At 51.8% G+C, this 41601-nt stretch carries 26 protein-coding genes and 2 pseudogenes; 18 read left to right on the top strand and 10 right to left on the bottom strand.

What is annotated here, in order from left to right; all coding sequences use genetic code 11:
- On the top strand, positions 1 to 270 hold a 270-nt coding region (locus tag B157_RS39150; RefSeq protein ID WP_020606523.1), incomplete at its 5' end, for a hypothetical protein.
- 7 nt (positions 271 to 277) lie between these two features.
- On the opposite strand, the gene B157_RS36075 is transcribed toward B157_RS39150, so the two are convergent.
- Positions 278 to 1420, bottom strand: coding sequence for a hypothetical protein (locus B157_RS36075; RefSeq protein WP_211225022.1), 1143 nt, complete (start codon positions 1418 to 1420; stop codon positions 278 to 280).
- Between the two features lie 51 nt (positions 1421 to 1471).
- Here B157_RS36075 and B157_RS0127450 point away from each other — a divergent pair, with 51 nt between their 5' ends.
- Positions 1472 to 2122 (top strand): oxidoreductase, encoded by a 651-nt coding sequence (locus B157_RS0127450; RefSeq protein ID WP_020606521.1) that lies wholly within the window; start codon positions 1472 to 1474, stop codon positions 2120 to 2122.
- A gap of 39 nt (positions 2123 to 2161) precedes the next feature.
- On the opposite strand, the gene B157_RS0127445 is transcribed toward B157_RS0127450, so the two are convergent.
- Positions 2162 to 3388 (bottom strand): DUF6786 family protein, encoded by a 1227-nt coding sequence (locus tag B157_RS0127445; protein ID WP_020606520.1) that lies wholly within the window; start codon positions 3386 to 3388, stop codon positions 2162 to 2164.
- Positions 3389 to 3462: 74 nt separating this feature from the next.
- On the opposite strand from B157_RS0127445, the gene B157_RS0127440 reads away from it, so the two are divergent.
- The 3 genes from B157_RS0127440 (at position 3463) to B157_RS0127430 (ending at position 5493) form a co-directional block, all read left to right on the top strand.
- The gene (locus tag B157_RS0127440; RefSeq protein WP_020606519.1) at positions 3463 to 3933 is read left to right on the top strand and encodes a GNAT family N-acetyltransferase; all 471 of its coding nucleotides are present in this window, start codon (positions 3463 to 3465) and stop codon (positions 3931 to 3933) included.
- Entirely contained in the window at positions 3933 to 4847 is a 915-nt protein-coding gene (locus B157_RS0127435) for a serine hydrolase (RefSeq protein WP_020606518.1), read from the top strand. Before B157_RS0127440 ends, B157_RS0127435 begins: the two co-directional genes overlap by 1 nt.
- Positions 4848 to 4911: 64 nt before the next feature.
- Positions 4912 to 5493, top strand: coding sequence for a Uma2 family endonuclease (locus B157_RS0127430; protein WP_020606517.1), 582 nt, complete (start codon positions 4912 to 4914; stop codon positions 5491 to 5493).
- 73 nt (positions 5494 to 5566) lie between these two features.
- Here the strand turns inward: B157_RS0127430 and atpH are convergent, their stop codons facing one another.
- From atpH to B157_RS36070, 5 genes and pseudogenes are all read right to left on the bottom strand, one after another.
- The gene (gene atpH, locus B157_RS0127425; protein ID WP_020606516.1) at positions 5567 to 6106 is read right to left on the bottom strand and encodes an ATP synthase F1 subunit delta; all 540 of its coding nucleotides are present in this window, start codon (positions 6104 to 6106) and stop codon (positions 5567 to 5569) included.
- A gap of 88 nt (positions 6107 to 6194) precedes the next feature.
- Positions 6195 to 6689 (bottom strand): F0F1 ATP synthase subunit B, encoded by a 495-nt coding sequence (gene atpF / locus B157_RS0127420; protein WP_020606515.1) that lies wholly within the window; start codon positions 6687 to 6689, stop codon positions 6195 to 6197.
- A 180-nt stretch (positions 6690 to 6869) separates the two neighbouring features.
- Positions 6870 to 7127, bottom strand: coding sequence for an ATP synthase F0 subunit C (atpE, locus tag B157_RS0127415; RefSeq protein ID WP_018621705.1), 258 nt, complete (start codon positions 7125 to 7127; stop codon positions 6870 to 6872).
- Positions 7128 to 7240: 113 nt separating this feature from the next.
- On the bottom strand, positions 7241 to 8359 hold the full coding sequence (gene atpB / locus B157_RS0127410; protein ID WP_026308999.1) for a F0F1 ATP synthase subunit A: 1119 nt from the start codon (positions 8357 to 8359) through the stop codon (positions 7241 to 7243).
- Positions 8360 to 9147: 788 nt separating this feature from the next.
- A pseudogene (locus B157_RS36070) lies at positions 9148 to 11254 on the bottom strand (hypothetical protein); the annotation flags it as partial.
- A gap of 554 nt (positions 11255 to 11808) precedes the next feature.
- On the opposite strand from B157_RS36070, the gene B157_RS0127390 reads away from it, so the two are divergent.
- The 5 genes from B157_RS0127390 to B157_RS0127370 all read left to right on the top strand — a co-directional run bounded on the left by B157_RS0127390 (position 11809) and on the right by B157_RS0127370 (position 20019).
- Positions 11809 to 12246 carry a response regulator gene (locus tag B157_RS0127390; RefSeq protein WP_020606511.1) on the top strand — a complete coding sequence of 146 codons (438 nt, stop codon included), beginning with the start codon at positions 11809 to 11811 and terminating at the stop codon, positions 12244 to 12246.
- An 805-nt stretch (positions 12247 to 13051) separates the two neighbouring features.
- The gene (locus B157_RS0127385) at positions 13052 to 16267 is read left to right on the top strand and encodes a SusC/RagA family TonB-linked outer membrane protein (protein WP_020606510.1); all 3216 of its coding nucleotides are present in this window, start codon (positions 13052 to 13054) and stop codon (positions 16265 to 16267) included.
- 81 nt (positions 16268 to 16348) lie between these two features.
- The gene (locus tag B157_RS0127380; protein WP_020606509.1) at positions 16349 to 17800 is read left to right on the top strand and encodes a SusD/RagB family nutrient-binding outer membrane lipoprotein; all 1452 of its coding nucleotides are present in this window, start codon (positions 16349 to 16351) and stop codon (positions 17798 to 17800) included.
- A gap of 10 nt (positions 17801 to 17810) precedes the next feature.
- A complete protein-coding gene (locus B157_RS0127375; protein WP_020606508.1) occupies positions 17811 to 19163 on the top strand; it encodes a sodium:solute symporter family transporter in 1353 nt (450 codons plus the stop codon).
- Positions 19156 to 20019 (top strand): metallophosphoesterase family protein, encoded by an 864-nt coding sequence (locus B157_RS0127370; protein ID WP_020606507.1) that lies wholly within the window; start codon positions 19156 to 19158, stop codon positions 20017 to 20019. Before B157_RS0127375 ends, B157_RS0127370 begins: the two co-directional genes overlap by 8 nt.
- A 128-nt stretch (positions 20020 to 20147) precedes the next feature.
- Here the strand turns inward: B157_RS0127370 and B157_RS0127365 are convergent, their stop codons facing one another.
- The 3 genes from B157_RS0127365 to B157_RS0127355 are packed head-to-tail and all read right to left on the bottom strand — an operon-like array spanning position 20148 to position 21007.
- Entirely contained in the window at positions 20148 to 20480 is a 333-nt protein-coding gene (locus tag B157_RS0127365) for a type II toxin-antitoxin system RelE/ParE family toxin (RefSeq protein WP_020606506.1), read from the bottom strand.
- Entirely contained in the window at positions 20470 to 20691 is a 222-nt protein-coding gene (locus tag B157_RS0127360; RefSeq protein ID WP_020606505.1) for a hypothetical protein, read from the bottom strand. Before B157_RS0127360 ends, B157_RS0127365 begins: the two co-directional genes overlap by 11 nt.
- Positions 20692 to 20731: 40 nt before the next feature.
- The gene (locus B157_RS0127355; RefSeq protein ID WP_020606504.1) at positions 20732 to 21007 is read right to left on the bottom strand and encodes an AtpZ/AtpI family protein; all 276 of its coding nucleotides are present in this window, start codon (positions 21005 to 21007) and stop codon (positions 20732 to 20734) included.
- A 115-nt stretch (positions 21008 to 21122) separates the two neighbouring features.
- Between B157_RS0127355 and porW the strand changes: the two genes are divergently transcribed.
- From porW to B157_RS0127315, 8 genes and pseudogenes are all read left to right on the top strand, one after another.
- Positions 21123 to 23378, top strand: coding sequence for a type IX secretion system periplasmic lipoprotein PorW/SprE (gene porW, locus B157_RS0127350; RefSeq protein WP_026308998.1), 2256 nt, complete (start codon positions 21123 to 21125; stop codon positions 23376 to 23378).
- Between the two features lie 47 nt (positions 23379 to 23425).
- Positions 23426 to 25789: a penicillin-binding protein 1A gene (locus B157_RS0127345; protein ID WP_020606502.1), complete on the top strand. Its 2364-nt coding sequence runs from the start codon at positions 23426 to 23428 to the stop codon at positions 25787 to 25789.
- Between the two features lie 148 nt (positions 25790 to 25937).
- Positions 25938 to 27749, top strand: coding sequence for an excinuclease ABC subunit UvrC (uvrC, locus tag B157_RS0127340; RefSeq protein WP_026308997.1), 1812 nt, complete (start codon positions 25938 to 25940; stop codon positions 27747 to 27749).
- Positions 27750 to 28521: 772 nt separating this feature from the next.
- Positions 28522 to 31722 carry a SusC/RagA family TonB-linked outer membrane protein gene (locus B157_RS0127335; protein WP_026308996.1) on the top strand — a complete coding sequence of 1067 codons (3201 nt, stop codon included), beginning with the start codon at positions 28522 to 28524 and terminating at the stop codon, positions 31720 to 31722.
- Between the two features lie 69 nt (positions 31723 to 31791).
- A complete protein-coding gene (locus B157_RS0127330) occupies positions 31792 to 33240 on the top strand; it encodes a SusD/RagB family nutrient-binding outer membrane lipoprotein (protein WP_020606499.1) in 1449 nt (482 codons plus the stop codon).
- A gap of 140 nt (positions 33241 to 33380) precedes the next feature.
- Entirely contained in the window at positions 33381 to 37460 is a 4080-nt protein-coding gene (locus B157_RS0127325) for a hybrid sensor histidine kinase/response regulator transcription factor (RefSeq protein ID WP_020606498.1), read from the top strand.
- A 162-nt stretch (positions 37461 to 37622) separates the two neighbouring features.
- Positions 37623 to 40013, top strand: a complete 2391-nt coding sequence (locus B157_RS0127320) for a T9SS type A sorting domain-containing protein (protein WP_020606497.1) — start codon at positions 37623 to 37625, stop codon at positions 40011 to 40013.
- Between the two features lie 76 nt (positions 40014 to 40089).
- Positions 40090 to 41601 (top strand): annotated as a pseudogene (locus tag B157_RS0127315) (T9SS type A sorting domain-containing protein); the annotation flags it as partial.

Below are 41601 nucleotides of genomic sequence, written 5' to 3'. Positions count from 1 at the left end.
GCCAAGCAGTTTACGGGTCTTTCTGATTGTCAGGCTCGTTCGGTCAACAAACTTGATTACCATTTTAATGCAGCCCTGAGCGCGGTTAACGTGGCTAAAGTTGAGCAGGGCGTTGGTCAACAACCCTTCTCGATGGCCACTATTAAGACGCTCTACCACAATCGTTTACTACTAGATCGTTTTTTTTCTATCTTACCCAAAGGCACTAAACTGGAGAAAAATGATCCTAGAGTGCGTCAACTTTATCACTTCGGCTGTATAGCCGCCTAAATATTGACTAACCATTGTCGGGTGTCAGGGTAATGTTGATTCGTTCCTGCTGGTTCACAAAGATCAGCCGCTCACAGGCGGGCGTATGGGTCTCGTCAAACAGGGTCAGTTGGGCGATTCCTTCCGGAAATTCCTTTTTTGGCAACTGAACCATCAACACTTTTTTATTGAGGGGAATAGTCACTTCGTGAATGGGCTGGCCACGCGTCTGGGCCAGGAGTGTTAGAGTAGCGGCCTCGTCGGAACTGCTCCTGTTATGCCGTACGTAGACCTTCACCTGCTCTTTGGAACTCATGTTATCAACCTGCATCACCACGCCCTGCGCCTGTACAGCCGGCATTGGATAGGGTACCACGGTTCCCGGAGCCGCCTGCACAAAGGCAGTGTATGCCTGCCCGGCTTCTGGTTTGAACGTTAAAAAACCCATACCCAGGTGAATACTGGCAAAACCGGTCACAGTGTCTTTCCGGGTATTCAGCACATATCCCCTGACCGGCACTCCCAGCCCCGTTGTCCCAATGGCTTTAAAAGCCACCCGACTCTCAATGCCCGCTACCAGCTGCCCCCCTTCCAGCAAAAACTGCACATCGGGTTGAACGGGCGCAGCCGCTGGCCGCATAGCCTGAGCAGCAGCACCCGGTGGTGAGCCGGGCGCATCCCCATTACCGGAAAGAATCGTCAGGGTTTTGGTAAAAAAATACGCGTCCGGCTCATTACGCATAAAGTTCGTGTAGGCCCGCAGTTGGTACGTGCCGGCAACCAGCGAATCGGGCAGCAGCAGTTGACCGGGTGCATACCCCGCCGTGGCCCGAAGTTGCGTCCGTAGCCGGACCCGGCTAGCTATGGGATCGACCAGATCCACGTACAGTACCCGGCTAACCGTGTCGGATTCGTGCGTTGTACCATTCACCAGATAGCCTTTAAGCCATATCGTTTCACCAATCAGGTACGCATCGCGGTCGGTCTGGACGTATACTTTTTCGGTAGGTCGCTGCTGGGAGTAGGCCCGGAAATTGGTGATCAGCCGTTTACCGAATCCATCATCGGCTACATAGCGAAAAGCCGTCAGAAAGATGGTCGGCACCAACACATAAAGGGTGCGTTTACGAAAAAAGAGCGGTTGCATAGGATAGATTTCTAGTCGCTTCATAGCCATTTGACCATGAAGCGACTAAATTAGCAGAAATCCCTTTTCGTTACCATGACTTTACCCGTACAGAAAACGGCGCTGGTGCTCGGTGCCAGTGGCCTCATTGGTGATTCGCTCACGCATCATCTCGTCGACTCGACCTTCTACTCCAACGTTAAGGTGCTGGTACGTAAATCATTGAGCTGGCAGCATCCCCGCCTACAGCAAATCCAGTTCGATTTTAACAACCCCAACGGTTTGCTAACGCAGGCCAACGATATTTTTTGCTGTCTCGGCACAACCATAAAGAAGGCGGGCTCTAAGGAGGCATTCCGAAAAGTAGACTACCAATATTCAATGGATGTTGCGCGGTTGGGCCTGGCCAACGGTGCCCAACAGTTTGCCATCGTTACCGCCATGGGGGCCGATCCGGATTCCCGTATTTTTTACAACAAGATTAAGGGCGAAGTTGAACGTGATCTGACAATACTCAACTACCCGACGCTCCTTATTTTCCGCCCTTCGATCCTGTTCGGAAACCGCACCGAAAGCCGATTGGGCGAGCGGATTGCAGCCGGAGCCATGCGGCTTTTCAACCCCATTATCCCTGCCAAATACCGGGGCATTGAAGCGGATAAAGTGGCTAACGCCATGCTGGAAACGACCCAGCAGAATTTGACGGGTAAGCACGTCTTTGAATCCGACGCGTTGCAGGAATTTTAGCTAACTGACGGCTGGGATAGGCTGTACGGTAGTCCGTTTTTATAGCAGGGTGTTCAGGTCTGTAAGCAGAAAACGGGCTGCCAGTTGCTTCAGTTGCGCTGCTGTTCCCTGCACATGAAGAGTCGTGTGCCGGTGGCGCTGCCTGGCACCTGGAGCCAGCTTAGCCGCTGTTGATGATGATTCGAGTTCATAAAACCGACCCATTTGGGGCTGCCCCGGCTTCATAGGTCCATCATTATAGGCGTTGAGCACATCGCCCGCATACGGCTCCTTCTGCTGCTCCCAGGCCGAATTGACATACTGCCGGTCTCTGGGGTCGAAGTCATAGGTCACCAGCGTTAGGGTTTTGCTTTGAGCGTCGTAGCTCCCGGCCCAGTTGGTTACCCGCGCGGGCGAAACACCAATTTTACTGCGGTAATGAGCATCTGCTTTGAAGAAGGCCGACGTTTTACCCAACTGTAACCGATCGGCCGGGACTTTGCCAAAGTACCCATCATTAATAGCTTGCCCCGCTCCCTCCCGGTAAGGAATGATCATAGTGGAGCTGGGCGATGCATTCATCATGCCCAGAATCCAGATGGAAGGCATGCCGGTTTGAGCCGTCCAGGATTGACTCCCCCGGTTTGTAATGATATTGTCGGATTGAACAGCCACTACCCGAAGCGAATCAGGCTGGACGTCCAGCAGGTTTTCGATGGCCTCCTTACCCAGCAGGTGCACCGTTCGTTCAATACCAATGTCGAAACGGGTGCCAGCGTAGTTAGTGAGTGCCACCTGACGGGTAAAGGTTGCGGAGTTTTCTGTCTTATTCGTAAGGATAAAAGGCTCCGAATCAATGGCCGCTGGTGTCTGCCAGTGCTCACCGTCAAAGGGGTCACCTTTTCTAAAAAACAGGGCGTACTGCCCTCCTTCCGGACCCAGCCAGAAACGATCTTCACCCCCGAATGCATTCATGTGCGGGAGCAACTCGCCGGACGTAATCAGGTCATAATTAAGCCATCCGTAACTGGCCTGCCCATCAGCCGTTGTCGTCATCACCCGCCCCTGGTAAGCCGGACAAACCAGTGCCCGGGCATTGCCCAGTTGCAGTTCAACCAAATCCGGGTGGTGCTGCGTCAAAAACTGTCGGTCTTTTTCGTATGTAGTCATGCCTGCTGTCTGAGCACTGGAATCGGTATGGGTTTGCTTCGTATCTGTTGCCGATTTCGGGCCGGAGCAGGCAATGACCAACCCACTAAAAAGGAATACAATGAATTTCTTTATCATACCGTGAATGGCAAAGCGAAAATTAGCGAACTTCCCCGGCTGTTCTCACCAGTGAATGCTTCTCTATAAATACGATGACCGCTCAATCTACTTCTGAAACGGCTATACAAATTCGGGGGGCCATGCTAACCGATGCCCCGGTTGTGTATGATTTTTTGTGTGTTCTGGAAGAAATGGCATTAGATACGACCGCTTTCCAGGCCGTGTATGAGCGTAATCTGGCTAATCCATTTATCTACTATCTGGTTGCCGAACTGCCCGGCGAAGTGATTGGCTTTGTTAGTTGCCATGTGCAGTTTTTGCTGCACCATTGCGGCAAGGTGGGCGAGATTCAGGAACTATTCGTTCACCCCGATTATCGACAACGGGGGATTGGTCATGACCTGGTGGCGACTGTACAATTCCTTGCCTCTCAGGAAAACTGCATCAATCTGGAAGTGACCACGAACCAAAAACGGCAGGATACCATTCGGTTTTACGAACGGGAATCGTTCCGGTCGTCTCATTACAAACTAGTCAAACCAATTAAACCAATCAGCTCCTGATGCGCCTTATCATTACCTGCGTTTTGTTCGCTGTCTGTTTCTCTACTGCGTTCGGCCAGCCACCTGCCCAAACGGATAAGAAGTTGGAACAGAAACTTAAAACTGCTTTCGCCAGCTTTCGGGGCGATGTGGGCGTGTACGTCCATAACCTTCGTACGGGAAAAACCGTGGCTATCAACGCAGACACACTGTTCCCAACCGCCAGTACCGTCAAAATCCCGATTCAGTGCGGGCTGTTCGATAAGATACAGCAGGGTGAACTTACCTACGGGCAGGAACTGGTCTATAAGGACTCCCTTCATTACGACGATGGTATTGTCGGCTCCCTGAAAGACGGGGCCAAAATTCCCCTGAGCGAGGTGGTGATGCTTATGGAAACCGTCAGCGACAATACGGGTAGTTTATGGTGTCAGGCCCTGGCGGGCGGGGGTGCCGCCATCAATGACTGGCTCGAAACGAACGGCTTCCACCAGACGCGGGTCAACTCCCGAACGCCGGGCCGCAAAGCGAATCAGGCGCAGTACGGCTGGGGACAAACCAGCCCGCGAGAACTGGCCAGCTTACTGACCTATATCCGGCAGGGCAAAGCCGTCAGCCCCGCTGCCAGCGACGAAATGTATCGAAACCTGGGGCGGCAGTACTGGGACAACGATGGGCTATCGCAGGTACCACCGGACGTTAAAACAGCCTGTAAAAACGGGGCCGTGAATCAGGCACGGTCGGAGGTAGTGCTGGTACACGCACCGCACGGCGACTATGTATACTGCGTAATGACGAAGAACCAGAAAGACGAAAGCTGGGAACGGACCAATGAGGGATTTACGCTGTTACGCACCGTGGGGGCTATTCTCTGGCATCATTTCGAGCCAAAATCGACCTGGAAACCGGCAGAAGGGTATGAAAAGTGGTGGTAATCAACCGCATGAATTGTTTACCAAAAACAGGTAACTTTGGCTACCACAAAAAAGCTACGGAACCATGACTGTTGCCCAATCTTCTTCTAAAACGTACACATTCGACGAATACGTAGCACTCGAGCAAACCGAAGGAATTCGTTATGAATATTGGGATGGCGAAGTCATTGCCATGGCCGGAGCAACCAAGCGGCATAATATCATTGTGCAGTCATTATCAAGAGTTCTCTATTCTCATGCCCGTAAAAACGGGTGTCAGGTATTTGCTGAAAACGTTCGGCAAAAGCTAAAAACCGGCCAGCGATACGTTTACCCTGATATCATCTATACCTGCGACCCGGCCGACCTGGAAAATGATATGGCCGTATGGGTCGATTCACCAAGTTTACTGATTGAGGTGGTGTCAAACTCGACGCATGGTAAAGATTTCCATGACAAGCGTCCGCATTACACGAAAATACCATCGTTATTATACTATCTACTGGTTTCTCAAACAGACCAACGCGTAGAAGTATTCGAACGCAACGTAAATTTCTGGAAGTACCAGATCATGGAGGGCGGAGATACTGTTGTTAATTTACCCCTGCTGGATATGACATTACCGCTAGCCGAAATGTATGAAGGTATTGTCTATCCGGTTGAGTAAACAAGACTATTATATCAAAAAAGCCGCTCTCCTGACAGAAGAACGGCTTTTTTTATGAAAGTGCATTGATATCTTAGTTCAGAAACTGTAGACGCAGGTCGTTTAACTGACTGCGGAGTGACTCATCCACCTGCCGGTCGCCCAGACGCAGGACATAACCACCAATCAGTTTGGGGTCTATTTTCTCTTCCAGTTCAACCAGTTTACCGCCGGTTGTTTTCATCACCATTGCCTTGAACTTCTCCCGCAGAACAGGCGTCAGCGGCACGGTTGTTACGATGGTCGCCCGTTCGATGTGATTCAATCGGTTGTACTGATTGATAAACTCTTCGGCGATAGCATCCAGAATGGCTTCCCGGTTCTTTTTGGCGATGATCTGAAAGAAGGCCATCGTCATAGCGTTCAGTCGCCCTTCAAAAACGGCTTTGATAATGTTGTTCTTCTTTTCTGCCCGGACAATGGGATTTTTCATCATCAGCAACAGCGGCCGACTCTTGGCCACCGTTTCTTTGAAGAACTGCATATCCTTGTGGATCGTCTCAGTGAGACCTTTTTCCTGGGCCAAATCCAGCAGAGACTTGGCGTAACGGGCGGCTACAGTAGCAACGGCCATAAGTGTATTTCAGTTAGGGAGTCGGTTAATCAGAGAGTCGGTTAGTCAGTTAATAACGGATTGACTGAACCACTATCCAACTGACAGACTAGTTTAAATGCGAGTTAGCGACCAGATCGCTCACTAATTTCTCCTGCGATGATTTATCACTCAGTTCTTTACGGAGTACCTTCTCGGCAATGTCGAGCGATAGCGTAACTACTTCCTTTTTCATCTGTGCAATCAGTGCCTGCCGTTCGTTATTCATCGACTCGCGGGCCTGCTCCAGAATGCGCTTTCCTTCCGCTTCTGCTTTGCCGCGTGAATCGGCAATCATTTTATCGGATGCCTCTTTGGCACCCCGCAGAATGATATCACGATCGGCACGGGCCTGCACCAGCAGCTTTTCGTTGTCGGCTTTCAGTGCTGTCATTTCGAGCCGGGTTTTCTCGGCCAGATCAAGGGCACTTTGAATGTTATTTTCGCGCTCGTGCAGACTATCCGTAATAGGTTTCCAGGCAAACGCACGCAGAATCAGAAACAGGCCCAGAAAGACTATTACCTGCCAGAATAAGAGACCGAGATCGGGGGTAAGTAAATCCATTTGTTTAACGTATATTGAATCAGTACTATCAGTTTATATCAATCTTTTGTTGGTTAACGTTCGCCCGTCGGCAACCCCAAACGGGCGAACGTTTTCCGGGAAATTAGTGAGCAGGGATGCCAGTGCCTATTGCAACCAGCCTGCTCGTACTTGGATGACTATTGGCTTGCGCCGACCCGATTAGGCCGTAGCAACCAGCAGACAAATAACGGCTGCGAACAGGGCAACGGCCTCGATCAGAGCGGCAATAATCAACATGGCAGTCTGGATACGACCAGCCGCTTCCGGCTGACGGGCAATACCTTCCATGGCACTACCACCAATTTTACCAATACCCAAACCTGCACCAATAGCAGCCAGGCCAGCACCAATGGCAGCACCCATAACAGCAACACTACCAGTGGCTTCTAACAGCAAAGCAAACAACATTGCAAACATGATAAACTATTTATTAAACGTGAAACAAAAGATTCTAATCAAGTGATAACGTACAAGGTGCAAGTGGCTGAGGTAAAGTCATTATCTGACTGTTAATCACTTACAACTTCAAATCAGTGGGCTCCGGCTCCTTCATGGCCAATGCCATGATCTGCTTCGTGGTGATGCTCTTCCACCGCACTACCAATATACATGGCCGTCAGCAGCGTGAAAATGAACGCCTGCAGGAAAGCCACCAATATCTCGATCAGGTTCAGGAACAGCGTAAACGCCAGCACCACCGGACTGATAGAAAGACTGGTCATCATACCCCCCAAATTGTTAGCCATGAAAATAAGGCCCAGCAAACTCAGGATGATAATGTGCCCGGCAGTAATGTTGGCGAACAGTCGAATCATGAGCGATAAAGGCTTCATGAACACGCCCACTATCTCGACCGGAACCATGATTGGCAACAGCGCCACGGGAACCCCCGGTGGCTTAAAAATGTGCATCCAGTAATTTTTGTTACCACTCAAGGTAACGATTATGAACGTGATAACAGCTAGTACCAGCGTCACGGTGATATTCCCCGTTAGGTTAGCCGAGCCGGGCAACAGGCCCAGCAGATTGTTAATCAGGATAAAGAAGAACAGCGTCAGCAGGTACGGCAGGAACTTCTCGTAACGGGGGCCGATGCTTGGTTTGGCTACTTCATCCCGAACAAACAGGATAATTGGCTCCAGCAGCGACTGAATACCTGACGGTGCCCGGCCTTTGTTTTTGGCATACCCCCGACTGACAGCCGTAAACACCAGCAACATAATAGCCGCACTCAGGAATAGGGAAGCCACGTTTTTGGTGATCGAGAAATTGAAAAATTTAGCTTCCTCATCCACAACACCGGCTTCATTTACGCGGTGGATTTTACCGTGTACGTTCTTGTAACCATCGTGTACCTCTCCATGTGCCAGGTGCGACGAAGAGAACATTTCCAGCCCCCGATCCGCCGAGTAAAGAATAACAGGCAAATGCACTGTAACACCGTGAGCAAACTCCCAGCCGTAGTCATCTTTAATGTGGTGCATAATCATCTCACCGACATTAAATTTTCCTTTAGCGGCTGTCTCTCCACCTAACTGTGGTACGCCCGGCTCACCTTCCTGATGGTGCTCCTGTGCCCGAACACCCACTAACGAACTCAAAATGAGTGCCGTTACTACTAAGAATCTATTAATTGATAAACGCATCATATGATGTAACCAATCCATTTTATGAATCGCGTCGCAAGTTACGGGTAAGGCTCCAAATCTCAAAGCCTGTGTAACATATATATAATACAAGAAAGTCCAAAATGAAGACGCGACGCTGTTCAACATGGCGGAACAGAAAGAAACCCACAAAGGCAAGGCACAGTATCAGCCGGGCAACGGTAGCGGCCAGATACAGGGGGATCAATCGTTCCTGATTACCTTGTAAACCAGTATCTACCAGCCGATGCGTCAGGAACGAAACAGTTAGGAAAAATACCAGCAGAATTTTCCAGTAAGGGTGTAGCCAGGGTGAAACAAAATATACTTCGGCTACGAAAAATCCAATTGCGAGGAAGATGGTAAACAGAAAAGTACGAAGCATGAAAAGGGTAGAAACCGCTCGCCGGTTCTTTCAGTGTTCCGCACAAAGCTAACGTATTAGCTCTTATGCTGGGTACAATAAACAATCCCCATTATCTGATTCGCCATCCTCGTGCCATGCGCTCGCCTTTTCCTCTCACAAACCCAGAACGATGCGTTTAACGACCTTGATGGTTAATGAGTGATTTAGCCACGAAACAGAAGAAAAAAGGTTTCTGGATAAACATTGAATACTTTATGCCAAGCCCGGGATCTCGATTTGACGGATAATTTCTACTACATCACCCCAAACCGTACCAGTTGTAACCATCGGCAGTGCATTGGCAGGATACAACAGGCAGGTACACTAAAAACCGAACCAAGCCTCTGCCGGGAATTAAATATCCGGCAGAGACTTGTGGTTCGGTTTACTCGTAATTCAGCAGGGTTGTTGCTTCGCAGGGTTTATCGGTTTTGAAGCGAATCCATCGTGCCTGAAAACCCTTCGCAAATTCGTATTCGACCGCTTTACCGGGAGCTACTGTAAACGTCTTGTACTCCATCCAGACGCCCGTACCCACCGGGTCTGCTTCAAGGGTGAAGGTTATGGGCTTGGTAGCCTTGTGCGAGAGGGTTAGATGGCGCCGGTCGTAAAAACCAATCAGGTACGGATCAGACACCTCACTGGCTTTCACCAGCGTGTTTTTCCAGGGACCACCATGCCCGGTTGGCTTGCCCAGTTTCCAGAGGTCATCGATCGTACCCGCCCAAATGGCGGCCTGTTTATCGTCAGAAACAATGATATGATTGTTTTTTTCGGCCGCTTACAGGTCGATGCCAGTCATCACCAGCAGCCCCCGGTACGAGGCATAATCGTTAATACGCAGGTTGTGCGATGAAACAGGGCGAATTTTAGCGTAGCCATCGGCATTTTCGGCGGGTAATTCGTAAAATGTCCCCTGACAGTTGAATAGGTCACGTTCCGTTGCTACTTCCCGGCAAATACGCAGCGCTGCCTGATTGGTCAGTGATGTGTACGCTTCATGACCGAGTGGCAGCCGCCAGCGTCGCCCTTTATCGTCCACGATTAAAATGCTCGACTCGTCAATCGTCACGACTTTCTGCGGAATAGCAAATTTACGCTTAATAGTTTCCAGCGTGCCGGCGTCCTTTTTCCTGACGAGTTGCATAGTGCCGTCCAGTTCATAGTACCCAACATCCGTCGGCTGCCCGCCTGTATAGGTTAGGGCAGCCATGCCCAGCACCCGACGGTTATTCCCTAACCCATACAGTAGCCCACCCGCCGTGTTTGCCATGGTAACGGAACTAAGGCCGGAAAATAAGGCCGGAAAATAAGGCATTGGCGGTCGTACTCCGCAGGTCATTGGCCGAATACGAAAAGTGAGCGGTTAGATTAGCCGATTTATCTGACCTGACCCGAATCCATTCACCAGGCGCATCGGCATTAAAGATTACCGGAGTGGATTTATGCGCCCCAACGCGTAGGCTTTGCAGCGGAGTCCATTTTCCGGTTCCGCTTTTGTCAACATCAAAGGTAAGCTGAACATCCTGGTCGCTGTTATTCTGTACCCAGGCCGACCGATTGGGCCAGCCAGCAAACAGAAATGGCTCCGACGGCACATTGGCCTTAACCGCTTCGTTCAGCCAGACAGCCCCTTCGGCCGTATTCGGGCCGAGCTGGTCAGGCTGGTTTATCGAGGTGAACCACAGGTTCGAGTTCGATTGTCCGGGGCCTTCCAGGTTTCCTTTTGCTTTTCGTTTATTCAAAAATTCCCGCTGGGCCGAATCATCGCAGCCAAAAACCAGCTGATCCTGCCAGCGGGTATAATCGCCAATTACTTTCAGGTAGGCCGACCGGGGGCGAATTCCCGCCGTGTTACTGGCCGTAAATGTACCGGGGAATCCCCAGAACATCCCGTGCATGGTCATCAGGTAATCGGGCTGTTGAGGGGTACCTACATCCCGGATGCGGGGCCACTCGGTATTCCAGCCGTGCGCCCCATCGTAGGAATGGCTGGCTTTAGGAAGGCGAAAAAAATGCCAGCCGCTTGCTTTATCGCGCACGCCCAGCAGCACGGATTTATGATCCCAACCCGTTGCCCAGATAGGGTCGGTTTCCGGATTTTTATTGCCGTAAATACCACCGGGCCCGGTCACCTCTACAAACTGATTCCGCCGGACAACGGTCCAGTTTTTACCATTCCACTCCGACAGTGAACCCGCATCGATATCAAATTGAACCAGTGCTTTAGGCCCCAGCTCGCCATTGTTGGAGTACACCACAACCCCCTGGCCCGAATATACCCCTTTGCCGTGCGCTCCCGGCAATAAATCATTATGCTGGTTATTCGACTCGTCCGTCTCTTTTTTGTTTTTGACGTTGCCATCTTCATACAGCATCGTCGGGGTCAGGCTCTTCACGTCTACATCATAGAATCCTTCCTCCATGGTTCCGTAATAGATACGCCCCTTAGGATCGGTTAAGTGGCGGGCATTACCAGTATGCCGCCGAGGGTATATACCACATCGTATACCCAGCCGCTCCACCGGATCTACGGGGTTAAAATCCGGTTTGCCGGCATCGGAACGGTCTACTCCTTTTCTCTAAAGGATCTAAAAACAGGCATACTCTTTGATGGGAGCTTTTGATACGAGCTACCTGATTTGTCCATGAAACAGAATCAGGAGAGTTACCAATGCCAGAAATCCCGTACTACCTAACCGGCCCAGACCTTTCTCAACTTCATCAATCATAGACATTGGCGGCTCATTGGGTTCAGCACAACATACGACTGATTTAGTATTGAAAGTTTGGGTAACCAATACCCCGTTAACTGAGTCAAAATGCTGTAGTCCGTTGTAATGAGCGGAACCGTAGCCTAGTTTGTTCAACTAATTTGAAACAATTTTCAACATATTGAATCCACTTCCGAAACAATTACGTCACACAAGATATTAAAACGAGGCTAATGTGACAATCAACACCTCATTTGTCGTTTGTATCGTTGATTACTCGCTTAGCTTTGTATTTTCTAACTTGGTACTGTATTTAAAAACTGCTTGATAACATGGATGACCAGCCCTTCGAGATTTTGGTAGTTGATGACGACCCGAGCGTTATTGATCTGTTTAAGCGACTAGGAAAACAGGCGTTTTCGGAGGCAACCTTTACCTGGACCAAATCGCATCAGGAAACCATTTCGTATTTGTCCCGGTCAGTCAGCACCCTGCCCCGATTGATCTTGCTCGACATTGATCTTCAGATGGGTACGGATGGTTTATCAGCCCTTCCGGAATTAGTTAGCCGATTCTCCGGGCGGTTTCCCATTATCATGTTCTCCAACTTAAACGAACAGGATAAAATTCAACGGGCATATTCCTACGGCGCGGTTGCTTACACCCAAAAGCCACAGGAGTTACAGGAATGGAAGGATTATATCAGCATTTTAAGAAGGCACTGGTACGAGACAGTAGTTCTACCGCTACCAACCCTCAGGCAGGCGTAAAGCGCCCTGCTAATCGACAAAGACTATCCTTTTTCAATTAGCATCTAGTGCCTGAAACCCTGCCTGACAAACGAATTATGGCTAAATCAACCAAGCGATACGTACTGTTCGTCTACGGAAAATTCAGTTGTCAGTATCGCTGTAAATATGCGCAGCATGGGCTGTTACCTATCAATACCGTTGGGTACTGAACAATCTCTGGAATAAAACAAGCAGGCTATTTAAATCGCCCGCTTGCAGAATAAACAGGTAGCATCGCCCCCAAACAAGCTAAACTTACCCCCACGTATACCGCTCCAGCCTGAAAAGGGCTGCGGAATCATCATAAGTCTTCGGTCCCGATCCTGATTTCTACCCTTTTTCGAAGTATGCAGCGCAAAAGAGCCCGCCTACGCAATCGAAGCAGGGAGGCAATGCGTATATAATCTCAAAAAATAGCGTACCACCCATGTAAACGGGAGTTGTTGACCGCTGCGCGTCAGGATAATCGAAGACAACTAGCACCCGTGGGCCCTGTAACGCTGAATATACTTAATCCAACTGATCAATATAACTATAATGCTTTCCTACTTTTGCACGTCTTTACTTACGCCGGGGTTTACGAATCCATACGCTGCGGGACCGCTCAATCAGCGTATCTATACCGGTTTAGACGCTACCATATCACCTTATCTACCTTATTTGCACCTTGCATCGACCAATCCCTACAACGGTTAGTTCTCCGGTAACTGACTGATTATACCATTTGTATCTTTTCCCCCTTCGCTTACTGTCCCTATTTCTTTTCTCATCCAAGCCTCATTCTATGCGGTCATTATTACTTATTGCTTTTCTTTCGTTGTTACACGTTGCGGCATTGGCCCAGAAACTAACCGGGCAGGTTATCGACCAAACGTCGCAACAACCCATTATGGGTGCCACCGTGCAGGTAAAACGCACCCAGGCGGGTACACTCACCAGTGCCACGGGCACATTCACTCTTACCAACCTTCAGTCTGCCGATGTGCTGACGTTCTCATACCTGGGCTATAAGTCGCAGGAAGTTCAGTACACGGGGCAGACCAGTTTAAGCGTAGAACTCGTTGCGGGGGTGTCGCTCAATGAGGTCGTCGTGACGGCGCTGGGGCTGGAGCGCAACGCCCGGAGCCTGGGTTACGCCATTCAAAAAGTCGATGGGCGGCAGGTTAGCGACATCAAGGCGCCTAACTTTCTCGATAACCTGACGGGTAAGGTAGCGGGCGTGATGATCACCTCCGGCTCAACGGGCGTGGGGTCGTCGTCGCGCATCACCATCCGGGGCGAATCGTCCTTCACCAACAACAATCCTCTCTTTGTGGTCGACGGCATTCTGATCAACAACGCCACGGTGGTCAACCGGGTCAACGATGATGCCAACGGATTTCAGGAAATTGACTTTGGCAATGGTGCCATGGAGATCAACCCCGACGATGTGGCTGCGGTGTCGGTGCTCAAAGGCCCCGGAGCAGCTGCGCTCTACGGCACCCGTGCGGCCAACGGGGTTATCCTGATTACGACCAAAGACGGTTCGTCGGCGGGCAGAGGCATTGGCGTTAGCTTCAACAGCACGTTCTATACCGAGCGGCCGTTCCAGCTTCCCCGCTTTCAGAACAGCTATGGGCAGGGCAACAGCGGAGCGTTCAAGTATGTCAACGGTCTAAGCGGGGGCATCAACGACAACATCTCGTATAGCTACGGCCCCAAACTGGACGCGGGCCTGCTGATTCCGCAGTATGACAGCCCTGTAAACCTGCCCGACGGCAGGGTAGTGCGCGGAGCCGATACGCAGGTGTACAGCGGGCTTCCCATTACCCCGACCCCGTTTGTGTCGCACCCCGATAACCTGAAAAATTTCTACGAAACGGGCCACACGGCCATCAATAATCTGGCTATTTCGGGCAGCTACGATAAAGGCAGCTACCGGCTTTCGTTCACCGATCTGAACAGTCAGTCGACCATTCCGGGCGTCGATCTGAAGCGTAAGACGCTGGCTGCCCGGTTGCAGTTTGAGCCCATCAGACGGCTTAAATTCAGCTCATCGATTAATTATATCAACAGCGGCAGCGATAACCGCCCCGCCACCAAGTATGGGTCAGAAAACATCAACTATGCCCTCAGTGCCTGGCTGGGCCGGCAAACCGATGTCAATCCCATGAAGCAGTACTGGCAGCCGGGGCTGGAGGGTATTCAGCAGTTTTCCTACAACTACACCTACTTCGACAACCCGTATTTTACGCTCTACGAAAACCGCAATTCGTTTAACCGCGACCGGCTAATCGGGAACATTGCTGTCACGGGCGAACTGGCCCCTAATCTGACGCTGATGTTGCGGAGCGGCATGGACTACTCCAATGAGAACCGCCAGTTTCGGCGGGCTTTCAGCAGTAACCGTTTCAAGAGCGGAGCCTATGCCGAGAACGCCGTTTTTTTCCGGGAAATCAACACCGACTTCCTGCTGAACTACACCCGTAGTCTGGGACCGCTGTCACTCGACGTATCAGCCGGGGGTAACCGCATGGATCAACTGGCCTCGTTCGATCAGTATCAGGCCCTGACGCTGGCGCAGCCGGGGGTGTTTAAACTTAACAACGCAGCATCGCCGGTGGAGGTGTACCAGCAAAGTACCCGGAAGCGCATCAACAGCCTGTATGCCCTGGCCAAACTGGGTTTCAAAGACGTGCTGTTTATCGATATCACGGGCCGAAACGACTGGTCGAGCGCACTGGCCACGCCGACGTCCACGGCCAATACGGCCTTCTTCTACCCGTCGGTGTCGGCCAGTTGGGTGTTGTCGAACCAGTTTAGTCTACCCGCAATGATTTCCTTTGCCAAAGTACGGGCGAGCGTCGCCAGCGTCGGCAACGATACCAGTCCGTACCAGACGACGGGGGTGTTCAACGCGCGAAACCCGGTTTTTTCGCAGCCCGCTTTCAGCGATCAGCCTGCCATTGCCAACACCAACCTGAAACCGGAGTCGATCACCTCGGTCGAAGTGGGCACCGATGTCCGCTTCTTCAACGACCGGCTGGGCTTCGACCTGACCTATTACGACGCCCGCACCAGCAACCAGATCCTGTCGCTGCCCATTGCCATCCCGACGGGCTACAGCGAACGGGTCATCAACGGCGGAGAAGTGCGGTCGCGGGGTGTTGAGGCCGTAGTAACGGCGATGCCCATCCAGACGAGCCGCATCCGGTGGAACGTCAGCCTGAATTTCAGCCGTAACCGAACCAGCGTGGTATCGCTGCCCGAAGAGGCTGGCACCCTGACCCTGGGCTATAACCGCATCTACGATAACGTGAACCAGACCGTCTGGTATCAGGTACGGCAGGGCGACCGCATGGGCGATATGTGGGGAACGGGCTACCTGCGCAACGCCCAGGGCGAGTTTATCGTGGGCAGCAACGGGCAGTACATTGCCGACAACACGCTGAAGAAACTAGGTAACTACAACCCTGATTTCATCGTGGGCCTATCGAACCAGATCAGCGTCCGCAACTGGAACGTGGGTTTTCTTGTCGACTGGCGGCAGGGGGGCGTTTTGGTATCCAGGACGCTGGCACTGGCGGGCGTGGCGGGTCAGCTGATCGAAACGGCCGACCGACCCGAAGCGGGGATCGTAGCTAAGGGCGTGGTAAACACCGGCACGACCGACAATCCGAACTACCAGCCCAATACCCGCGCCATTCCGGCTGAAACGTATTACCGAATGTATTACGACCGCAACAACGAAGAGAACAGCACCTACAACGCGTCGTACGTGAAGCTGCGGGAACTGACCATCGGCTACACGGTACCCGAAACGGCCTGGCTGGCCAAAAAACTGGGTATGCAGCGGCTGACCGTTGCCCTGGTGGGGCGGAATCTGCTGGCTCTGTCGCACATCCCGCACTTCGACCCCGAACAAACCTCGTTCCAGCAAAATCAACTTCAGACCGGTGTGGAGGACATGACCTACCCAACTACCCGCAACATGGGCGTAAGACTAAGCGTGAATTTTTAAGCCCTACGACCACCGGAATGCCGGACCATCGGAATGCCGGGCCACCGGACTACCGGAATGCCGGACCATAACTAACTGACCATGAAACATACACGATACAGCATCCTCCTGCTGCTCGTACTAACTGGCTTTTTGCCGGGCTGTACGGATAACTTCAAGGAAATCAACACCAACCCCAATGCACCGGTCGACGTGCAACCGTCGCTGCTGTTCCGCAAGATCCTGTTCGACTACGGCGATCAGATGTCGTACGAAGCGTTCGTTGCGGGTAACCTGCTGGGGCAGTACTTTACGGCCATCGACTTCAACCTATTCGACCGGCATAGCCTCAGCGAGCCGCAGTACGGCGGCAACCCATGGCCATTTATTTACACCAACCTGCGCGACAACGAGATTCTGTTACAAAAAGCACGCGCTAACACGGCGTTCGGCGTGTACGAAGGCCCGGCCCTGATTATGAAAGCCTACATGGCTGCCACGCTGACAGACTTATACGGTGACGTTCCCTATAGCGAAGCCCTACAGGGAAAAGCGGGGGTGATCACGCCTGCCTACGACACACAGGAAGCCATCTACACAGCGGCCGGTGGCATACTGGACAACCTCGACAAGGGCATTGCTTCCATCAACAATTACAAAGGGGCTACGGCTCTCGACGGCGATATTCTTTACGGCGGCAACCGCAGCAAGTGGATACTATTTGCCAATTCCCTGAAAATCAAATCCCTGATCCGTATTTCGGGTAAGGTAAACGTGAAGGAGGCCCTGCAAAAAGTGTATACCGAAGGCAATTTCATCAAGGTTAATACGGACAACGCGGTATACCGGTTCTCGCTGACGCAGCCCAACAACTTTCGCATGTCGACGGCGCGTATTGGTGATTTTAACCTGTTCATCATGTCCCTCACCAGCCAGGAAGTACTCACCAGTCTGAATGACCCGCGGATTCAGGTATTCTTCCGACCTACCGCTGCGAAACCCGGCACCTATAAAGGGCTGCTCAACGGGCCTGATGCCTCGAAACTCTCGATCTCGGTGGCCGATTACTCCTTTACGGGAACGGTATTCCGGGAAGAGTCGGACAAGCTGTATGCCAATTACATGACGGCTTACGAAACCAGTTTCTGGCTGGCCGAAGCCGCCGAGCGGGGTCTGGTATCGGCTTCGGCCAGGGAATGGTACGAATGGGGCGTCACCCAGGCTTTCGACTACTGGCGGACGGCATTACCTTCCAGCTACCTGACCAGTAGTAAGGTGGCCTACGGTCAGAATGGCCAGAATCCAATCGAACAGATTCTGACGCAGAAATGGCTGGGCAACATCAACAATGGCTACGAAGGCTGGACCGAATACCGCCGGACGGGATTCCCCCGCCTGAAAACGATTGCGGCCAGCCTGAATAACGGACTAATTCCTGTTCGGATGCCCTACCCCGGTACGGAAAGTGCCCTGAACGCCGTTCAATACAAAAAAGCCGCCGATAAAACTCAGAGCAACAGTATCAACGTGCCCGTATGGTGGGCCACCCGCTAATCACCCCCGCATGACCATAACCCTGTTGCAGTGGGCCTTAGTACTCGCGTCGAGCATTACACTGTTTTTCGTATCACCCCTCTCCCGGACTGCACCCGAATTTTTCAAAGGAGCCCGTAAAGAGCGCACCCCGAACACCGTTTTCCTGACGAGTAGTCTGGTGATTTCCTGGCTATTTGCCAAGTCGATCACCAATGCCGCCAACCTGGGCCAAAGCTTTGGGCTGGTAGGGGGCGTTGCCTATGCGGGGTACTATCTATCGTTTCTGGTAGCCGGTTTTGTCATTGTGTCGATGCGCAACAAGGGCGGCTATCGCAGCATCCACCATTTTCTGGAATCGAAGTTCGGGGGGAGTGCGGTGGTGGTCTTTACGTTCCTGATTATCATCCGGCTGTACAACGAAATCTGGTCCAACACCATCGTCATCGGCTCCTACTTCGGGGCGCAGGGTACTACTGATTATTACGTGGCTATTCTGGTATTTACCCTGCTGACGCTGGCGTACACGCTGAAAGGCGGTATGAGCAGTTCGATTATGACCGACGTAATTCAGCTGACACTGTTTGTGGTGTTGCTGACGGTAATTCTGGGCTTTATTCTGCCGCAGTACGGGGGTAGCCTTACGCCCTTCCTAGGCAGTGGGCACTGGGAGTTGAGTCAGGGCGTCGATCTGTTGCTGGTAGCGTTGGTTCAGTGTTTCAGCTACCCGTTTCACGACCCGGTCCTGACCGACCGGGGGTTCATCTCCGACACCCGTACCACGCTGAAGGCTTACCTCTGGGCGGGGGCCATTGGTGCGCTCTGCATTATCTTTTTCAGCTTCGTCGGCATATTTGCCAAACTCAACGCCCTGACGGGCGAAGCACCGGTGGCCGTGGCGCGGTATTTCGGCGTAGCCATGCTGCTGCTGATGAACCTCATCATGGTTACCTCAGCCTCGTCGACCCTTGATTCGGCCATGGCGTCGTTTTCCAAACTAATCAGTATCGACCTGAGCAAAGCCGTCGTGCCGAGCGTAACGAAAGGGCGGTGGGCCATGGTGGCCTTAACGGTACTGGGCACTATTCCGGTGTTCTTCGACCCCGCCATTCTGTCGGCCACTACCATCAGCGGCACCCTGGTACTGGGGCTGGCACCCATATTTTTGTTCTGGAATATCCCCGTACCGCGCCTGACGTTCCACCTGTCGGTAGTGGGCGGGCTGGTGCTGGGCGGGTTGCTGACGTTTCTGCCCCTGCCCGATGCATGGCGGGTAGGCGATGGTAAATATGGCTCGCTGCTCAGCGTGAACCTGATCACCTCTGGTTACTGTTTCCTGGTATTCGCAACCAGTACTTTTTTCCGAAGAAGGACGCATGATTGATAGACCCTATACCGAAGACCTCGGTACGCGCAGTGGCCCGCTGCTTGTGTTTGGGGGTCCCTACTCGAACCTACAGGCACTGGAAACGCTAAAAAGCATAGCCGACCAGCTACAAATTCCCGCCAACAACATCATCTGCACCGGCGATATCGTGGGCTACTGCGCCCAACCCGAAGAGTCGGTGCAGTTCGTTAAGGACTGGGGTATCCATACCATTCAGGGCAACGTGGAGCAAAACATCATCCGGGGCGAAGACGACTGCGGCTGCAACTTCGCCGAGGGCGGTCGGTGTGATCTGTTCTCCCGTACCTGGTTTCCCTACGCGGTCCAGACGCTGTCGGCCGAATCGGTCGCCTGGCTGAGTACACTGCCGCTCCATTTGTCATTCCGGTACGCGGGCAAGTCGGTAACGGTGCTGCACGGGGCCGCTACCGGCATCGCCGATTTTGTGTTTGCGTCGACACCCTGGCCGGTGAAAGAAACGAGTTTTGCGGCTACCGGAGCCAACGTAATACTGGCTGGTCACGCCGGACTACCTTTTGCTGACACAGGAGAAGGGCAGTACTGGCTCAATGCGGGCGTAATCGGGATGCCCGCCAACGATGGCACCCCACGCGTATGGTACCTGCTGCTCGCTGATACCGATGGGCAGTTCTCCTACACCTTTCACGCCTTTACCTACGAAAACCGCACGGCTCATCAGCTCATGCAGGCCAATCAACTACCGGATTCCTACGCGCAGACGCTCCTGACGGGATTTTGGGACAATTGCGAGATTCTGCCCGAAGCCGAGAAAGCCCTACAGGGCCGGGCGATTACACTGGATCAGGAAGTTCGTGAACGAGCTGTTTTGTAGACTAGTTTCTACGTCAGGAAGAAAACGCTCAGGAAGCGTTGTCAGCAGGACTCTCCTGAGGAACCAAGATTGATATCGGACGTAAAAACGTCGATTGCGAGTTAACTGATGTACGAAAGAGAAAGTACCTACAAATCATTGACTAGTTTGAGCAACATCTCTTTCTTTATGCTACTCTCCTCCGACTTGTCGTAAATGGTAATCAGGTAGATATCCGTCCCTTCTTCCGTCTTACTGAGCAGATATGTAATCACCCGGAAACCACCGCTTTTACCTTTGCCTTTGCTCTTGCTGGCTAACCGAATTTTGTATAAACCAGCACCCAGGGACTCACCTGTATCTGGTGTTTCAGTTAGGTTTTCAATAAGTGCATCTAATTCACTTTCCAGCGATGCAAATTTCCTGGCAAGCCTTTTATACCGACTTTCAAAATGGGGAGTAAGTGCTATCTTATTCGCCATCGTGCATTTCTCGCTTGAGGTCGTCGAATGTTCTTCGGGGCAATTTCCCCTCCTGAATAAGTTTCGCCTGCTTTAGGCTCAATTCTATCTCTTCCATCAACGACAGGGGATTTTCATTTTCCTCCTCGCTGATAATAAGCTTCTTCAATTCCTGCCGAACGCGCTTGGGCAATACTTTATATTGTTCGTAAATAATCTGGGCGGTGCTCATTGTTGTAAATGGCTAAGCTATGAATGGAACAGATTCATGTTCACTTCTGGGTCAGTTGTCGGATAAACAGGTAGAGCGATGCGCCGATGGCGGTGAGCGATAGAACGATGGTCCAGATGGGCCGGTGATTCTGCTGCCAGGCATCCAGTTTCATGCCTGCCCATACCCCTAACCCAATGGTAGCCAGCATCTGAAAGGCAATGCCACTGAACTGAACGAACGACGTTGTTTTCTCCGTCGCTTTCTTTATCGGCTCGTCCACCCGAACAGGGTGGCGGGGGCTTCGGGAATCAGATTGGTCGGGGTCGTTCTCCACAGAGTTTGAGGTTTGGTACAATATACCGTGCAAAATTCGTTAATTTGACCAAACGTTCCATATAATCAACGCATACTGCAACGTTTTACTACGATTGACCACGCGTTTTTTTAGGATGTCCCGCTATCGACATAACCATTTTCTTTTGCTCCTTACGGTCCTGGCTGCCCTGACCGGTGGGCTACTTTCCTGCTCCCAGTACAGCACCAAACCCGTTAGTAAAGGCTACCATAATCTTACGGCGCACTATAATGCCTACGTGATTGCCCGCGATGAGATTAATGAAGCCGAACGGATTTTGTTTAAAAACCGGCAGGAGAATTATAATCAGCTGCTCCCCATTCTGTTACCTGTCGATTCCAACGCCACGGCCCCCGTAAAACAGGAACTGGATGATGCTATCAAAAAAGCATCGCTCATTCCCGAACGCCACCAGAACAGTAACTGGCTCGATGATGCCTACAACCTGATTGGCCGGGCCCGGCTGCTGAAACAGGATTTACCCAATGCCATCGAGGTGTTCAAATACGTCAATACCAAAGGCACCAATGAGAATGACAAGCACACGGCTTTAGTGGGTCTGATGCGGGCGTATGTGGAAGCCAGCGATTATACCAACGCCCTGAACGTAGCGGAATACCTGCGCACGCAACCCCTTAATACCATAAACACCCGCGATTTTTATCTGACGAAGGCTTATCTGCACGAGCGGGCGGGCGAGTATGCTACCGCTGTTGGTATTCTGGAAGCTACCTTTCCCAGCCTGAAGAAAGGCGAAAAAACGGCCCGACTACACCTGATTGCCGGGCAATTGTACGACTTGATCGGGCAACCGGCCAAAGCCGTCGACCAGTACCAGCAGGTACTCCGGTCCCGCCCTACCTACGACCAGTCCTTTTATGCCAACCTCTACGCCATTCAGAGCAACGGCCTCACCGGCGACCAGAAGCGGATGGCACAGTCGGCCGAAACGTTTGAGAAGTTGCTGAACGACCGCAAGAATGAGGATCTGAAGGATAAAATCTATTTTACGATGGGTCTGCTCGAAGCCCGGAGTGGACGCATAGACCAGGCTATCAAACGCTACAGCCAGTCTATTCAGGCTGCCGGGTCCAACACCACGCAGGTTCCCTACACCTATCTGGAGATTGGTAAACTGTATTTCGAGAAAAAGACCGATTACCTGAACGCCAAAGTTTACTACGACAGTGCCCTGGCCCTGCTACCCAAACAATCGCCTGATTATGCATCCCTACTGAGCCGTAAGAATACGCTCGATGAATTCGTTCAGTATAAAACAACCATCCGTACAGACGATAGCCTGCTGGCACTGGCTCAACTGGACCCGGCCGCCCTCGATAAACTGCTCAATAAAACCATCGACCAGCTGGAAAAAGAAGATAAGGCTCGGGCCGCGCTTGCCCAGCAAATTATTGATAAGGCAACGAACGGCAACAGTACCGTAGTGCCGGGAGCGACAAACTCGAACCTGCCACCCGGCGAACGATGGGTACTGTATAACCCCATCGCCCTGAGCCGGGGGAAGCAGGAGTTTGGCGTGAAATGGAGCAACCGCCCCCTGGAAGATAACTGGCGACGCACTAACAAGGAGGAGTCGGCAGCTATAGCGGGCGTAAACAGTCCGGTACAGGGAGCTTCATCGGCGGCTACGGCTATCAATCCGAACCCTCCCCTGCCCCAGTCCGAAGCAGCCCGGGCAACGGATGCCACCATGGCACTGGCAACGGGTCGAAAATCGCAGAAAGAGGGGATGAAGCTCAAAATTCCGTTTACCCCGGAAGCGCAGGTAGCCGCCAACCAGCGGATTGAAAGTGCGCTGTATAAGCTGGGGAAACTGTACAAATTCCAGTTCAATCAGCCCACCGATGCCATCCTGACGTTTGAACAGTTACTGAGCCGGTATCCGAACACGATTCAGAAACCTGAAGTATATTACCTGTTATACCTCTCAAATGAGCAACTGAGCAAGGGGTCATCGTGGAAAGATAAACTGCTGGCCGAATACCCAAATACCTCCTACGCCCGTTTGACGGGTAAGGCCATTAATCAAACAACGGATTCGGAAGCGCAGGCGCAGAAAACGTACACCGAAATCTACGAACTCTACAAAGCCAATAACCCAACCGAAGCCCTGGCCCGGGCCGAAAATGCGCTCGGTCGGCTTGCCGGTAGTCAACTGGAGGACAAATTAGCGCTGTTGCGTGTTATCCTGATTGGCAGGGTGAAAAATATAGACGCATACCGGCAGGCCCTGGCCGAATACGTACGCGACTATCCGGGCAGCCAACTCCTGCCGAACGTAAAAGAGATGCAGGCTGCGGCCGAACAGACAGCTGCCAATAGAAAATAATCCGTTTCGGCCCCTGAGCCGACAAGCTATTAATCCCTAAAAAAGAAATGATTGACTTTGCCCCCGGAAAATTCCGGACTATCATAAAAAATCTCTGGCGCTTTTCGCTACTGGGTATCCTAATGCTGGTGCTCTACGTATTGGCCGTCAGCTACAATTTCCTGTGGCTCTTCGGTGGCATGCCAAGTTTGAAAGCCCTGGAAAACCCAAAGAGCGAGGAAGCCTCTGAAGTGTACACGGCCGATAACCAGCTCCTGGGAAAGTATTATTCCGAAAACCGTACACCCATTGAAATTTCGCAGGTGTCGCCCAATGTCACCTCCGCCCTGCTAGCAACGGAGGATGCCCGATTTGTTAAACACGCCGGTATCGACCCCCGTTCGCTCTTCCGGGCCGTGAGTGGCCTGCTCACCTTTCGCGACGCGTCGAGTTCGGGGGGCGGCAGTACCCTGACGCAGCAAACGGCCAAAAACCTGTTCGATACCCGCCGGGAGGAACTGCGCGGCCCGCTGGGCGATATTCCTATTGTTGGGCTGGTGATTGCCAAAACAAAGGAATGGATTCTGGCCGTGCGGCTGGAGCGAAATTATACCAAGCAGGAGGTGATGATGATGTACCTCAACACGGTCTCGTTCGGCAACAACACCTATGGTATCAAAACGGCGGCCAAAACCTACTTCAGCAAAGAACCCTGGGCGCTGAATGTGGAAGAAGCCGCCCTGCTGGTCGGTATGCTCAAAAACCCGACACTTTATAACCCGCGTTTGTATGAAGACCGCACCCGCGAACGCCGGAATGTGGTGCTGAGTCAGATGAAAAAGTACAAATTCCTGACGCAGGAGCAGTTCTTTACCTACAAGAACAAGCCCGTGAAACTGGACTTCAGTATTGAAAATCAAAACACGGGTATGGCTGCTTACTTCCGATCGGTTGTCAAGGAAGATATCAAGCGGTGGATAAAGCAGTACAATGAAGAAAACCCCGAGGCCGAACTGGACCTGTACACCAGTGGGCTAAAAATCTATACTACCATCGACTCCCGGATGCAGGCCTATGCCGAAGAGGCTGTGATGGCCAACATGCGCGACCAGCAGACGAAATTTTATGAGCACTGGCGCGGCCGGAATCCCTGGGTACAACCCAAAAAAGTGGGTAAACGAACGATATACGAAGAAATTCCGGGATTCATCCAGCGGGAAGCCCGCCGGACAATGCGCTATCGGCAACTGAAAACTACGTATGGTAACGATGAAAAGGCGATCTGGGCGGAGATGAATAAGCCATCCAAGATGAAAGTGTTCGTGTATGGCGGCAAGCGATACGAGAAAGACACGACCATGAGTTCACTGGATTCGATTCGCTACTACAAGCGACTACTCAACACGGGTTTTATGTCGATGGACCCTCGGGACGGGCACGTAAAAGCCTGGGTGGGGGGCATCAATTTCCGGCATATGAAGTTCGACCACGTCCGGCAAAGTCGTCGGCAACCGGGGTCGACGTTCAAGCCGTTTATCTATCTGACCGCTATGGATCAGGGCTTTGTGACGCCCTGCAGCCATATCACCGATCAACCCACGACCTTCGCTCATGGCGAGGATAACAACGGCGGCCCTGCCTGGACGCCGAAAAATTCAAATGGAAAGTACAGTTACGAGAGCCTGTCGCTCCGGGAGGCATTAGGCCGGTCAATAAACACCGTTAGTGCCCAGTTAATCAAGAAAACAAGGGCGGCAGAGGTCATAAAATATGCCCACGAGATGGGCATCCAGAGCAATGACCTGCCCGAAAATCCAACGCTTTGCCTCGGCACGGGTGATGTGGCTGTTTATGAAATGGTTAGTGCTTACTGTGCCTTCGCCAATGGGGGAATGCGCGTTCGGCCGATGATGCTTATTCAGATTACTGACAAAAATGGCAATGTGCTCAAAACATTCTCACCCGATGCCAAACAGGTTATCAGTGCCAACCGGGCCTACGAAATGCTGCATTTGATGCGGGGAGCCGTCGAAGAACCAAATGGCACCGCTCAGCGCTTACGGACGCAGTACAAACTGTCGGAAGGGGGCAACGAAATTGCGGCCAAGACCGGTACGACATCCAACTACTCCGATGCCTGGTTTATGGGTCTGACCCAGCACCTGGTATCGGGCCTTTGGGTAGGGGGCGATAGCCGGGCCATTCACTTCCGAACCATTGAACTGGGGCAGGGTGGCCGGATGGCGATGCCCGCCTGGGCCATATACATGCAAAAAATATATAAGGATCCTTCTCTGACACGATACCGCCCGGAGCCCTTCCGCAAACCAAACAACTTCCAGATCGACTGTGGTGGGTACTACATCGACTCATCCCAACGGTATATTCCGCCCAAAGTGGTACCAGGGGAAGATGATGAGATTTTGCAATAGTATGAAAAGAGCCAGCCTATCGCTGGCTCTTTTCATATCAAACTAACCGGCAACCTTTAGCCCGTATTCGTTGTTTTGTAAGGCGGCTCTAGCAGGCCAATTGTCCGTTTACTTCCCGTTTATTCCAGCCTGTTTGCTGGCCCGTTATATGCCCGAATTCGACTATAAACAAGAATTAGCCAAAGTCCCCCACGAGCCGGGTGTTTACCGGTATTTCGATACAACGGGAGAAGTCATTTACGTCGGCAAGGCCAAAGACCTGAAAAACCGCGTCAGCAGTTATTTCACCAATTCCAAAGGACACGACCGGAAAACGTTACGGCTGGTCAGTCAGATTCGGAAAATCGAGTTTACGATTGTCCATACTGAATTTGACGCGTTGCTGCTCGAAAACCAACTTATCAAACGGTACCAGCCCAAGTTTAATATTCTGCTGCGCGATGATAAAACGTACCCCTTCGTCTGTGTCACAAATGAGCACTTCCCCCGCGTACTGACTACCCGGCGTATCGACCGGAAGCAGGGTACTTTTTACGGGCCTTTTGCCAACCTGAAACCCATGTATACCGTGCTGGATATGTTCAGTCAGCTGTACACGATTCGCACCTGCAACTATAACCTCGCGCCCGAAAACATCGAAGCAGGTAAGTATAAAGTCTGTCTGGAATACCACATCGGCAATTGCAAAGGCCCCTGCGAAGGCAAACAGACTGAAGCGGATTACGACAGCGATGTGGAGCAGATTCACAACATTCTGAAAGGTAATCTGAAACCGGCGCAGGAGTATTTCAAAAATCGTATGGTCGAAGCAGCTGGTGATCTGGCCTTTGAGCAGGCGCAGAAATACAAAGAGAAAATAGACGTGTTGCAGCGTTTCCAGAGTAAATCGACCGTCGTAAATCCGAAGATTGCCGATGCGGATGTGTTCTCTATTGCCTCCGACGAAACTGCCGCTTATGTCAATTTCATGAAAGTGGTGAATGGCACCATCGTGCAGACCCACACGGTGGAGGTGAAAAAGAAACTGGACGAACCTGACCCGGATATTCTGGCGATGCTGATTATCGAGTTTCGGGAGCAGTATGGCAGTCAGGCCAAAGAGTTGATTACCAACATTCCGCTCGATGTTGACCTGAAAGCCGAAGTGACCGTTCCGCAGATTGGCGACAAACGAAAACTGCTGGATATGTCGCTGAAAAACGTGCTGTACTTCCGGCGCGAACGGCAGGAACGGGCAGCCGCCGAAGCCACAGCCAACGCCAGTAAGAAAGACCGCGTACTCATCCGGCTCAAGCAGGATCTGCAGCTTAAAACCATTCCGAACCGCATCGAGTGTTTCGACAACTCCAACATTCAGGGTACCAACCCCGTGGCGGCTATGGTGTGTTTTATTGGCGGCAAACCGGCCAACAAAGAATACCGGCACTTTAGTATCAAAACCGTTATTGGCCCCAATGACTTTGCCAGCATGTATGAGGTCGTTACGCGCCGATATAGCCGCGTGCTCACCGAAGGCCTTGACATGCCCGACCTGATTGTGATTGACGGGGGCAAGGGGCAGCTCAGTGCCTCCTGCGACGCCCTCAAAGACATGGGCCTGTATGGAAAAGTTCCTATTATTGGCATTGCCAAGCGGCTGGAGGAGATTTACTTTCCCGAAGACAACCTCCCGCTGTACATCGACAAGAAGTCGGAGTCGCTCAAACTCATTCAGCGCATCCGCGATGAAGCGCACCGCTTTGCCATTACCTACCACCGCGACAAACGCAGTCGAAACAGTCTGATCAGCGAGTTGGAAAACGTGGAGGGAGTGGGTAAAAAAACGGCGGCTAAACTGCTGAAGCACTTCAAAGGGGTAAAAAAAATCCGCGAAGCCACCTTCGATGAAGTAGCCGAAGTAGTCGGTAATGACCGGGCAACCAAGTTGAAGAGTTACTTCGACACCATTCAAAACGGATAGGCTAAAGACCTTAATACGTAGTCCGTAGCGGGTAAACGGCAAGACCTCGCCGGGCACGTCGGTGCTGTAGCGCAAGCCTGCTGTACCGGCAGTACACTAAATTTCCTGCAATTATTCCTGCCCGCTGACACACGCTGTTACGGCGTATCGACCGTCCGGCCAAACGGGCTATTTTCCAAACAGGAATGCACGTTCTATTCAGGAAATATACTCATTTTTAATTGTTGTAAATACTCAAAACGCACTTTTTAAAAAGTACGTTTACCGATTGAATCCATTAGTGGATAGTTAGCCATTTTTTACCGGTTTAGGGATACTTTTTTCGTTATTTTTTACTATTACCAGTATACGTATTTGTCATTATTACTCATAAAAAATCCGTGTACTGAATACTGACTGGTTCTGTTTTCACGTCAACTCCCACTGCCGCAATAAATTGAATTAGTACAATTGAAACATTTGACAGTAAGACACTTATACGTCGATATGAAGAAATAAATTAAGTGCAAAATCAAAAAAGACAAGTTGAAAACATTTTCGCTAAACAGTTGTTACAGAGGGTATTTAATCTGTCTTTTATAAGTTTATCAGAAGAATATTCTCCTTCCTCTATTCTTAACAATTCATAGTATAGCCTTAAAGCAGGCAAGCGAAATTTGTGCGCCATTATTTCTTTTTTTTATCCCAACGCATTCCCATTTAACCTTATTTTAATATATTTGGCATTGCACATTACTCGATTTATATCTTTTCATAACTTAAACTATGTCTTATGCGTAAGTTTTTACTAGCACAGTGCCTGCTGTGTTTATTCGCTATCCCACTAATGGCTCAGGATATCGCCGTAAGTGGCAAGGTTACATCGGGTGAAGACGGATCAACGCTTCCCGGTGTAAACGTTCAGATTAAAGGAACATCGCGTGGTACGACCACCGATGCTGCCGGTACGTTCCAGCTCAATGCTCCCTCCGGCTCTACGCTGGCATTTAGCTTCATTGGCTTCACGACACAGGAGGTTGCTCTCGGCAATCGCACAAACATTACCGTTACACTGGCACCGGATGCCTCGCAACTTCAGGAAGTGGTGGTTACGGCTCTGGGTATTGCCCGCGAAAAGAAGGCACTAAACTATGCTGTGCAGGAAGTAAAGGCCGACAAACTGAATTTCGCCCGTGAACAGAACGTAGGTAATGCATTGGCCGGTAAAGTAGCCGGGGTACAGGTACTGGGCCAGTCGGGAGCCAAGTTCGGTAACCCCAACATCCGTATCCGGGGTGTAAATTCCCTGACGGGTGGTGACCCACTTTACGTAGTAGATGGTACGGTAACCGACATCAGCCAGGTAAACATGGATGATGTAGAAAACCTGACGGTGCTAAAAGGTCCTTCGGCTACGGCCCTGTACGGTAACCGTGCTTCGGCGGGCGTTATCGTCATTACGACCAAACGCGCCAAATCTGGTGAAACTCGGTTGGACGTCAACCACAGTACTACGCTGGATATGGTGGCCCTGCTGCCTAAGTACCAGAACGAGTATGGTGGTGGCTATTCGCAGGAGTTCGATAAGTTCGCATTTGACCCTACCCTGCACCCAGCCTCCTGGAAAGCCTTTGAGGGACAGAATCTGATTGACTACTCAGCGGATGAAAGCTGGGGGCCTAAACTGGATGGAACCCTGCACCGCTCGGCAGCTTCATGGTTGCCCGGCCCGCAGTTTGGTCAGTTAACTCCCTTCTCGCCGAACCCGAACAACGTGCGTAACTTCTTCGAGAAGCCCATCAGTAATAATACCAACATTGCGTTCTCGAAAGGTACTGAAGCATTTCAAAGCCGGATTTCCTACACGCATATCATCAACAATGGTATCATCCCAAATTCGTCACAGACGCGGGATTATATCAGCGCGAAGAACTCCATCAAGTTTGCCGAGAAGCTGACGGCCAATCTGAACATCAATTACACGACGGTAGGCACCAAAAACCAGCCTGCCGACCGCTACGGTTCGTCCGGGGGCACTACGCCACAAAACAGTCCGCTTAGTATTAATAACACGACCCTGAATGGCTATAACCAGACGATTGGTTCGTTTAATCAGTGGTTTCAGCGGCAGTTACCCATTGAAGATTTGCAGAACTATAAAAATGCGGATGGCACATTCCGTAGCTGGAACATTGGTGGCCCAACAGACCCCCGCCCCAAGTACTGGGACAGCCCTTACACGCAGGCTTACGAGAATACGAATGAAAACCGCAGTAACCGGCTGTTCGGCGATTTTGGCCTGACCTACCAGTTGATGCCTTCGTTGAAGGCATCGGCTACGGTTCGTCGGGACCAGAACAACTTCTACCAGCAGGCCCGTATTGCTACCGGCACACTAAACGCTGGTGGCAAGGGAGCCTTCTCAACGCTGGGAGCCAACTCGGTTGAAAACAACTACGAAGCACTGGTCAACTATAACCAGAATTTCAAGGACCTATCGGTGGTGGCACTCGTTGGAGGTAACGTTCGGTATAACCGCACCGAAGCGTTGTTTCAGGCAACCGTGGGTGGTTTGAACGCACCGGGTTACTACAACATTGCGGCCTCTATCGACCGGCCGCTATCAAATAACTACACGTATGAGCGTCGGGTAAACAGCGTATTTGGTAATGTAAGTTTAGGGTTCCGCGATTTCGTTTTTGTGGAGGCTTCTATCCGGAATGACTGGTCATCGACACTGCCAGCCGGTAACAACTCGTATCTGTACCCGTCTGTTTCTGCCGGTTTGGTTTTCACCGATTTAGTACCTAAAACTAATTGGCTGTCTTACGGTAAAATCCGGGCTGGTTACGCGCAGGTAGGTACAGACGTTGACCCCTATCGCACATCGCTGGCCTACAGCATTGGCACGCCATACGGTGGTTCGGCTACGTCCTTCCTGCCGGGGCAGTTACCAAACGCTAACCTGCTGCCCGGCCTGTCGTCTTCCTACGAAGGCGGTATCGACCTGAAGTTTGCACACAACCGCATTGGCCTGGAGTTTACAGCCTACCAGAATGACAACAAAAATCAGATTATTCCGCTGCCGGTGGCACCAACGAGCGGATACTCGAATGCCATTGTCAACGCGGGTCTGATTCAGACTTCTGGTCTGGAACTGCACATTTACGCCAATCCGATCCGTAACCCGAACGGCTTCACCTGGGAGTTCGACATCAACGCCGACCGGAACCGCACGAAGGTGGTGAACTTGGTTGATGGGCTGGATAACTATCAGATTGATGGCCCAACCTGGCGTACGCTTACCCTCAACGCCCGCACGGGCGAAGACTGGGGTCTGCTGGTTGGTCAGGGAATCAAGAAGGATGCCAACGGGAATAACCTGGTATATAGCTCAGGCAACAACGCCGGTTTATGGATTAAAGAAAATAATGTGAAACTAGGTTCGGTACTGCCGAAGTTTAAAGGCGGCTGGTTGAACACATTCACGTACAAAAACGTAACGCTGCGCATCAATACGGACTTTGTAGTGGGTGGCAAATTCTTCTCGACAACCAAAATGTTCAATGCCTACTCCGGTCTGGCAGCCGAAACGGCTGGTTTGAACGAGCTGGGCAAGGAGAAGCGCAGTGACCCCGCCAATGGTGGTGGCGTGTTGCTGGATGGCGTAACCGAAGACGGCAAGCCGAACACGATTCGGGTCGATGCACAGAACCTGTACGAAAACTGGCTGTTTGCACTCAACGAGCGCTGGATTTATGATAAGACCTACGTGAAGCTGCGCGAAGTATCGTTCGGCTATAACCTGCCGAAAAGTATGCTGGGCAACTGGGCAAAATCGGTCAATGTCTCGTTTATTGCCCGTAACCCACTGCTAATTTACAGTGCCGTGGGTGGTGGCATCGACATCTCTGAGTCAGAAACCATTTGGCAGGAAGGTGGCCAGCTACCACCGGTTCGCTCGTTCGGGGTTAACGTACGGTTAGGCTTTTAAAATCACCCACCCTCTCCCCCGTAGGGCGGGACAGAGGGTGGGTTTTCAACCACATAACGACTTAAAAAAATGAAAGGATATACGTATCTGTTTTTTGCGGGCCTGCTGTCGATGACGACCGCCTGTAATAAATTTGGGGACATCAACGTCAACCCTAACAGTCCATCAGCCCCAAATACTGCCAGTTTGTTTACGGGTGCCATCCGTACGGTAGGTACCATTAATAACCAGGTTGGTCCGGGGTCGTACAACGGCGTTCCGGCCCTGTACGTGCAGCAGCTCGGCGATGTAACATACATTGAGGAATCGCGCTATAAGACCATCAATTTCAATTACAATGGGCTTTATACGGGGCCACTAGTCAATCTCCAGCAGGTCATCAACCTGAACTCGAATGATGCCACCAAAGTTGCCGCAGCCGCCAACGGATCCAATGCTAACCAGATTGCCATTGCCCGGATTCTGAAAGGCTATTTTTTCCAGTTCATTACCGACCGCTGGGGCGATGTACCTTATTCACAGGCGTTGAAGGGGAGTGATAATTTCTCACCCGCTTTCGATAAGCAGCAGGACATTTATACGGATCTGTTTAAAGAGTGGAAAGAAGCAGCCGCACAGTTTGACGGAGGGAAAGCTGTCGTTGGGGATATTCTGCTGAATGGTAATGCCGCCCGCTGGAAAAAGTTTGCCAACTCGCTACGCCTGATTGCCGCGCTGCGTATCTCCAAAGCGGATCCTGTTAAAGGAAAAGCGGAATTCAACGCGGCCCTGGCTGATGGTGTTCTTACGGCCAATGCCGACAACGTACAGTACCAGTTTCTGAGCGATCAAAATAACTGGAACGGCCTGTATGACAACTACACCTTCAGCAACCGGAAGGATTTTGCCGTGAGTGATACGTACGTAAACTACCTGAAGAGTGTTAGCGACCCACGCCTGCCCTATCAGGCGGCTCCTAACCAGAAAGGCAACTACGTTGGGGTACCTTATGGAGTTTTCCCAGCCGCTGGTAAAGCCCAGGATTTCTCCCTGGCGGGTGCCATGGTGAGTCAGCCAACCTCACCAGCCAACGTAATGACCTATGCACAGGTGCTGTTTGCTCAAGCCGAAGCGGCCAAATTAGGCTGGACCGCGGGCAATGCTCAAACCCTGTACGAAGCGGCCGTGAAAGCATCCCTGCAACAATGGATGGGAACTGGCTACACCGATGCTGCCTATACGGCTTACATTGCGCAGCCGAATGTGGCCTATACGGATGCCACCGCCATTGAGCGCATTGCCACCCAACGCTGGATCTCCCTGTTCCTGCAGGGTCAGGAGAGCTGGGATAGCTGGCGCCGGACGGGCTATCCCGTGCTGAAGCCTGCCCCAACCACGCTGAACGGCGGTACGGCAATCCCCCGCCGGTTGGCCTATCCGGTAACGGAAACGACGCTGAACGCCAAAAACTACGCAACCGTAGTGGCGCAGCAGGGAGCCGACGATCAGTACACCCGCGTGTGGTGGGATAAGAAATAACCGTAACCGTTAAATAACTACCCAAAAAAGCGGGCCGACACAATCGGCCCGCTTTTTTGTTTCTTACCGTATGATAAACTATTTATCAGAAAATAAGTCAATTTTTTCTAATTTCAGCCACAAATTGGTCATTACCAATTATGGTACGCCCCCACCTGCTCTTACTTCTACTCTTCTCTCCACTGCTGGGATCAACGCAACCCGCTCAGCCTGACAGGGTATATTCAAACCAGTCAAATGAACAATCTGTCGCGAATAAATTCAACCATCTGTCAGTTGAAAATGGTCTGTCAAACAATTCCGTCATTTGTATTTTACAGGACCGGGAGGGCTACATGTGGTTTGGCACCAACGATGGCCTGAACAAGTACAATGGGCATACCTTCACCACGTTTAAGCCTAACCTGAACGACCCGGCGCATAGTTTTCAGAACAACCAGATCTATCATTTGTGCGAAGACCACGCCAACCGGTTATGGGTAGCCACGCTGGGGGGACTGCACGAGGTAGATAAGCAAACGGGCCGGGTGACGCCCCACCCTATTGACGCGGTCAATGCCGACAAATGGAATTACCAGCATTCCATCTATGAAGACAGTCAGCACATATTATGGGTCAGCACGCTGGGGGGATTGGCCCGGTACGAGCCCAACCTCCACCGGTTTACGCTGTTTCCGGTACCCGAGCACGAAGCAACGCTCAAAACTGTGTTTGAAGACCCTCAACACCGGTTATGGGTAGCTACCTACGAAGGCCTGTACCTGTTCGACCGGGTCAGCAGCCGGTTCACCCTTATCCCGGTACAGGTTGCGCCCGGTAAGGCGCAACCAACGTTTATTGCCTTTTATCTGGACCCGAAGGGAGTTCTCTGGCTGGGTACATCAACGGCCGGGTACGGTTTATTCCGGCTGGATCTGCATCGGCAGCCCTGGCATCTGGAACCCTACTATCCGGCCGGACAACTCAGCTCCTATACCTACCTAAACTCCATTTGCAGCGATGCGGAGGGTATGTTATGGGTTGCCACCACTGGGGGACTACAGCGCGTCGATCCGGTCAGAAATCAGGCGTTCACCTTTCGGCCTGACCCGGATGCACCCAAAGGAATCAGCAGCAATAATGCGCAGACCGTTTACATTGATCGGTCCGGTACTCTTTGGGTAGGGACCGATAACGGCATTGACCGGCAGGCTGTTAACAACAAGCCATTTATGACGTTTCAGGTGCAGCCCAGCCGGGGAACCGCCAACTTATCAGAAAATAAAGTTGTCGCGCTGCTGTCAGACTCTAAAGAACGTTTCTGGCTGAGCAGTGGCTACAATGTTTACAGGCCAGCAACAGGTGGTAAGCACCTGCAACTGATACCGCCCGAAGTCCTGGGCTCCGGCAGTCAGTTCAAAAACTTTACGCAGGCATTACTGCCCGATGGCAACACGGGCGTCTGGCTGGGAACCTGGACGGGCCTGTATCACTTCGATGAGGCAAGTGGTCATTTTGATAACTACCCTTCGGAAGTTCCGGTTGAATACATGAGTTGTTCGCACACGGGCGAAATCTGGGTAGGGGGCTACATCGCGCCTAATTCGGGCATTGCGTCGTTCAACCCACGCACCCATCAATACCACTACTACAAGTATAACCCCCAATCCCCCCAGGGCTTGCCCGACCAATATATCCACAGCTTGTTAATCAGCCGGACAGGCGATGTATGGGTACCCTTCCGGAAAAATGGCATTGCCCGGTTAAACCCACGCACCGGGCGCATTACCCACTACGTTGCCGGGCCAAAAAGTGGATTAAACAACAACGCCATTCAGACCATTTACGAAGACAAAGCGGGGATTATCTGGGTGGGTACGCAGCAGGGCGGCCTTAACTGGTTCAAGGCAAAAACGGGGCTGTTCTCCGCCATCACCACCCGCGATGGACTGCCCAGCAATAATGTGGTGGGAATTATGAATGATAAAGCCGGGAATCTTTGGCTCAGTACCGATAACGGTCTTTGCCGGTACGACCCGCGCACGAAGGCCGTTCGCAACTACCAGACCGTAGACGGTTTACCCAGCAATGATTTTATGCAAAATGCCGTTTTTCGGCAGAAAGACCGGCTTTATTTCGGTAGTCTGAACGGCGTCGTTTATTTCAATCCCGATAGTATTCGCGACGATATCCGGCCCTTTCCGGTTTACATTACCGAACTGAAGGTGATGGAAAAACCCCGGCTTCTCACCAACAGTGTTATTACCCTGAATCACGATGAGAACTTTTTATCGTTTGAGTTTGCAGCGCTGTCTTATACCCATCCAGAGAAAAACCAGTATGCCTACCAACTCGTTGGCGTCGACAAAAACTGGGTTCAGAACGGAAATCGGTATGTGGCTAACTACACCAGTTTGTCGCCGGGGCACTACACATTCCGGGTCAGGGCGGCCAATAGTGACGGAGTCTGGAACAGAAAAGGAGCCTCGGTTCAACTGATTATCCGGCCACCGTGGTGGGCTACCTGGTGGGCCTATAGCCTGTATGCCCTCCTGATGGGCGGAGCCATCTGGGCATATATCCGATTTTATACCAACCGTATCCGGCAACGGCAGGAGCTGGAACTTAACCGCCGGAAAGCCGAACAACTCAAAACGGTCGATGAACTTAAAACCCGTTTTTTTTCCAACATCACCCACGAATTCCGGACGCCCCTTTCGCTGATCATATCGCCGATTGACAAATTACTACAGGCCAATCGGTTTGATGCACCCACCCGGCAGACGCTGGCGTTGGTTCAGCGCAATGCCAATCAGCTTCTCCGGCTGATCAATCAGCTGCTGGACCTTTCCAAACTGGAAGCGAACCGTATGGACGTATCGCTGATGCGGGGCGATGTGAACTTTTTCGTTCATCAGCTGATGGAGTCGTTCCGGCCAGTGGCTGATCAGAAATTAATCAGTCTGACCTATACAGCCGAAGGCCTGGGGCAGGATGAGCAGTTGTTCGACGCCGACAAATGGGAAAAAATTCTGACCAACCTGCTGTCGAACGCGTTGAAATTTACGGATAGCGGTGGGCAGGTATCCGTGGCCGTTACGACCGATCTTTCGCTACCATCGAACGGATGTTTTCCCGTAACCATTCGTATTACCGATTCGGGTATTGGTATTTCACCCGAAAACCTACCGCATATTTTTGATCGATTTTACCAGGTAGACACCTCCCATACCCGTGTCTACGAAGGTACCGGCATTGGCCTGTCTCTCGTGAAAGAACTGGTCGACCTGATAGGGGGAACCATCAGCGTTGACAGTCAGCCGGATACGGGTAGTACTTTTCTACTGACGCTGCCAATTTATCCAGTAGCCATCCATACCGAAGCCCCGAAGGCACAGTTAGTGGGGAAATCCCCTGCCCTGCCTGCGACACCTGTTTTAGCCACCGAGGGGCACCAACCAACGGAAAACGAAGAAATACCACTGATCCTCATCGTAGAAGACAATGCCGAACTGAACGGTTTTCTGGCGGATTCATTAACACCTGCCTACCGCGTTATGCAGGCAACCAATGGCGAGGAAGGCTGGCAACTGGCGCAAACCGAACTCCCGAATATTGTTATTTCGGATATAATGATGCCAAAAATGGATGGGTATGAATTAACGCATCATATCAAAAACCATCCCGATACGAATCATATAGCCGTAGTCATTCTATCGGCTAAAGCGGCCCACAGCAGCCGAATCGAGGGGTTACAGGAAGGTGCGGATGACTACATAGCTAAACCTTTTCATCTGGACGAGTTATTACTGCGCCTGAGAAATATAATTTTCTATCAGCAGAAACTGCGCGATCAATACCGACGGCAGTTTACGGAGCCGGATACGCCCAGCCCAATCAACGGGGTAGACGATGTGTTTTTGCAACGGACTTATGATCTACTGGAAAAACACCTCAAAGATCCGTCCCTTACTGTCGACTGGCTGGCCGATGAACTGGCCATGAGCCGCAAAACCCTCTACCGAAAAACCCACAGCCTTGTGCAGTTGAATCCGCACGAACTGATACGGCAGTACCGATTGCGCCGGGCAACCGATCTATTGCGGGCAGGTCATAATTCCTCCCAAACAGCCGTCCTGACGGGCTTTAAGAATCACTCCTACTTCACCACTGTTTTCAAGGAATTTTATCATAAAACGCCAACCGAGTTCGCGTCCGGCGATGCCGACAATACGCAGTGAGCAGGATACTTACAACTGAGTCCCTATCAACTTTGGGACTATTCCTTTCGATTAGGGGACAATTTACGTTGAGGGCAAACGGATATGCCATCAGTGCTATACATTTACCGCCAGTCGGGATTACCCTAGACTTCGCCTAATCACTCCTTATTTTCTACACGTATGAAAAAGAACTATTTACAGTTTACACAACGGCTTGGCTTACTTCTGCTCTGGACGAGCCTGCTCCTCAGCCAAACTACCTGGGCACAATCCATACCGGACGCCCAATGGGCGCGGGTAGGAAAAACTCTCATCATCACGACCGATGGGAATATTGTAACATCAGAACGCCTTTCGTTTCCTCCAACATATCCGGGAAGCCTTGGGCAATTTGGAGATCAATTGGTAAAGTATTCTCTGGCGGGCGACAAACTTTGGTCAACGGGGCTTATAAGAGGAGGAGATTACATCGGTGGACAAATACCGGGATTCGATCGCCAATCCATTGCGGAATTCAAGGCATCGGCACCCTCTGCCGGTGGCGGTTTGATTGCTGCGGGGCCATTGAATCTGAACGTGGGTGGTGAGCAGGTTAGAGTTAGTGTTAACGGCAATATAAGCCATGAAGCTGATCACCTGGGTATTATTGATCCTGCTGGCGTGTCCGAGACTGGCTATGTCACCTTATCCTACCAAAATCGTCCGGGTGGTTCGTCTCTTATCGTTCAAAAATACGATGCAGGGAATTTGATATGGACTCGAAATCTTGATTTTCCAGATGTTAATTACCCAGATCCAAACCCTCCGGGCGTTATTCATGGAATAACCAGCGGAAATTTCATCATCGATACGCCTGACGGTGGGTATCTGATAGCTGGGGCTTATGACTCAAATTATAAACCGGTGGTTGCCTGGGCGGCCAAGCTGGATGGAAACGGCAATGTGTCCTGGAAAAACTTTATCTCCCCTCCTCCCCTTACCAACCCTCCCGGTCCAGATGATATTAATAGCATGAGTTCTATCCTCGATGCTATCGTATCGACCGACGGCACGGGCTATGCCTTAGTTGGACGTGGACGTGGAACCGCTTATCCCACCGCTTATCCCAACGGTGATGCTATCTTTCTGGTGGAGATTGATGGCAATGGCAATGTCCGCCCTGGGAAAGTGAAAGCCATCGATATCCAGCAGACCGGTCGTGCGTACATCACCCCGTATACAGGAAGCGGTGGAAAAAAACTTTACGCTGTGGGCAACACGTCCCTGCAAGGTCGATCCGACCCTCAAATCTTACTGGTCGATCCTGCCGGAATAAACGTGGTTTCCAAACGAATCTTTCCAGGGCCGGGGGCAAGCTCACTGATTAACATTGCTACAGCGGGAGACGGTAGTCTGGTGTTTGTGACCGACAACAATCAACTGGTCAAACTCCAGCCCGAAGCAACAACTCCGCCCCAACCCCCGGTCGGCGCACTGACCCTGACTGCCCCCACCTACAATTGCTCCACCGGCGCCTTTACCTTCAATACCAGTGGGGGTAATGGCTCACCCATCGAGTACATGGCACCGGGCATCACCGGCTGGACCACCAACCCAAACCAGTTTGTCGATGAAGGCTCCCGCACCGCTCTTGACGTGCAGCCCTTCACCCTGACGGCCCGCCAGAATGGGGTCACCGTTACCTACATTTGGGATCTGAGAGCCTATTGCAGCGGTACGCCACCCCCACCACCGGTCAACCCGCCAGTAGGCGGTTCACTGGCCCTGACTGCGCCTACCTACAATTGCTCCACCGGCGCCTTCACCTTCAATACCTCCGGAGGTAACGGCTCTACCATCGAGTACATGGCACCGGGCATCACTGGTTGGACCACCAACCCCAATCAGTTCGTCGACCAGGGATCCCGCACCGCCCTTGATGTGCAGCCCTTCACCCTGACGGCCCGTCAGAACGGAGTGACCGTTACCTACATCTGGGATTTAAGAGCGTACTGTAACGGGACGCCACCCCCACCACCGGTCACCCCCCCAACGGTCGGTGATTTTGCCCTGACTGCCCCTACCTACAATTGCTCCACCGGGGCCTTCACCTTCAACACCAGTGGAGGTAATGGCTCACCCATCGAGTACATGGCACCGGGCATCACTGGTTGGACCACCAACCCAAACCAGTTCGTCGACCAAGGCTCCCGCACGGCCAACGATGTGCAACCTTTCACCCTGACGGCCCGCCAGAGTGGGGTCACCGTCACCTACGTGTGGAACCTGAAAGTAGCCTGCGGCCGGGCCCGCACAGCGGCCCTGCCTGAACCGGGCACACAGCTACGGGTGCGGGTACTGGGTAACCCCGTGACCACTCAAACAGCCGAGGTGGAGATTACGGGGGCAGAGCATCAGGCGTTGCAGCTGAATCTGGTTGACCTCCAGGGCAAAGTACTTCATCAGCGGAGCATCCAGCAGGCCGAATACACCCAACGGGTGAGTGTGCCGATAGGTGAGCGTAGTGGGGTATTTCTGCTCAATGTCAGCACTTCTACCCAACGCCAGCAGGTCAAATTAGTGAAACCCTGAATAAGAATGAAAGGCTTTGCGCACGACTGCGTAAAGCCTTTCAACCAATTCTTTTCACTCCTTATCCCTTACAATTATGAAAAAGAACTATGTATACCCAATACAACGGATTTTAACGGCTCTGCTGTGGGCACTTTTACTCATCAGCCAAGTGACCTGGGCACAATCGGTGCCGGACCCACAGTGGGCCAGAGTTGGCCGGACGATGACCATCAGGACCGACGGAACGATTACGACGGGCGATAACGAATTCCTCGTTACTTACTCCCTGAACGGCGACAAATTATCTCAGGTAGGACCAATAAGGGGTGTCGGCATGCTACCTCCGGGAAAGCTCCCCCCTGGTTATCCTTTTGACCCATATTTTTACTTTAGGGGGTTCATCCAGCTCTCCACAAGCCAGGATAATCAAGTTCTGGCCGTCGGTTATGAGATAGGGGACGGGATGGGCGTGTTCAACTTTCGCGGAAGTAGTTCAGGAGGTGCCCAGTACCGAATCCCTACGCCGGATGGAGGGTACATATGGTTTGATGTTGGGGCCAGGACGGATTACAGTACCAATCCACCAATTGTTAGCCCTACGGTAACGACCGTTTCGAAAGGAGGAGCGCAGGCTAGCTGGTCCAGGGACATCTCCTTCCCAGTCCAAAACACATCCCTATCCGACAAAACGCTAACCAAAGCTACTGTACTCATCAACACACCAGATGGGGGTTATCTGGTGGCTGGTTATTTCAATAATAGCAATACCGACGCGCCTGAACTAGGCTGGGCTGCAAAACTCGATGCACAGGGGAATGTGAGTTGGCAAAAACTACTCAACACTGTCTCAAACAGCAATGGTCCAGGAGCCATCACCGGAATGAAGTCAATTACCGATGTTATTCTAACACCGGATGGATCGGGTTACACGCTGGTAGGCTCAGCCCTTCAGGCTAACTCATCAGCAACGCCAACGGCTATTCTTGAATTAGATTTCAACGGCAATAGTAAGTCAGGTAGGGCAAAGGCCATTGACAGTGGCCCGTTTACTACGGCCTACTTGACGGCCTACACCGGCAGTAATGGCAAAACGTACTACGCAGTGGGCAACACCAGTCTACAGGACCGGCCTGACCCGCAGATTCTGCTGGTCGATGTCGGCACGTTGACAACGGTAGCCAAACGCATTTTCCCCGGGCCGGGTCAGAGTAGCCTTACCGACATTGCCACCGCCGGGGATGGCAGCCTGGTGTTCGTCACCGACAACAACCAACTGGTCAAACTCCAGCCCGAAGCCATAACCCAACCCCCGGTCGGCTCGCTGGCCCTGACGGCCCCCACCTATAACTGCACCACCGGGGCCTTTACCTTCAATACCACCGGCGGCAACGGCTCAACCATCGAGTACATGGCACCGGGCATTACCGGCTGGACCACCAACCCAAACCAGTTTGTCGATGAAGGCTCCCGCACCGCCCTTGATGTGCAGCCCTTTACCCTGATGGCCCGCCAGAACGGGGTCACTGTCACCTACATCTGGAATTTGAGAGCGTACTGTAACGGTACACAGCCACCTACCTATACACCCATCCCCAATCAGACCTTC

Origin of the sequence: Spirosoma spitsbergense DSM 19989 (genome assembly GCF_000374085.1) — a bacterium.
Taxonomy (GTDB): Bacteria; Bacteroidota; Bacteroidia; order Cytophagales; family Spirosomataceae; genus Spirosoma; species Spirosoma spitsbergense.
The sequence above is the reverse complement of the archived record's forward strand: the minus strand, read 5'-3'. Positions and strand labels throughout refer to the sequence as shown.

Coding starts and splice junctions, on each gene's coding strand:
- B157_RS36075 (WP_211225022.1), bottom strand. CDS start 1,420: ATGAAGCGACTAGAAATCTATCCTATGCAACCGCTCTTTTTTCGTAAA.
- B157_RS0127450 (WP_020606521.1), top strand. CDS start 1,472: ATGACTTTACCCGTACAGAAAACGGCGCTGGTGCTCGGTGCCAGTGGC.
- B157_RS0127445 (WP_020606520.1), bottom strand. CDS start 3,388: ATGATAAAGAAATTCATTGTATTCCTTTTTAGTGGGTTGGTCATTGCC.
- B157_RS0127440 (WP_020606519.1), top strand. CDS start 3,463: ATGACCGCTCAATCTACTTCTGAAACGGCTATACAAATTCGGGGGGCC.
- B157_RS0127435 (WP_020606518.1), top strand. CDS start 3,933: ATGCGCCTTATCATTACCTGCGTTTTGTTCGCTGTCTGTTTCTCTACT.
- B157_RS0127430 (WP_020606517.1), top strand. CDS start 4,912: ATGACTGTTGCCCAATCTTCTTCTAAAACGTACACATTCGACGAATAC.
- atpH (WP_020606516.1), bottom strand. CDS start 6,106: ATGGCCGTTGCTACTGTAGCCGCCCGTTACGCCAAGTCTCTGCTGGAT.
- atpF (WP_020606515.1), bottom strand. CDS start 6,689: ATGGATTTACTTACCCCCGATCTCGGTCTCTTATTCTGGCAGGTAATA.
- atpE (WP_018621705.1), bottom strand. CDS start 7,127: ATGTTTGCAATGTTGTTTGCTTTGCTGTTAGAAGCCACTGGTAGTGTT.
- atpB (WP_026308999.1), bottom strand. CDS start 8,359: ATGATGCGTTTATCAATTAATAGATTCTTAGTAGTAACGGCACTCATT.
- B157_RS0127390 (WP_020606511.1), top strand. CDS start 11,809: ATGGATGACCAGCCCTTCGAGATTTTGGTAGTTGATGACGACCCGAGC.
- B157_RS0127385 (WP_020606510.1), top strand. CDS start 13,052: ATGCGGTCATTATTACTTATTGCTTTTCTTTCGTTGTTACACGTTGCG.
- B157_RS0127380 (WP_020606509.1), top strand. CDS start 16,349: ATGAAACATACACGATACAGCATCCTCCTGCTGCTCGTACTAACTGGC.
- B157_RS0127375 (WP_020606508.1), top strand. CDS start 17,811: ATGACCATAACCCTGTTGCAGTGGGCCTTAGTACTCGCGTCGAGCATT.
- B157_RS0127370 (WP_020606507.1), top strand. CDS start 19,156: ATGATTGATAGACCCTATACCGAAGACCTCGGTACGCGCAGTGGCCCG.
- B157_RS0127365 (WP_020606506.1), bottom strand. CDS start 20,480: ATGGCGAATAAGATAGCACTTACTCCCCATTTTGAAAGTCGGTATAAA.
- B157_RS0127360 (WP_020606505.1), bottom strand. CDS start 20,691: ATGAGCACCGCCCAGATTATTTACGAACAATATAAAGTATTGCCCAAG.
- porW (WP_026308998.1), top strand. CDS start 21,123: ATGTCCCGCTATCGACATAACCATTTTCTTTTGCTCCTTACGGTCCTG.
- B157_RS0127345 (WP_020606502.1), top strand. CDS start 23,426: ATGATTGACTTTGCCCCCGGAAAATTCCGGACTATCATAAAAAATCTC.
- uvrC (WP_026308997.1), top strand. CDS start 25,938: ATGCCCGAATTCGACTATAAACAAGAATTAGCCAAAGTCCCCCACGAG.
- B157_RS0127335 (WP_026308996.1), top strand. CDS start 28,522: ATGCGTAAGTTTTTACTAGCACAGTGCCTGCTGTGTTTATTCGCTATC.
- B157_RS0127330 (WP_020606499.1), top strand. CDS start 31,792: ATGAAAGGATATACGTATCTGTTTTTTGCGGGCCTGCTGTCGATGACG.
- B157_RS0127325 (WP_020606498.1), top strand. CDS start 33,381: ATGGTACGCCCCCACCTGCTCTTACTTCTACTCTTCTCTCCACTGCTG.
- B157_RS0127320 (WP_020606497.1), top strand. CDS start 37,623: ATGAAAAAGAACTATTTACAGTTTACACAACGGCTTGGCTTACTTCTG.